The organism is Cellulosimicrobium sp. 4261 (assembly GCF_040546915.1).
Taxonomy (GTDB): domain Bacteria; phylum Actinomycetota; class Actinomycetes; order Actinomycetales; family Cellulomonadaceae; genus Cellulosimicrobium; species Cellulosimicrobium cinnabarinum.
The window spans coordinates 456,506-499,353 of record NZ_JBEPOQ010000002.1 but is presented as its reverse complement, the minus strand read 5'-3'; the positions used below and the strand labels follow the sequence as shown (position 1 = coordinate 499,353).

The window sequence follows — 42,848 nt, the reverse complement described above, 5'->3', positions numbered from 1 at the left end:
ACTGCCCTGGAGACGGGGTGGGAGAGTAGGACGCCGCCGGACAACCCTTCACCGAAGGCCCACCCCACACGGGGTGGGCCTTCGGCATTTCCGCACCCAGCACGCCGGATCGCCGGCGGCGCAGCAGGCCGCACGTCGCCCGGAGCGCGAGCGAGGGTCGCCGACGTCTGGCGGACGCCGCCGCTCGTCGGCCGCCGGGTGCGACGCCGCGCCGCCGCATCATGTGCGGACCGCCTGTGACAGGGCAGGATCCTCGTCCTCCCGTCGTGGGAGGATGGCCTGCGCAAACTTCAGAACGAGAGGGAACCCCGGTGAACGACACCCCCCGTGAGCCCGAGCCGGATCGTCCGTCCTCGGGCGACGACCGCGGTGGTCGACGCGACCGTGACGGTCGGCAGGAACCTCCCCGTGCGGGACGTGGTCGGGAGGGCGGCGCGCCGTCGGGCGACCGCCGTGGCGGGCCCGCCCGTGGAGCCGGCCGTGGTGCCGGGGACCAGCGAGACCGCGGCCAGGGTGGCTACCGCGGTCGGCGCGACGACGACCGTGGCCGCCCGGGCAGCGATCGTCCGGCACGCGACGGGGCGAGCCGCGGCTCGGGCGGGCGCCCGGACCGCGACCGACGAGACGGCTCCCGCGGGACCGCCGACGCACGGGGTGGGGACCGCTCCGACCGTCGCGGTACGTGGGGCGAGCGCGGTGACTCGTCGCGCGGCCCGCGCCGTGAGTACGGCGCAGCGCGCGACGACCGGTCGCGTCCCCGCGACGGTGACGCCGGGTCGCGTCCGTGGCGCGACGGTGCGGACCGTCCCGCACGGGGCGGAGACGCTGGTCGCGGGCGCTTCGAGCGCGACTCCGCGGGCGGGCGTCGCGGACCGGGCGGACCGCGCGACGACCGCCGCGGCGGTGACCGTCCCGGGGGAGAGCGCCGGGGCCACGCCCCGCGCGCCGGGGCCGGCCGCGACCGCGAGGGCTTCGACCGACGTCCTGAGCCTCGGCACCCTGCCGGCCCGGACCTGCCCGAGGACGTGCAGATCTCCCAGCTCGACCGCGCAGCGCGCGGCAGGCTCCGGACGCTGAGCAAGGACACCGCCGAGGTCGTCGGGCGCCACCTCGTCATGGCGGGCCGCCTCATCGACACCGACCCGGAGCTCGCGTACGAGCACGCCCAGGCCGCGGTGCGTCGTGCCGGGCGGGTCGACGTCGCGCGCGAGGCCGCGGGGCTGACCGCCTACCGGACCGGACGGTACGCCGAGGCGCTGCGTGAGCTGCGCACGGTGCGCCGCCTCAACGGGTCCTCCGAGCACCTGCCGATCATGGCCGACTGCGAGCGCGGTCTGGGGCGTCCCGAGCGTGCGCTCGCCCTCGCGTCGTCGGACGAGGCCGCGACCCTGGACGACGTCGGCCGGACCGAGCTGGCGATCGTCGTGAGCGGCGCGCGCGTCGACCTCGGTGAGCTCGACGCGGCCCTCGCCGTGCTCGACAACGTGCCGCCGGTCGGTCGCGGCGGCGAGCTCGGCGCGCGCGTGCTCCAGGCGCGCGCGTCCGTCCTGGAGCTCGCCGGCCGCACGGAGGAGGCCGCCGAGATTCTCGCCGGCATCGACGCGCGCCTGCTGGCCGCCGCGCTGGGCGAGGAGGACGAGGACGTCGTCGTCTACGACCTGAGCGAGGAGCTCGAGGAGGAGGACGAGGACTCGGACGTCACGGGCGACGAGCCGGACGCCTCGACCGGCGAGCCCGAGGCCGCTCCTGACGAGGCCGAGACCGGGTCGGCGTCGTCCGACCCGGATGAGCGGCCGACGGACGGGGGCGACCGGTGACCGCCGGCCTGCTCGCGAGCGACGTCGCGCTCGCCGACCGCTACGACCTCGCGCTCGTCGACCTCGACGGTGTCGCGTACCGCGGGCACGAGCCGATCGAGCACGCGTCCGAGGGCCTCACGGCCGCGCGGGGGCGCGGGATGCGGCTGGTGTTCGTGACGAACAACGCGTCCCGCGAGCCGGAGTCGGTCGCCGAGCAGCTCACCGGTCTCGACATCCCGACGACGCCGGACGAGGTGATGACCGCGGCGCAGGCCGCCGCGGCGCTCCTGCGCACCCGGCTCGAGCCGGGGGCGCGCGTGCTCGTCGTCGGCGGTGCGGGCCTGCTGACGGCGGTGCGCGAGGCGGGCTTCGTCGTCGTGGAGAGCGCGGACGACGAGCCCGACGCCGTCGCGCAGGGGTTCGCGCCCGAGCTCGGCTGGACCCAGCTCGCCGAGGCCGCCTACGCCGTCCAGCGCGGCGCGTGGCACGTGGCGAGCAATCTCGACCTGTCGCTCCCGACCGCGCGCGGCTTCGCCCCGGGCAACGGTTCGCTCGTCGGGGCGGTGCGCGCCGCGACGGGCGTGACGCCCGACAGCGCGGGCAAGCCGTCGCCCACGATGTACGGCCTCGCGATCGACCGGGCGGGTGCGCAGGCGCCGCTCGTCGTCGGCGACCGGCTGGACACCGACCTCGCGGGAGCGCGGGCCGGGGGCTATCCCGGTCTGCACGTCCTCACGGGCGTGAGCACCGCGCGTGACGCGATCCTCGCGGAGCCCGGGCTGCGTCCGCACTACGTGGGCGCGGACCTGCGCAGCCTCCTCGAACCGCACCCCGCGCCCGAGCGCGACGCCGAGGGCTGGTGGGCGTGCGGGGACAGCGCGGCCCGCGTCGAGGACGGCGCGCTCCGCCTGGACGTGCGCGGCGCGGCGACGGTCGACACGGTGCGAGCCGCGGCGTCGGCCGCCTGGGCGGCGGTCGACGACGGGCTGCCCGTCGACCCGGCGAGCGTCCCCGACCTCCCGGTGGGGACGCACTGACGGCACGCGGGGCGGATCACCGCGGCGGCGCACGGCGCGCGGCGTGCTTCCGGCACCGTGCGCCCTCGTCCGTGGGACGCTACCGGTAGCGTGGTCCGCGGTCCCCGGGGCGACGCTCCGGGTGACGCGCGACCAGACAGGAGGCAGGACATGACGGACGGTCCGCAGCGACCCGTGCCCGGTCCGCCCCCTGGCCGTGCGGCCGACGCGCGCGTCGGCGACGCCGAGGTGTCGCTCGAACCGGTCCTCGCTCGGCTCGCCGAGCTGGACGGCCTCGCGACGGCTGACCACGTGGGGGTGCTGGAGGCCGTGCACGACGCGCTGGTCGCCGAGCTGGCCCGCGCGGAGGACTGAGCGTGGGGGAGCGGGACGGCGCCCGGCTGGACGGCGAGCTCGTCCGGCGCGGGCTCGCACGGTCACGGCGGCACGCGGCCGAGCTCGTCGCGGCGGGCCGGGTGACGCGCGCCGGGACGGTGCTGACCAAGCCGTCGACCGCCGTCGGCCCCGAGGACCTCGTGGAGGTGACGCCCGACCCGCACGACCCGGGCTATGCGTCCCGGGCCGCGTTCAAGCTCGCGGGCGTGCTCGACGCGCTGGACGCGGCCGGTCGTGCAGGCTCGGCGGAGGCCGGGGGGCTGCCCCGTGCCCCGGTCGTCGACGGTGCGCGATGCCTCGACCTCGGCGCGTCCACGGGTGGGTTCACCGACGTGCTGCTGCGGCGCGGCGCGCGCGAGGTCGTCGCGGTCGACGTGGGCCACGACCAGCTGGTGCCCGCGCTGCGGGCCGACCCGCGCGTCGTCGTGCACGAGGGGCTCAACGTGCGCGACCTGTCGCCCGAGCACGTGGGCGTCGTGCCCGACGTCGTGGTCGGCGACCTCTCGTTCATCTCGCTGGCGATGGTCCTGCCCGCCGTGGCCGGCGTCGTCGGGCCCGGGACGGACCTCCTGCTGCTGGTGAAGCCCCAGTTCGAGGTCGGCCGCGAGCGGCTCGGCAGCGGCGGGGTCGTCCGCGACCCCGCGCTGCACGTCGAGGTCGTCGCCGCGGTCGCGCGGCACGCCGCGCTGGTCGGGCTGCGGCCGATCGCCGTCGTGCCGAGCCCGCTCCCCGGTCCGAGCGGCAACCGCGAGTACTTCTGGTGGCTGCGCGCGGGGGACCCGGGCCGGGCCGACGGCGCGGCGTTCGAGGACGAGGCGCTCGAGGGCGCCGCGGCGCAGGCCGTCGCGTGGCAGCCCGGGCCCGACGGCGGCCCGCCCCCGGTCGTCGCGGTCGCCCGCACCGTGGGCCCGTCCGCCGAGCTGTCCACCGAACCGCCCGATCGACCCTCCGCCGCGGCCGTCCCGCCGCCGGCAGCGCACGCCGCACCGGGCGCGGCCCCGACCACCGACCGACCCCTGACCGGAGGAGCAGCGTGACGCGACGCGTCCTGATCGTCACCCACGGCGGCCGCCCCGAGGCGGTCGTCGCGCTGCACGAGGCGGTGAGCGAGCTCGAGCGCGCCGGTTTCGAGGTGACGCTGCACGACGACGACCTCGCGGAGACGTTCGGCGACCACATGGCGCGCACGCGGGCGCGCGAGGGCGTCGCGGAGTCCGAGGTCGTCATCGTGCTCGGCGGCGACGGCACGATCCTGCGCGCGGCGGAGCTCACCCACGGCACGGGCGTGCCGCTGCTGGGGGTGAACCTCGGCCATGTCGGGTTCCTCGCGGAGAGCGAGCGCGAGGACCTGCGCGCGGCGGTGGGCCGCCTCGCGGCGTTCGACTACACGGTCGAGGAGCGCACGATCGTCGAGGTCCGCGCCTACCTGCCGGGCGAGCCGGAGCCGCTCGTCGGCTGGGCGCTCAACGAGGCGACGGTGGAGAAGGCGCAGCGCGAGCGGATGATCGAGGTCGTGCTCGGCGTCGACGGCCGTCCGCTCTCGTCGTTCGGGTGCGACGGCGTCATCACGGCCACGGCGACGGGCTCGACGGCGCACGCGTTCTCGGCCGGCGGCCCCGTGATGTGGCCCGAGGTCGACGCCGTGCTCGTCGTGCCGCTCGCGGCGCACGCGCTGTTCGCGCGCCCGCTCGTCGTCGGTCCCCGGTCGACGATCACGGTGGACGTGCTGCCGGACTCGGCGTCGTCGGGCGTCCTCACGTGCGACGGCCGGCGCCGCATCGACCTGCCGAACGGCTCGCGCGTCGAGGTGCGGCGCTCCGACACGCCGCTGCGTCTCGCGCGCCTGAGCACGGCGCCGTTCACGGACCGGCTGGTGTCGAAGTTCTCGCTGCCGGTGGTCGGGTGGCGCGAGCGTGCGGCGAGCGTCGCCGCGACGGCGGGCACCGCCGCGGAGCGCGCCGCGGCCGCTCCGGGCGGCGCGGGCGAGACGGGCAGGCGCCCCGGCGACGGGGGCACCACGGACGAGGAGGAGTGAGCGTGCTCGAGGAGATCGCGATCGAGAACCTCGGGGTCATCCGGTCGGCGCGCGTCCCGGTCGGCGCCGGGCTGACGGTGATCACGGGCGAGACGGGTGCCGGCAAGACGATGGTCCTCACCGGCCTCGGCCTGCTCATGGGCGGCAAGGCGGACCCGGCGACGGTGCGCCCGGGCGCGGCGAGCGCCGTCGTGGAGGGCCGGGTGCGCGTCGCGGACCGACCGGCGGTCGCGCAGCGCGTCGACGACGCGGGCGGGCAGGTGGACGACGACGGCTCGGTCGTCATCCTGCGCACGGTGGCCGCGGAGGGCCGCTCGCGCGCGCACCTCGGCGGGCGCAGCGTCCCCCAGGGCGTCCTGGCGGAGATCGCCGACGACCTCGTCACGGTGCACGGGCAGTCGGACCAGCTCCGGCTGCGCACCGCGAGCCGTCAGCGCGTGGCGCTCGACGCGTTCGCCGGGCCGCAGCACACCGATCTCCTCGGGCAGTATCGCGAGGCGTGGGCCGAGCGGTCGGCGCTGCAGGCGCAGATCGACGACATCGAGACGCGCGCGGGCGAGCGTGCCCGGGAGGCGGAGCTGCTGCGCCTCGGGCTCGCCGAGGTCGAGCGGGTCGCGCCCCAGCCGGGCGAGGACGTCGAGCTCACCGCGCTCGTCGCGCGGCTCGGGAACGTCGAGGAGCTCCGGGTCGCCGCGCAGCTCGCGCACGACGCCGTCGCGGGCGACGAGGCCGCCGAGCCGCAGGAGAACGCCGTCGTGTCGGTCGACCGCGCGCGCCGCGCGCTCGAGTCGGTGGCCGGGACGGACCCGGCGCTCGCGCGCCTCGCCGAGCGGCTCGCCGAGGTGGGCTACGTGCTCGCGGACGTCGCGACGGAGATCTCCGGCTACGTCGAGGACCTGGCGGCGGACCCGGCCGGCCTCGAGTCCGCGCACGCGCGCCTCGCCGAGCTGGGGACGCTCACGCGCAGCTACGGGGAGACGGTCGACGACGTCCTCGCCTGGGCGAGCGACGCGGGGCTGCGGCTCCTGGACCTGGACGACGGCGGGGAGCGGCTCCAGGCCGCGACGGCACGCCGCGACGAGCTCGACGCGGAGCTGGACCGGCTCGGCACGGCGATCACGGCCTCGCGCGAGCGGGCCGCCGCCGAGCTCGCGACGGCCGTGACCGAGGAGCTGCGCGGGCTCGCCATGGGAGGCGCGAGCCTCGTCGTCGACGTCGAGCGCGCCGAGGAGCCCGGCCCGTGGGGCGTCGACGCCGTGACGTTCTCGCTCGTCGCGCACGCCGGCGCGCCCGCGCGCCCGCTCGGCAAGGGCGCGTCGGGTGGCGAGCTCTCGCGCGTCATGCTCGCGATCGAGGTCGCGCTCGCGACGGCCGCCGTCGACGGCACCGGGCAGGTGCTGCCCACGTTCGTGTTCGACGAGGTCGACGCGGGGGTCGGGGGCAAGGCGGCCGTGGAGGTGGGGCGCCGGCTCGCGTCGCTCGCGCGGCGCACCCAGGTCGTCGTCGTCACCCACCTCGCGCAGGTCGCCGCGTTCGCGGACGTGCAGCTCGTCGTCACGAAGGCGTCGGGCGAGGGCGACCCGTCGACCGCGGTCACGGTCACCGGTGTGCGCGAGGTCACGGGGGAGGAGCGCGTCCGCGAGCTTGCGCGGATGCTCTCGGGCCAGGAGGACTCGGACGCGGCCCGCCGCCACGCGGTGGAGCTTCTGGAGTCGTCGGTCGTGGGACGATAGGGCACGATGAGACTCACTCTGCGCAAAGCCTCCCTGCCGGAGGCCGGGTCCGGCACGCTCGGCCCGGCCAAGGTCGACGCGCGCACCAAGGCGCTCACCAAGCGGCTCAACCCGGGGGACGTCGCGGTGATCGACCACGTCGACATCGACCGGGTCGCCGCCGACGCGCTCGTCGCCGCGAAGCCGTCCGCCGTGCTCAACGCGGCCAAGTCGGTCTCGGGCCGCTACCCGAACCTCGGCCCCGACGTCCTCGTCGAGGCCGGCATCGTGCTCGTCGACGACCTCGGCCCCGCGATCATGGCGATCCCCGAGGGCCGCGTGGTGCGGCTCGACGGTGGCAAGGTGTACCTGGGAGACGACCTCGTCGCCGAGGGCGTGCTGCAGAGCGAGGAGACGGTCGCGCGCAGCCTCGAGGAGGCGCGCGCGAACCTCTCGGTCGAGATCGAGTCGTTCGCCGAGAACACGATGAACTACCTGCGCCGCGAGCGGGACCTGCTGCTCGACGGCGTCGGCGTCCCGGACATCCGCACGTCCATCGAGGGGCGTCAGGTCCTCATCGTCGTGCGGGGCTACCACTACCGCGAGGACCTCGCGACGCTGCGTCCCTACATCACGGAGTACCGGCCGGTGCTCATCGGCGTGGACGGCGGCGCGGACGCGATCCTCGACGCAGGGTGGAAGCCCGACATGATCGTCGGGGACATGGACTCGGTCTCCGACCGCGCGCTGAGCAGCGGCGCGGAGATCGTCGTGCACGCCTACCGCGACGGCAAGGCGCCCGGCCTCGAGCGCGTGCAGGAGCTCGGCGTCGAGCCCGTCGTCTTCCCGGCGACCGGCACGAGCGAGGACATCGCGATGCTCCTCGCCGACGACAAGGGCGCCGAGGTCATCGTCGCCGTCGGCACGCACGCGACGCTCGTCGAGTTCCTCGACAAGGGCCGCGCGGGCATGGCGAGCACGTTCCTCACCCGGCTCCGGGTCGGCGGCAAGCTCGTCGACGCCAAGGGCGTGTCGCGCCTGTACCGGCACCGGATCTCCAACCTCCAGCTCTGGCTCCTCTCGATCGCCGGGCTCCTCGCCGTCGTCGCGGCGCTGTGGTCGACGGCCGCGGGCCAGACGTTCTTCGGGATCGTGGGCGCCCGGTTCGACGACCTGTGGTCGTGGATCGGGACGCTCTTCTCGGGCGGCGGCTGAGCCCGCCGGGCCGTCGTCGTCGACGGCCCGCGCACGTGCCTCCGGCGCGTGCCCTCCGGCGGACGGCGCCGACCCTGACCCTTGCCAGCACGCAGCAGCTCGAACCGAAGGACACCACCGCACAGTGATCGACTTCAGGTACCACATCGTCTCGTTGATCTCGGTCTTCCTGGCGCTCGCCGTGGGGATCATCCTCGGCGCGGGCCCGCTCCAGGGCGCGATCGGCGACCAGCTCACCGGGCAGGTCGAGCAGCTGCGCACCGAGCGCAACGAGCTGCGCGACCAGCTCGACCAGGCCAACGTCACGCTCGGCGACGACGCGCGGTACATCGAGGCCGCGGGGCCGCAGCTCGTGGCGGGGTCCCTCCAGGACCGTCGCGTGGCGGTCGTCGACCTGGACGGCGCGGACGACGAGCGCGACGACGCCGTCACCGCGCAGCTCGAGACGGCGGGCGCGTCCGTCGTCGGGCACGTGCGCCTCACGGACTCGTGGACGAGCCAGGACGAGGAGAGCGCGCGGCAGACGGTGGCCGAGGGCCTCGGCGACAAGCTCGGCGACGTCCCGCAGGACGCGACCCCCGAGCAGCGCCTGTCGCGCGCGCTCGCGCTCTCGCTCACCGGGGCGGCGCCGTCGAGCACGGAGGAGCGCAGCCCCGAGGCGGTCGAGCTCGAGGCGCTGCTCGAGCGCTTCGCGCTCGTCGACGTGGTCTCCGAGCAGACCCTCCCGGCGGACGTGGTCCTGCTGCTCGCGGGCTCCGCTCCCTCGCCGGCGACCCCCGCCGCGGAGGGCGAGGAGCCGCCCGCACCCGACACGTACGCGGTCGACATCGAGGTCCAGGTGGCCGTCGCCGCGCAGGACGTCGCAGGCGCCGCGCTGGTCGCCGGCCCCACGGCGGTCTCGGGCGACGTCGTCTCGACGATCCGCGCGAACGAGGACCTCGCCTCGACGGTCTCGACCGTCAGCGGCATCGAGGCCGAGCCGGGCCGGATCAACGTCCCGCTCGCGCTCGCGGCACGGCTCGCGGACCAGGTGGGTCAGTTCGGGTTCGAGGAGAGCGCGACGGCCGTCCTCCCGCCCGCGGTCGAGCTCCCGCCGGTGACGCGCACGACGGCGTCCCCCGCGGGCGCGCAGGACGCCGCGGCGGGCGACGCCGCGGGCGCCCCGGCCGGTGCCGGGGCCGACGTCGAGCAGGCCGACGCCGGCGCGGGGGAGGGCTGACGTGGGGCGCGCGCTGCGCACGCTCGCGGCCGCCGGCGTCGCCGCGACGGTGACCACCGTGGCACGCCGCGCGGCCGGGTCGCGCGCGCCCGGGGGCGCGGAGCGCTGGACCCGGACCAACCACCGGGGCGAGCCGATCAGCCTGCTCGAGGGCCCGGCCGTGGCGGCCGGCCTCGTCGCCGGCACGCTCGCGGCGGGCGGCGACGCCCGCACGCGCGCGGCGGTCGCCCTCGCGACGGCCAGCGCGGGCACGTTCGGCCTCGTCGACGACCTCGCGGAGGACACGACGAGCCGCACGAAGGGGCTGCGCGGCCACCTCGGAGCGCTGGCGCAGGGTCGGGTCACGACGGGTGCGCTGAAGATCCTCGGGATCAGCGGCGTCTCGCTCGTCGCCGCGGCGATCGGCACGCGCCGCACGGGCGGGGCGTTCGGGCACCTCGTGGACGTGGGCGTGAACGGCGCGCTCATGGCCGGCACCGCGAACCTGCTCAACCTCCTCGACCTTCGCCCGGGGCGCGCCCTCAAGGCCGCCGGGATGGCGTCGCTCCCGTACCTCGGCACCGCCGCGGCGCCGACGACGGGTGCCGTCCTCGGCGCGGCGGTCGCCGCGGCGCCGGGGGACCTCGGCGAGCGCGACATGCTCGGCGACTGCGGCGCGAACGCGCTCGGTGCCGCGCTCGGCTCCCAGGTCGCGCTCACCGCGCCCCGCCCGGTGCGCTGGCTCGCGCTCGCGGGCGTCGTGGGGCTCACCCTCGCGAGCGAGAAGGTGAGCTTCTCGAAGGTCATCGAGGGCAACGGCGTGCTGCGGCGCGTGGACACGTGGGGCCGGCGCCCGGCGTGAGCGCGCGGGCGGGGCGGCTGCGCGCCGCCACGGGCACCCTGGCGGGCGCCGCCGCGATGATCACGCTCGTGACGGTCGCGAGCCGGCTCGTCGGGTTCGCGCGGTCGCTCGTGCAGTCCGCCGCCGTCGGCACCGAGGGCGTCGGGTCGGCGTTCACGGCCGCGAACCTGCTGCCGAACGTGCTGTTCGAGGTCGCCGCGGGCGGTGCGCTCGCCGGCTCGGTGGTCCCCCTCCTCGCCGGGCCGATCGTCCGGCGCGCGGGCACCGAGGTGTCGCGCATCGCGTCGGCCCTGCTCGGGTGGACGCTCGTCGTGCTCGTCCCGCTCGGGGGGCTGCTCGCGCTCCTCGCGCAGCCGATCGCCGGCCTCCTCATGCGCGAGCACCCCGAGCTCGTCGACGTCACGGCGACCTTCGTGCGCGTGTTCGCCCTGCAGGTGCCGCTCTACGGGCTCGCGGTCGTGCTCGGGAGCATCCTCCAGGCCCACAAGCGGTTCTTCTGGCAGGCGTTCTCGCCGCTCCTGTCGAGCGTCGCGGTCATCGTCGTCCTCCTCGTGTTCGCGGGTCTCGCGGGCGGCAACCAGAAGGACGTCGCCGAGCTGTCGGGCCAGGCCATCGCGTGGCTCGGCTGGGGCACGACGGCGGGAGTGGCCGTCCTCGCGCTGCCCCTCGTGCTCCCCGTGCACCGGCTGGGCGTCCGCCTGCGGCCCACGCTGCGCTTCCCGGGCGGCGAGGCGGTCCGGGCGCGCAACCTGGCGTTCGCGGGCGTCGGGGCGCTCGTCGCGCAGCAGCTCTCGGTGCTCGCGATCATGGGCGCCGCCTACCGGTTCGGGCCGGAGCAGACCTTCCCGACCTACTGGTACGCCCAGCAGGTCTACCTGCTCCCGTACGCGGTGCTGGCCTTCCCGCTCGCGACGAGCACGTTCCCGCGCCTCGCGGAGCACGTCGCGCACGCCCGGCACGACGCCTACCGGCGCCTGCTCGCGACCACGACGCGCACGCTGCTCGTCGTGGCGGGGCTCGGCGTCGCCGCGCTGATCGCCGCGTCGGCGGCCGTCGAGGCGGTCTTCGCCCGCATCGCGACGGGCTCGGTCGACGGGCTCGGGGGAGCGGTCGCCGCGATGGCGGTGGGCATCGTCGGGTTCTCGCTGGTCCTGCACCTGTCGCGCGCGCTGTACACGATCGACCGCCAGCGGGTCGCCGTCGTCGTGACCGCCGCGGGCTGGCTCGTCGTCGCGGCGACCGCGTACGTGCTCCCCGCCCTCACGGGTGCCCGCGACCAGGCCGGGGTGCTCCTGCAGCTCGGCCTCGCGACCGCGGTGGGGATGTCGGTCGCGGGCGCGGGGCTGCTCCTCGCGACGCGCCGCCACGCCGGCCCGGAGGCGACGCGCGGCGTCCCGCGGACGCTCGTCGTCGTCGCGGTCGGCGTGGCGCTGGGCGCGCTCGCGGGCTCGGCGCTGTCGAGCGCCCTGCTGCCCGACGACGCAGGCTGGCTGCCCGCCGTCGGCGTCGGAGTGCTGGCTGCCCTCGTCGCGGGCGTGGTCGTCGTCGGCGTCTCCCTGGCCGGCGACCGTGCGGCCCTCCTGGGCGTCCTGCGCCGCGGTGCGCCGGGCTCGCCGCGCCACCCGGTGTGAGCGGACCGACCCTCGGGTCCGCGTGCCGTCGTCGGGCACGCTGTTAGGATGGAGTTCCGTGGCAGATCACCTGAACCGGCCCTCCTCCCGCCTCAACGCCTCGGGCGCTCGTACCGAGCACCGCACCGCGCACGTCTTCGTCACCGGCGGCGTCGCCTCCTCGCTCGGCAAGGGCCTCACGGCGTCCAGCCTCGGTCGTCTGCTCCGCTCGCGCGGCCTGCGCGTCACCATGCAGAAGCTCGACCCGTACCTCAACGTCGACCCCGGGACGATGAACCCGTTCCAGCACGGCGAGGTGTTCGTCACCGAGGACGGCGCCGAGACGGACCTCGACATCGGCCACTACGAGCGCTTCCTCGACGTCGACCTCGAGGCCTCCGCGAACGTCACGACCGGCCAGGTCTACTCCCAGGTGATCGCGCGCGAGCGGCGCGGCGAGTACCTCGGCGACACGGTGCAGGTCATCCCGCACATCACCGACGAGATCAAGACGCGCATGCGCGCCCAGGCCGGTGAGGACGTCGACGTCATCATCACCGAGATCGGCGGCACCGTCGGCGACATCGAGTCGCAGCCCTTCCTCGAGGCGGCCCGCCAGGTGCGCCACGAGCTCGGCCGGGACGACGTCTTCTTCCTCCACGTGTCGCTCGTGCCGTACATCGGCCCGTCGGGCGAGCTCAAGACGAAGCCCACGCAGCACTCCGTGGCGGCGCTGCGGTCCATCGGCATCCAGCCCGACGCGATCGTGCTGCGCGCGGACCGCGTGGTGCCCGAGCCGGTGAAGCGCAAGATCGCCCTCATGTGCGACGTCGACAACGAGGCGGTCGTCAACGCGATCGACGCGCCGAGCATCTACGACATCCCGCGCGTGCTGCACTCGGAGGGCCTCGACGCCTACGTCGTGCGCCGCCTCGGCCTGCCGTTCCACGACGTCGACTGGGACGGCTGGAGCCAGCTCCTCGAGCGCGTGCACCAGCCCGCCCACCGCGTCGAGGTCGCGCTCGTCGGCAAGTACATCGACCTCCCGGACGCGTACCTCTCCGTCACGGAGGCGCTGCGCGCCGGCGGGTTCGCGAACGACGCGAAGGTCACGATCCGCTGGGTCGCGTCCGACGAGTGCCAGACGCCCGAGGGCGCGGACGACGCGCTGCACGGCGTGGACGCGGTGCTCGTGCCCGGCGGGTTCGGCGTGCGGGGCATCGAGGGCAAGCTCGGCGCGCTGCGCTGGGCGCGCGAGAACAGGGTCCCGACGCTCGGCATCTGCCTGGGCCTGCAGTCGATGGTCATCGAGTACGCGCGCAACGTGCTCGGCATCGACGACGCGTCCTCGACCGAGTTCGACCCGGGCACGTCGCACCCCGTCATCGCGACCATGGAGGAGCAGCTCGCGATCGTCGGCGGCGACGGCGACCTCGGCGGCACGATGCGCCTGGGCTCCTACGAGGCCGCGCTCACCCCGGGGTCGGTCGTCGCGAAGACCTACGGCGCGGAGCGCGTCACGGAGCGCCACCGCCACCGCTACGAGGTGAACAACACCTACCGCAAGCAGCTCGAGGAGGCGGGGCTCGTCATCAGCGGCACGTCGCCCGACTCGTCGCTCGTCGAGTTCGTCGAGCTCCCCGCGGACGTCCACCCGTACTACGTGAGCACGCAGGCGCACCCGGAGTTCAAGTCGCGCCCCACGCGCTCGCACCCGCTGTTCAGCGGGCTCGTCCGCGCCGCGCTCGAGAACCAGGCGGACTGAGTGGCCGGCGAGCACCCGGTCGTGGACGCGCTCGCGCCCCGGCCGGTCGTCGAGACGACGGTCGTGCACGAGGGCCGCGTGTTCGACCTGCGGGCCGACGTCGTCGACCTCGGGGACGGGGGCCGCGTCACGCGCGAGTACCTCGACCACCCCGGCGCGGTCGCGATCGTCGCCCTCGACGCCGACGAGCGCGTCCTGCTGCTGCGCCAGTACCGCCACCCGGTGCGGCGCGAGCTGTGGGAGGTGCCCGCCGGCCTGCTCGACGTCGTGGGCGAGGACGGCCGCGTCGCCGCGGCCCGCGAGCTCGCCGAGGAGGCGGACCTGCGGGCGTCGCGGTGGGACGTGCTCGTGGACTACTTCACGACGCCCGGCGGGTCGAACGAGGCGCTCCGGGTCTTCCTGGCACGCGACCTGTCGCCCGTGCCGGACGACGAGCGGTTCGAGCGCGAGGCCGAGGAGCTCGACATGGAGGTGCGGTGGGTCCCGCTCGACGACGCGGTGGCCGCCGTCCTCGGTGGCGCGCTGCACAACCCGTCGGCGGTCGTCGGGATCCTCGCGGCCGCGACGTCGCGCGCGGGCGGCTGGACCTCCCTGCGCCCCGCCGACGCACCGTGGCCGGAGCGCCGCGGGGGCTGACGCCGACCGGACCGGTCCGGTCCGACCAGGAACCGGTCCGGTCCTCGACGGCCCGGCCGCGAGCGACGTCGGGCCATGCCGCGGCCTCTCGTCCCCGGCGTGGCTGGCCACCGGCCCCGGTCTCGTGCCGTTCTGCCCCGGACCCGCCGAGGCGGGCGCGCTGGCGTCGATGTCGGTCGTGCACCGAGCCGAGGAGGTGAGCCCCGTGAACGCTGTGTCCGTACCGGGCGCTCCCTCGCAGCCCACGATCGCGCGACGGCCGTAGCCGTCCCGGGAGCGCTCGCCGCACCGTCGCGAGAGGCGACTCCCCTGAGCACCACCACACCCTCTTCTGCTCCGGGCTCCTCGACGGGGGCCACGACCCCTGGTCCGGCAGCGGCAGTCCCCGGATCGACGCGGGCGAGCGCGCCCTCGTGCTCGGGGGCGGCGGCTCCACCGGCAACGCGTGGCTGATCGGTGTCGTCGCCGGTCTGGCGCACGCCGAGGTTGACGTCACGACGGCGGGCCTCACCGTGGGGACGTCCGCCGGCGCCACCACCGCGGCACAGCTCGCGGGCGCGGCGCCGGCCGAGCTCTACGCCGCCGTGGCCGCCGGAGCCCCGCCGCGGCGCACGGCCGTTCCCGGGGCGGGCGAGCGCCGGGAGCGGACCCGCCAGGCGGCGGAGCAGGTGGCGCGCACGGCCGCGCTCAGCGCCGCGTCGCACGACGCGGCGGACATGCCATGCAGCTCGACGCGCAGGTCGCGGAGCTGCGCTCGCCGGGCCCCGGTGTCAGGCGCGCGTGCGGGTCGTGAGGACGACGCGCGTGGACCCGGCGACGAGGAGCGCGGAGCCGAGCATGTGCAGGCCCACGAGCAGCGCGGGCAGGCCCGTGAAGTACTGGACGTAGCCGATCGCGCCCTGGGCGAGCGTGATGGCGAGCAGGATCCACGCGGCGCGGCGCACCTCCTGCGGCCCGCGGCGGACGCTCACGAGGTACACGACGAGGACGGCGACGAAGACCCAGACGGCCCATGCGTGCACCTTGCTCATGAGCGCCGGGTCGACGGCGAACCGGTACCCGACCTCCTCGTCGCCGCTGTGCGGGCCTGCGCCCGTGACGATCACGCCGAGGACCACGACGACGGCGGTGAGCCCGTACAGCGCCCACGCGAGCAGGCGCGGGCGCGGCGCGACCGTCGGGACGGGCGGGCCGTCGCCCTCGCCGGAGCGGTGCAGCAGCAGCAACGAGACGGACACGAGCGCCGCCGAGACCACGAAGTGGAGCGACACCCAGCCCGGGTGCAGGTGCAGCAGCACGATGACACCGCCGATGATCGCCTGCGCGGCGACGCCGAGGAGCGGCACGGCGCCCAGGAGCCGGTAGGACAGGACGCGGGAACGGTCGGTCCACACGAGCACGAGGGCCGCGATCGCGATGACGCTCAGCACCCCGGTGAGCGTGCGGTTCCCGTACTCGACGAACTGGTGGTACGTCGTCTCGGGGTGGAAGCGTGCCGCGAACTGCCCGGGCTCGCACTGCGGCCACGTGGAGCAGCCGAGGCCCGAGCCGGTGAGCCGGACCGCGCCACCGGTGACGATGATGCCGATCTGCGCGACGAGGTTGGCGACGAGCACCGGTCGGGTCCAGCGGCGCAGCGGCGCGAGCCGGTCCGGTCGGGTGCCGCCGTCGCCGGCGGGGCGGTCGGTCGTGCCGGGGTCGAGCGCGGGGGGCGGGGTGCTCACGGTCCCACGGTATCGGGACGTGCCCGCAGGCCCGGAATCCTGCGGGTGTGAGATGTGCCCGGGCCGGTCAGGTCCAGCGGAAGAGCTTGCCGGCACCCCAGCCGAGCGCGGCGGTCCAGCCCAGCAGCACGACGACGGAGAACGGCGGCACGGACCCGTCGAGCAGGGCGCCGCGCATCGCCTCGCCGAGCGCGCCCGACGGGAGCAGCAGGGCGACGTGCGCGAGCGGCCCGGGCAGCTGGTCCGCCGGGACGAGCACGCCCCCGCCGACCGTGAGGAGCACGAGCACGAGGTTGGCGACCGCGAGCACGCCTTCGGCGCGCAGCGTCCCCGCGAGCAGCATCGCGAGCGACGTGAACGCGGCCGTGCCGAGCAGGACGGCGAGGAGCGCGGCCGGGATCCCCGCGAGGTCGGGCCGCCAGCCGAGCGCGAGCGCGACGGCGGTGATGACGACGACCTGCACGACCTCGACCGCGAGCACGCCCAGCACCTTGCCCGCGAGCAGGCCCCCGCGGCCGAGGGGGGTGGTCGACATGAGGCGCAGCACGCCGTTGCGGCGGTCGAACGCGGTCGCGATGGCCTGGGACGTGAACGCCGTCGACATCACGGCGAGCGCGAGCACGCCGGGCGTCACGAAGTCGACGCGCGTCGCACCGCCCGTGTCGAGGTCGACGAACGACGTGAGCACGAGGCCGAGCAGCAGCATGACGGGCAGGATGACCGTCACGAGCAGCTGTTCCCCGTTGCGCAGGATCATCCGGGTCTCGAACGCCGTCTGGGCGGCGACGCGGCGCCACGCTGGCGCGGCGAGCTCGGTCCCGGCCGGTCGCTGGGCCGCGGTCGTGGCCGACGGCTTCTCGTTCGCGGTCATCGCAGGTGCCGTCCCGTGAGGTCGAGGAACACGTCCTCGAGCGTGCGGCGGCCCACGGTGACGCGCGACGCGAGGACGCCGCGCGCGGCGAGCCACGTCGTCAGCGCGACGAGCGTCGCCGGGTCGGCGGGGCCGGTGAGGGTGTACGAGCCGGGCTGCGGCTCGGCGACGGACCACGCCTCCGGGCCGGGGGCGCCGTCGCGCGCGGCGAGCGCGTCGCGCAGGCCGGCGAGGTCCAGGCCCGCCGTCGCCTCGACGCGCACGGTGCGGTCGGTCTCGCCGTCGGCGCCGGACTCGAGGAGCTCGCGCGTCGCGCCCGCCGCGATGACCTTGCCGTGGTCGACGACGTACACCCGGTCCGCGAGGTCCTCCGCCTCGTCCATGAGGTGCGTCGTGAGGACGATCCCCACGCCCTCGGCGCGCAGCTCGCGCACGAGCTCCCACACCGCGTGGCGGCTCTGCGGGTCCATGCCCGCGCTCGGCTCGTCGAGGAAGACGACCTCGGGTCGCCCGACGATCGCCGCGGCGAGCGCGAGGCGCTGCCGCTGGCCGCCGGACAGGCGCCGGACGGTGGTGCGGGCGAAGCTCTCCAGCCCGAGGCGCTCGGTGAGCTCGCCGACGTCGCGCGGGCGGGCGTACATCGACGCGACGTGCCGCAGCATCTCCAGCGCGCGCACGCCCGTCGGCAGCCCGCCGTCCTGGAGCATCACGCCGACCCGGGGGCGCAGCTCGCGCGCGTCGGTCAGGGGGTGGAGCCCGAGCACCTCGACGCGCCCGGCGTCGGGGGAGCGCAGGCCCTCGCAGCACTCGACCGTGGTGGTCTTGCCGGCGCCGTTGGGGCCGAGCACCGCGGTGATCGCGCCACGCTCGGCGGTGAGGGACACGCCGTCGACGACGGCACGACCGTCGTAGCGCTTGACGAGGTCGTGCACGAGCACGGCGGGGGCGGGCACCCGGCCGATTCTAGGGGGAGCGCGCGCGCCCGCCGACCCGCGGCCGCCCTGGTCGCGCGGGGTGTCGCGTACGCCACACCGGCCGCCTCGAGGACCCGTCTGAGGGTCGCCTTGCTTGCGCCGGAACAATTAGGGAACAACCATGTTGTCTATATCGAGGGCGCTGCGCGCGCAGGCGTGCCCCGACCGACCACGGAGGTGAGCATGGGAGCAGGAGCGGTCCGACCGGACGCGCTGCGTACCGTCGCCCCCTCCGGCGCGCCCGCGACCGACGTCGACCGGCGCACGCGCGAGCGCGTGCTCGAGCTCGTCGCGAGCGCGGGCCCCGTCAGCGCCGGCGACCTCGCCGCGACGCTGGGCCTCACGCCCGCCGCGGTGCGCCGCCACCTCGCGCTCCTCGAGGAGGACGACCTCGTGGCCGTCCACGACGCCGGGCACCCCACGGGGATGCGCGGCCGCCCCGCGCGCCGGTACGTGACGACGTCGGCCGGGCAGAGCGAGCTCAGCGGGACGTACGCCGACCTCGCCGCCCAGGCGCTGCGGTACCTGCGCGACGTCGCGGGCCCCGACGCCGTCGAGCGGTTCGCCCAGGACCGGCTGTCCGAGCTCGCCGACCGCTACGCGGGCCGGCTCGACGCGCCGGACGTCGAGGGCCGCGCGGCCCAGCTCGCCGCCGCCCTCGCTGACGACGGCTACGCCGCGAGCGTGCGCCCCGTGCCCGGCACCTCCGCCGTCCAGCTGTGCCAGGGGCACTGCCCGGTGCAGCACGTCGCCGAGGAGTTCCCGCAGCTGTGCGAGGCGGAGGCGCAGGTCTTCGCCAAGCTGCTCGGCTCGCACGTGCAGCGCCTCGCGACCCTCGCGACCGGCGCGCACGCGTGCACCACGAACGTGCCGGTCGGGATCTCCGTCCCGGCCCCCGCACCGCGGGTGGCGCGAGCCGCCCTGGCCCACGACGTCCGGGCGCGGGGGCGCCCGTCGTCGGGCGAGACCTGACCCCGAGGGGCACCCCGCCCCGCCCGCACGACCTCCCCCGAAGAACCTGTACCGACTGCCCCCGCCCGCAACGACGGACAGTGGAAGGACGACCATGAGCGCTCCCACCCAGGACGCCGCCGGCACGGCCCTGCCGACCGGTGAGAAGCAGACCGACGACGAGATCATCGCCTCGATCGGCGCCTACGAGTACGGCTGGCACGACTCCGACGAGGCCGGCCAGATCGCGCAGCGCGGCCTCAACGAGGACGTCGTGCGCAACATCTCCCGGCTCAAGAACGAGCCCGAGTGGATGCTGAACCAGCGCCTCAAGGCGCTGCGCCTGTTCGGCAAGAAGCCCATGCCGAGCTGGGGCTCCGACCTCACCGGCATCGACTTCGACAACATCAAGTACTTCGTGCGCTCCACGGAGAAGCAGGCCGCCACGTGGGACGACCTGCCCGAGGACATCAAGGAGACGTACGACAAGCTCGGCATCCCCGAGGCGGAGAAGCAGCGCCTCGTCGCGGGCGTCGCCGCGCAGTACGAGTCCGAGGTGGTCTACCACCAGATCAACGAGGAGCTCGAGCGCCAGGGCGTCATCTTCCTCGACACGGACACCGCGCTGCGCGAGCACCCGGAGATCTTCCAGGAGTACTTCGGCACCGTCATCCCGTCGGGCGACAACAAGTTCGCCGCGCTCAACTCGGCCGTGTGGTCGGGCGGGTCGTTCGTCTACGTGCCGCCGGGCGTGCACGTCGAGATCCCGCTGCAGGCCTACTTCCGCATCAACACCGAGAACATGGGCCAGTTCGAGCGGACGCTGATCATCGCGGACGAGGGCTCCTACGTGCACTACGTCGAGGGCTGCACCGCGCCGATCTACTCCTCGGACTCGCTGCACTCCGCGGTCGTCGAGATCGTCGTGAAGAAGAACGCCCGCGTGCGCTACACGACGATCCAGAACTGGTCGAACAACGTCTACAACCTCGTGACCAAGCGGGCGACCGCGGCCGAGGGCGCGACCATGGAGTGGGTCGACGGCAACATCGGCTCCAAGGTGACCATGAAGTACCCGGCGATCTACCTGCTCGGCGAGCACGCGCGCGGCGAGACGCTGTCGATCGCGTTCGCGGGCGAGGGCCAGCACCAGGACGCCGGCGCCAAGATGGTCCACGCGGCGCCCCACACGTCCTCGTCGATCGTCTCGAAGTCGGTCGCGCGCGGCGGCGGACGCACGTCCTACCGCGGCCTGGTCCAGGTGCTCGAGGGTGCCTCGCACTCGGCCTCGACCGTGCTGTGCGACGCGCTGCTCGTCGACCAGATCTCCCGGTCCGACACCTACCCGTACGTCGACGTCCGCGAGGACGACGTGTCCATGGGGCACGAGGCGACGGTCTCGCGGGTGAGCGAGGACCAGCTGTTCTACCTCATGTCCCGAGGCATGGAGGAGACCGAGGCGATGGCCATGATCGTGCGCGGGTTCGTCGAGCCCATCGCGCGCGAGCTGCCCATGGAGTACGCGCTCGAGCTCAACCGCCTCATCGAGCTGCAGATGGAAGGGTCCGTCGGCTGATATGACCACCACCACCGTTCCCGAAGAGGCCGGTCTGACCACCGACCACTCGCGCGCGCAGGCCGACGGGGCGCACTCCCACGGCGTCGTCGTGCCCCAGGGCTCGCGCGCCGAGCGGCTCACGTCGTTCGACCTCGCCGACATCCCCGTGCCCTCCGGGCGCGAGGAGGAGTGGCGCTTCTCGCCCGTGGCGCGGCTCGCGCCCCTGTTCGACGACAAGATCGTCGGGCAGAGCGGCGGCGGCGACGTGCGCGTCACGGTCGTCGAGGCGCCCGAGGTCGAGGTCACGATCGTCGGCCGCGACGACGAGCGCCTCGGCACCGCCGGCAAGCCCGGCGACCGCACGGCCGTGACGGCGTGGAACGCCTTCGAGCAGGCCACCGTCGTCACGGTGCCGAAGGAGGCCGTCGCCTCCGACGTCACCTCGGTCCGCATCGAGGGCCACGGCTCCACGCCGACGGCGAGCCACGTCCTCGTGCGCGCCGAGCGGCACTCCGAGGCCGTCGTCGTGCTCGACCACGTGGGCGCCGCGACGCTCAACGAGACGGTCGAGATCGTCGTCGAGGACGGCGCGCACCTCACCGTCGTGTCCGTCCAGGACTGGGCCGACGGCGCCGTGCACGCGTCGTCGCACCGCGCGCGGATCGGGCGCGACGCGCGCCTCAAGCACGTGGTCGTCACGCTCGGCGGCGACGTCGTGCGCGTCACCCCGGACGCCGAGTTCACCGCCGAGGGCGGCGAGGTCGAGATGGTGGGCCTCTACTTCGCCGACGCGGACCAGCACCAGGAGCACCGTCTGTTCGTCGACCACGCCGTCCCGCGCTGCAAGTCCCGCGTGACGTACAAGGGCGCGCTGCAGGGCGAGGGCGCGCACGCCGTGTGGGTCGGGGACGTGCTCATCCGGGCCGAGGCCGAGGGCACCGACACGTACGAGCTCAACCGCAACCTCGTCCTCACGGACGGCGCGCGCGCGGACTCCGTGCCGAACCTCGAGATCGAGACGGGCGAGATCGAGGGTGCGGGCCACGCGTCCGCGACCGGCCGCTTCGACGACGAGCAGCTCTTCTACCTGCAGGCGCGCGGCATCCCGGAGGTCGAGGCGCGTCGCCTCGTCGTCCGCGGCTTCTTCGCCGAGCTCATCCAGGAGATCGGCGTCACGTCGGTCGAGGAGCGCCTGCTCGAGGCGATCGAGCGCGAGCTGAGCAAGTCCATGTCGATCATCGACGGGAGCGCCGAGCCCGCCGAGGCGACGGCGTGACCGCACAGCCCGCCTGCACGACGTCCGACCTCGGCCCGGAGGAGGCGCTGCGCGTCGAGCTCCCGGCCGAGGACGGGCGCGTCGTCGAGGTCGCGGTCGTGCGCGACGGCGACGGCGGGTGGCACGCGATCTCCGACATCTGCTCGCACGGGGCCGTGTCCCTGTCCGACGGGGAGGTCGAGGGCTGCTTCGTCGAGTGCTGGCTGCACGGCTCGCAGTTCGACCTGCGGACCGGCATGCCGACCGCGCTGCCCGCGATGCGGCCTGTGCCGGTCTACCCGGTGACGGTCGACGGCGAGCAGGTGCTCGTCGACGTCGACCGCGTCGTCGCTCCCACCTGACCCGACCTTCTCTGACCCGGCGCGCCGCGCGCGCCCCCCAGCTCAAGAACCTCTTGGAGAACCACTGATGTCCACTCTCGAGATCCGCGACCTGCACGTCAGCGTCGAGACCAAGGAAGGGCCGAAGCCGATCCTGCGCGGCGTCGACCTGACGATCGCCAGCGGCGAGGTCCACGCCATCATGGGCCCGAACGGCTCGGGCAAGTCCACGCTCGCCTACTCGATCGCCGGCCACCCCAAGTACCAGGTCACCGGCGGCACCGTGACGCTCGACGGCGAGGACGTCCTCGCCATGAGCGTCGACGAGCGCGCCCGTGCCGGCCTGTTCCTCGCCATGCAGTACCCGGTCGAGGTCCCCGGCGTGTCCGTGTCCAACTTCCTGCGCACCGCGAAGACCGCGATCGACGGCGAGGCCCCCGCGCTGCGCCACTGGGTCAAGGATGTCAAGGGCGCCATGGAGCGCCTGCGCATGGACGACTCCTTCGCCGAGCGCTCGGTCAACGAGGGCTTCTCCGGCGGCGAGAAGAAGCGCCACGAGATCCTCCAGATGGAGCTCCTCCAGCCGAAGTTCGCCGTCCTCGACGAGACCGACTCGGGCCTCGACGTCGACGCGCTGCGCATCGTCTCCGAGGGCGTGAACCGCGTCCACGGCGAGACCGACGCGGGCATCCTCCTCATCACGCACTACACGCGCATCCTGCGCTACATCAAGCCGGACTTCGTCCACGTCTTCGTCGACGGCAAGGTCGCGGAGGAGGGCGGCCCCGAGCTCGCCGAGCGCCTGGAGGAGGAGGGCTACGACCGCTACCTCGGTGGCGCCGTCGAGTCCGCCTCGGCCGCCTCGGCCTGAGCGCTCGCACCACCTGAGGAGACGACCATGACGACCACCGCGCACCCCGCAGGGCAGCAGGCCGGTCCGGCGCGCCTGACCGACGTCGAGCTCGCCGCCGTGCGGGCGGACTTCCCGCTGCTCGAGCGCACCGTGCGTGGTGGTCGTCCGCTCGTCTACCTCGACTCCGCGGCGACGTCGCAGAAGCCGCAGGTCGTCCTCGACACCGAGGTCGACTTCTACGAGGAGCGCAACGCGGCCGTGCACCGCGGCGCGCACCAGCTCGCCGAGGAGGCGACCGAGGCGTTCGAGGACGCCCGGGACGACGTCGCGGCGTTCGTCGGCGCGCGTCCGGGCGAGATCGTCTGGACGTCCGGCGCGACGGCCGCGATCAACCTCGTCGCGTACGGGATCTCGAACGCGACGCTCGGCCGCGGGGGAGAGGCGGCCCGCCGCTTCGCGCTCGCGCCGGGCGACGAGATCGTCATCACCGAGGCGGAGCACCACGCGAACATCGTCCCGTGGCAGGAGCTCGCGGCCCGCACCGGGGCCGTCCTGCGCTGGTTCGAGGTGGACGACGACGGCCGCGTGCGCGTCGAGGACGCGGCGACCGTCATCACCGAGCGCACCCGCGTCGTGGCCTTCACGCACGTGTCGAACGTGACGGGCGCGGTCACGCCGGTCGAGCCGATCGTGGCCCGGGCGCGCGAGGTCGGGGCGCTCACGGTGCTCGACGCGTGCCAGTCCGTGCCGCACCTGCCGGTCGACCTGCCTGCGCTCGGCGTCGACTTCGCCGCGTTCTCGGCGCACAAGATGCTCGGGCCCACGGGCGTGGGCGTGCTGTACGGGCGGCGCGAGCTGCTCGAGGCGCTGCCGCCCGTGACCACCGGCGGGTCGATGATCGAGGTCGTCACGATGACCGAGTCGTCGTACATGGCGCCGCCGCAGCGGTTCGAGGCCGGCACGCAGCCCGTCGCGCAGGTCGTCGGGTTCGGCGCCGCCGCGAAGTACCTGCACGAGCTCGGGATGGACGGCGTCGCCGCGCACGAGCTCGAGCTCGCCGCGGAGCTGCTGCGCATCGGGGAGATCCCCGGCGTGCGCATTATCGGCCCGCGCGAGCCCGAGGACCGGCTCGCCGTCGTGTCGTTCGTCGTGGACGGCGTGCACGCGCACGACGTCGGCCAGGTGCTCGACGACGCGGGCATCGCCGTGCGCGTCGGTCACCACTGCGCCCAGCCCCTGCACCGCCGCTTCGGGGTCGCCGCGACCGCGCGCGCGTCCGCGTCGGTGTACACCACGCGCGAGGACGTCGACGCGTTCCGGGAAGCATTGGCCGGGGTGCGCGCGTTCTTCTCGGTGGACTGAGAGAGGACCCGATGAGCTCGATCGAGCAGATGTACCAGCAGGTCATCCTGGACCACGCGAAGACCCCGCACGGCCGGGGCCTGGTCGAGGTGGCCGACGGCGCGGCTAGCGGCCAGTCGCACCAGGTGAACCCCACGTGCGGCGACGAGGTGACGCTGCGCGTCGAGCTCGCCGGCGACACGATCGACCGCGTGAGCTGGGAGGGGCAGGGCTGCAGCATCTCGCAGGCGTCCCTGTCCGTCCTCACCGACCTCGTGACGGGGCGGCCGGCCGCCGAGGCCGAGCACCTCGGCGACGTGTTCCGCGAGCTCATGGGCTCGCGCGGCAAGGGCCTCGACGAGGCCGCAGAGGACGAGCTCGGTGACGCCACGGTGTTCACGGGCGTCTCGCGCTACCCGGCACGGATCAAGTGCGCCCTGCTCGGCTGGGCCGCGCTGCGCGACTCGCTCGTCACCTCGGGCGCCCTGAGCGCGCTGGGCGACGCATCAACCGCAATGGCTTCCGACGCGGCGCTCGCCGCGCGGGGAACGACGGAGGAGAACCGATGACCACCGAGACCGGCGCGCCCGCCGCGGGCGCCACGCCGAGCCCGCCGAACGTCGCCGACGTCGAGGAGGCGATGCGCGACGTCATCGACCCGGAGCTCGGCATCAACGTCGTCGACCTCGGCCTCGTCTACGGCATCCAGATCGACCAGAACAACCACGCCGTCATCGACATGACGCTCACGTCCGCGGCCTGCCCGCTGACCGACGTCATCGAGGACCAGTCCGCGCAGGCCCTGGAGGGTCTCGTCGACGGCTTCCGCGTGAACTGGGTCTGGATGCCGCCGTGGGGTCCGGAGAAGATCACCGACGACGGCAAGGAGCAGCTCCGCGCGCTCGGCTTCAACGTCTGAGATCACCGCTCCGACCGACGCCGCGTCCCCGTCAGGGGGCGCGGCGTCGTGCTGTTCCCGGCAGGGCGAGACGTGCCGTCCGCCTCCGTCCGCGGTTCGCCCCTTCCGGTACGTTGACGCGGATCGTCCTGAGTGTTGGGATATGTGCGCCCACACCACTTTTCGGAGGACGACGTGACACAGCAGGACCAGACCGACGCGGGCGGTTCCCCGCGGCAGGTGCGCTATCGCGGCCGGCACCTCCCGATGGTGGCGGTGGTCATCGCGGCGACGATCGCCACCGCCCTGGCGTACAGCGGCATGGTCCTGTTCGGTCTCGAGGTGGCCCACATGTCGCCGCTCGAGGCGTACGGGCTCGCGGGCTTCCTCGAGATCAGCCTCGTCGCCGTGGCGCTCATGGCGCGCAACGCGGCGCTGGAGGGGCGGCCCTACGGCGTGCTCCTCGCGCTCACGTGGGTGCTCTCGGGGACGTCGGGCCTGTTCGCGGCGCTGCACGAGATCGCCGTCCCGACGGCGAGCACCCCGTACATGGTGGTGTTCCGGTTCGTGCCGCCGCTGGTCGCCGCGCTCATGTGGCACCTCGCCCTCGTGGGGGAGCGGCACATGGTCACGGGGCACACGCTCGAGGAGCGTCGTCGTGAGCTGCGCGTCCACGGGTACGTCTCCGCGCTGGAGCAGTGGCGCGACGCGCGCGCCGACAGCGCTGGCTCGCCTGCGGACCTGCGCAAGGTCCGTGCCGCGCACGAGCGGCAGCGCGCCGCCCGGGACGCCGCGCTCAAGCTGCTGACGGTCGAGGACTTCGAGCGTCGCATGCAGGTCTGGGTCGACCGCCTGGAGGCCGCCGAGCGGCACGGCAACCGGCTCGACCTCATCGGGGCGAGCTCCGCGAAGCGCGGCACCGCGCGTGGCAAGGCGGGGGCCGCGGTGTCCGAGGCTCCCGCGCCCGCCGAGGCGCCCATGGCCGTGGCCGCCGTGGCCGCCGGGGCGAGCGGCCCGGCGCTGCTCGCGCCGGGGCCCGCGCGCCACGACGACACCGGCGCGGTCGAGACTTCCCCGACTCCCGAACCGGTCGACGTCGTGACGACCGACGCCGTGACGACCGACGCCGCGCTGCGCGACGAGGTCCCGACGGACGGTGCGCCGTCGGCCGACCTCCCGGTGCGCGAGGTGACCCGCGACCTGCCCGCCGCCGAGGCGACGGCCGAGGCGACCGACGCGGAGACTGCGGAGGACACGCCCGCCGCCGAGCCCGCGTTCGAGGCCCTGCCGGACCTCGAGGCACGAGTCAAGGAGATCTTCGGTCGCACGCGGCCGCTGCCGTGGGAGCAGCCCGTCCCCGAGGAGGCGGAGACGCCGTCGGCCCCCGAGCCGCCGGCCGTGACGGGGCACACGCGCCGCGTCGAGGTCTTCGACCTCCCGCGGCCCCAGGACGTGGAGCCGACGCCGGCGGACGACGCCGGGACGACGCTCGGTGAGGACCCGATGGCCGAGCGCGACCGCCGCATCGTCGAGCTCGCGCGCGAGGGCCTCAACCAGCGCGAGATCGCCCAGCGGGTCTCGGCGTCGCGGTCGACCGTGAGCCGCGTCGTGCGTCGCTACGAGGACCAGCTGGCCGACGAGGCCCGCGAGCTCGCGAACGCCTGAGCCCCCGCCGAACGATCGGCGCCACGACGCCGCGTCCCGTCCGGGGCGTGGCGTCGTGCCGTTCCCACCGCACGCATGGCCGGCGGGTGGCTTTCGCCGTGGGTACCGAGGACCTTGGTCCCCGGGGGCGGCTGTGGTCGGACCGCGTCGCCTAGGGTCGGGGCAGGCACCGGTCGCACCCGGGTCGGGGCCTCGACGCAGCCCCCGCCTCTCGAAAGTGCTCCCCGTGCCCTCCCTCTCTCAGCCCCCGTCCCCCGACGGCCCCCTGGACGGCGACCGGATCGTCGTCGTCGGCGCCGGCATGACGGCCCACCGCCTCGTCGCGGGCCTGCGCACGCGCGACCCCGAGGGCGCCTGGTCCGTCACCGTGATCGGTGACGAGCCGCACGAGCCGTACGACCGCGTGCACCTGTCCGAGTGGTTCGACGCCCGCGACGTCGACGCCCTCACCCTGGACCGCGCGGTGTGGGACGACCCGCGCGTCATGCTCGTCACCGGGGACGCGGTCGCGTCGCTCGACCGCACGGCGAGCGTCGTGACGACACGGTCGGGGCGCCAGGTCCACTACGACCGCGCGGTGCTCGCGACCGGCTCGTGGGCGTGGACGCCGCGCGCGGAGGGCACGGACCTGCCGGGACTGTTCACCTACCGCACGCTGGACGACGTCGAGCGGCTCGCCGAGTGGGTGCGCCTGCGCGAGCGGGCGCTGGGGCGGGCGGTGCGCGGCGTCGTCGTCGGCGGTGGCGTGCTGGGCCTCGAGGCGGCGGCGGCGCTCCAGCGGCTCGGCGCGGAGGCCACGGTCGTGGAGTTCGCCGACCGGCTCATGAGCGTCCAGCTCGACCAGGGCGGCGGCGAGATGCTGCGCCTGCTCATCGAGGACCTCGGCGTCACGGTCCGCACAGGTGCGGGCGCGCACCGGTTCCTGCCTGCGGGCGACGGGTCCGTGGGCTCGGTCGAGCTCACCGACGGCTCCGAGCTGGCGACGGACGTCGTCGTCTTCTCCGTGGGCATCCGTCCGCGCGACAGGGTGGCGCGCGAGGCGGGCCTGGCGATCGGCGAACGCGGCGGCGTCGTCGTCGGCGAGGCGTGCCAGACCTCCGACCCGGGCGTGTGGGCGATCGGCGAGTGCGCGTCGGTCGACGGCGCGTGCGCGGGCCTGGTCGCGCCCGGGAACGACATGGCCGACGTCGTCGTCGACCGCTTCCTCGGCGGCGAGCGCGTGCACCGGCGCACCGACGACGGCACCAAGCTCAAGGGCGTGGGCGTCGAGGCGGCGTCGTTCGGCGACGTCAACGCGGTGAGCGCGGGCGCGCTCGAGGTCTCGTTCGTCGACCCGATCCACCGCCGGTACCGCAAGCTCGTGCTCTCGGACGACGCGACGACGCTGCTGGGCGGCGTGTTCGTCGGCGACATCGAGCTCTACTCGGCGCTGCGTCCGCTCCTGGGCCGCCCGCTCGGCGCCGACCCCGCGGCCGTGATCGCGCCCGACGGCGAGGGCCTGGCCGAGACCGAGCTGCCCGACGAGGCCGTCGTGTGCTCGTGCAACAACGTCGACGCGGGGACGGTCCGGGCCGCGGTGACCGAGCACGGCTGCCGGACGATCGGGCAGGTCAAGGACTGCACGACGGCGGGCACGGTGTGCGGGTCGTGCGTCCCGGCGCTCACGAAGCTGCTGAACGGCGAGCTGTCCCGGGCAGGGGTCACCGTCTCGGACGCGCTGTGCGAGCACTTCGCGATGTCCCGGGCGGCCCTGTACCGGATCGTGCGGGAGGAAGGGCTGCGCACGTTCTCCGAGATCGTCGCGGCGCACGGGACGGGCCGCGGCTGCGCGGTCTGCCGCCCGACCGTCGCGTCGATCCTCTCGACGCTGCGCCGCGGGCACGTCCTCGAGGGCGAGCAGGCCGCGCTCCAGGACACCAACGACCACGTCATGGCGAACCTGCAGAAGAACGGCACCTACTCGGTGATCCCGCGGATGCCCGGGGGCGAGGTGCGTGCGGACCAGCTCCTCGAGTTCGCGAAGGTCGCCGACGACTTCGGGCTCTACGTGCGTGTCACCGGCGGCCAGCGGCTCGCGATGTTCGGCGCGCGCCTCGACCAGCTCCCGGAGATCTGGCGGCGCCTGACGGCCGTGGGTTTCGAGTCCGGGCACGCGTACGGGAAGTCGCTGCGCACCGTGAAGACGTGCGTCGGGCGCACGTGGTGCCGGTTCGGCGTGCAGGACTCGTCGGCCATGGCGGTGCGGCTCGAGCTGCGCTACCGCGGCCTGCGCTCGCCGCACAAGATCAAGTTCGGCGTCTCCGGGTGCGCGCGCGAGTGCGCCGAGGCTCGTGGCAAGGACGTCGGCATCATCGCGACCCACAAGGGGTGGAACCTCTACGTCGGCGGGAACGGCGGAGCCCAGCCGGCCCACGCCCAGCTCCTCGCCGAGGACCTCGACGACGAGACCCTGGTCCGCTACGTCGACCGGTTCCTCATGCTCTACGTCCAGGAGGCCGACCGTCTCCAGCGCACGGCACCTTGGGCCGCGGAGCGCGCGGGCGGGCTCGAGGAGCTGCGCCGCGTCGTCGTCGAGGACTCGCTGGGGATCGCCGACGAGCTCGAGGCCGCGATGGCCGAGCACGTGCGCGACTACGAGGACGAGTGGAGCGCGACGCTCGCGGACCCGGCCAAGCTGCGCAAGTTCACGCCGTTCGTCAACGCGCCGGAGGCCGTCGACGGCGACCTCGCGTTCGTCCCCGAGCGCGGGCAGGTCCGTCCCGCCGACGAGACCGACGCCGTCGCCTACCCGGACCCCCGCGCGGCGCGCGACGTCGCGCTCGTCGCCGCCCGCGCCAAGCTGGAGGACGTCCGATGAGCACGTTCGTCGACATCTGCGCGCTCGACGACCTCGAGCCCGAGCGCGGGGTCGGGGCCCTCCTCGGCGGGACCCAGATCGCCGTCTTCCGGCTCGCCGACGGCACCGTGCGAGCCGTCCAGCAGCGGGACCCCTACTCCGGCGCCAACGTCATGTCGCGTGGCCTCGTCGGCACGCACCGCGTCACGCTCGACGACGGCACGGAGCGCGACGTCGACACCGTGACCACCCCGATGCTCAAGCAGGTCTGGGACGTCGACACCGGCGAGGTGCTCGACGCCGGGGGCAAGGACCGCAGACCCCTGGCGGTCTTCGCGGCCGAGGTGCGCGACGGGCGCGTCCTCGTCGCGGACGTCGCGACCTCGATGCGCGAGGACGGCGGGACGCGCGACGACGTGAGCGGCAGGGCCGTCGTCGGCTGAGGACCTACTGGCCGGTCCTGCCGTCGATCCGCTCGCGCAGGAGGTCGGCGTGCCCGCAGTGCCGGGCATACTCCTCGATCCGGTGGACCAGGACCTCGCGGACCGCGACCCGGTCCGCGCCGAGCCGCTCCCCGAGGTCCGGGTGCCGCGCCAGCACCGCGTCGGTCGCGGCCTGCTCGCGCGCCAGGTTCGCGTACGCCTCGTCGACCACGCCCTGGTCGGCGACCGCGCCGTCGAAGTCCGCGTCGTGCCCCCCGTACAGCGCCGGCTCGCCGTCGTCGTCGGAGACCCACCCGCGCCACTCCCGCTCCACCTCCGCGAGATGGCGGACGAGGCCGAGCAACGACATCGTCGACGGCGGCACGGAGCGCCGTGCGAGTTGCTCGGGGTCGAGGCCCTCGCACTTCATGAGCAGCGTCGTCCGGTAGCTCGCCGTGTAGTCGAGCAGCGTCGCGAGCTCGCCGTCCGGGATCACGCCGTCGGTGTTGCGCGGGTCCTCGTCGGGATCCACCCACATGTCCGGGTAGACGGTCGCGCGGGTCCAGCGCACAGGCTCCTCGGTCATCGCCCCATGCTCGCGCGCGCCGGTGCTCCCCACAAGGTCATTCGTCGGCGGCCCCGGGCGCTAGGATCGGCCACCGCCGGCAAGGACGCCGGTGCACGACCGAAGGAGTCTCCTCGCCCATGATCGTCGCGTGGGGCGCGCTCGCCCTGCTCACCCTCGTCCACCTCGTCGCCCACCTCGTCGGTGCCGAGACCCTCGCCGACTCGTCGCAGTGGTTCCTCATGCCGGTCCTGGCCGGGTGCCTCTGGCTCGCCGCGCGGCGTCGCGCCGCCGACGACCCGGGCCGGCGCTCGCGGCTCATCCGGCTCACGCTCGTCGCGCTGGGCTTCTCGTGGCTCGGCGACACCGCACCCGACCTCGCCGACGGTGACACCGCCTTCCTGGTCATGGTCGGGTTCTTCCTCTGCGCCCAGGTCGTGTACACGATCGCGTTCTGGCCCTACCGCGCGGGCTCCGTCCTGCGCCGCCCGCTCGCGCTCGTGCCGTACGGCCTCGCGCTGCTCGCCCTCGTCGTCGCGTGCGCGCCCAGCGCCGGGTCGCTGCTCGTCCCCGTCGTCGTGTACGGCGTGTGCCTCGTGACGATGGCCGTGGTCGCGACGGGCGTCGATCGGCTCGCCGCGGTCGGGGGTGCGGTCTTCCTCCTGTCCGACGCGCTCATCGCGCTGAACGCCTTCGCCCCGTGGTACGACCTGCCCGGGCACGGCTTCTGGGTCATGCTCACCTACGTCGTCGGCCAGGTGCTCCTCGTGCTCGGCGTGCTCCGGCGGGACCGCGGAGCGTCGGTCACCACCAGGGAAGGAGACCGCACGTGGGTGTCGACGTGACGGTCGCTCGCGTTCGCCCCTCGGTACCTGGCTAGGCGCCCGCGGCCGTGCCCTCGCCGTCGACGTGCACCATGACGAGCGCGACGTCGTCCTGGGAGCCGAGCGGCACGAGCTCCGCGAGGAGCGCGTCGAGCAGCTGGTCCGGCGCGACGTCGCCGAGCGCCTCGACGCGGCCCGGCAGCTCGTCGAGCACGTCCCGCAGGGACCGGTCCCGGCGCTCGACGAGCCCGTCGGTGTAGAGCAGGAGCGTGTCGCCCGGGTCGAGCGACGTCTCGTGCTCGGCGCGCGGGCCGCCGAGCCCGACGCCGAGCATCGGTGACGGGCGTGCCGTGAGCAGGTGGGCGGTCCCGTCCGCGCGACGCACGACGGGCGGCACGTGCCCGGCGCTCGCCCAGCGCACCGTGCGCCTCCCCGTCGAGCCGGGGGTGCCGACGCGCGCGACGGCGACGGTCGACAGCGCCTGCAGCCCGAGACCCTCCGCGGTGCGCTCGGCGGCGTCGAGCGCCTCGGCAGGACCGGCGTCCGTCGCGAACGCGACCGAGCGCAGCACCCCGCGCAGGTGGCCCATGTGAGCCGCGGCGGCGACGTCGTGCCCGGTGACGTCGCCGACCACGACCGTCGTCTCGCCGTCGGGGTGCACGAACGCGTCGTACCAGTCCCCGCCGACGTGGACCTCCGGCACCGCCGGGCGGTACCGCACGTCGATCGTCAGACCGGGGATGCGCGGGGGAGGCGTGAGCACGGAGTCCTGGAGGGCGAGCGACGCGCTGCGCTCGCGCGTGATGACGTCCGCGTACCGGTCGACGGACGACCCGAGCAGCAGAGCCTGGTCGACGACCGAGAGCGCGGTGGCGTCGGCGGGGCCGGTGGTGCGCCCCACGTCCGGGATCGCGACCCCGCCGGCCAGCACGACCGATGTCACGTCCTCCGCGCGGTGCACGACGGCCGTGACCCGGCCCGCGGCGTCGAGCACCGGGAGGTTCGTCGTGAGCCACCAGCGTTCGACCCACCCGCCGGCAGTCCCGCGCAGGTCGTACCGGTGCGGGCCGATCATCTCGATCTGCCCCGTGCGCGCGACCCGCTCGAGCGACAGCACGACCCGGTCGACGGCGCCCTGGTCCGGTCCCTGGGCCGGGAAGACGTCGAGGTAGTGGCGCCCGACGACGGCGCTCGCGGGCGCGTCGATCGTCCGCAGGAGCGACTCGTTCGCGTCGAGGATCGTGAGGTCCGGCGCGAGGACCGCCTTGGGGGCCGTGAGGACCGAGAAGACGGCGTGATAGTCGACGGGGCCGGCGGTCCCGTCCGGCTCCGGCGGCGTGCGGACGGCACCCCCCTGGCTTCCTGCCACACTCCGAGCCTGCCTCAATCCTGGGGGTTCGCAGGTCGAGCGAAGGTCCCGAAGGTTCCCGACGGACGGCCGGAGGTGCCGGTGCGGCCGCGCTAGCCGACGGCGGTGACCGGGGACGCGAGCGGCGTGCCCGACCCGTCGCGGCGCTGGTCGACCGGCGGCAGGTCGACCGACTGCCCGCCGGACCCCGTGGCCCGTGCCGGCCCCTGGCCGACCCACGCGAGGATGAGCGCGTCCTCGCCCTTGAGGAACCGGTGCGCGCGGACGCCGCCGGTCCCGCGGCCCTTGCCGGGGTAGAGCTCGTAGGGCGTCACCTTGCCGGCGCCGGTCTGGGTCCCGGGGAGCGCGTCGGACGACCCCGCGACGGTGACGACGACGCCGAGGTCGCGCACGTCGGCCGGGACGACGCCGAAGAACGCGACCCGCTGGCCGTCGGCGAGCCGGATGCCGGCCATGCCACCGGCCGGACGGCCCTGCGGCCGGACCGCGGACGCGTCGAAGTGCAGCAGGGACGCGTCGCTGGAGACGAACACGAGCTCGTCGGCGTCCGTCGCGGGCGCCGCGCCCACGACGGTGTCGCCGTCCTTGAGCCCCATGACCTCCCACTCGTCGCGGTTGCCCGGGACGTCGCCCGGGGTGACGCGCTTGACGACGCCCTGCGCGGTGCCGAGCGCGAGCGGGGGAGCGTCGGGGTCGAGCGACGCGATGGTCACCGCGTCCTCGCCCGGCTCGAGCGCGACGACCTCGCTGAGCGGGACGCCGCCGGACAGGCTCGGCGCGTTGTCCGTCGGCGGGAGCGCGGGCAGGTCGAGCACGGAGACGCGCAGCATGCGGCCCCGGCTCGTGACGAGGCCGACCTCGCCGCGCGCGGTCGTGCGGACCGCGGCGCGCAGCACGTCGTGCGCGGCGCGCGGTCCCGAGCGCGCGGGCTCCGTCTCGTCGCTCGTGCGGGCGAGCAGCCCGGTCGCGGAGAACAGCGCCCAGCACGTGGTGTCGGCGACCTCGAGCGGGACGGCCGAGGTCGTCGTCGGTGCCGCGCCCGCGGACTCCAGCAGGATCGTGCGGCGCGGGGTGCCGTACGTCTTGGCGACGTCCGCCATCTCGCCCGACACCACGGCGCGCAGCCGCGCGTCGCTGCCGAGGATCTCCTGGAGCTCCTCGATCTCGCGGCGCAGCGTCTCCTGCTCCTTCTCGAGCTCGATGCGCGAGAACTTGGTGAGGCGGCGCAGCTGGAGCTCGAGGATGTACTCCGCCTGCGGCTCCGACAGGTCGAACACCGTCTGCAGGCGGCCGCGGGCGGTCGCCGTGTCGTCGGACGACCGGATCACCTGGATGACCTCGTCGATGTCGACGATCGCGACGAGCAGGCCGTCCACGAGGTGCAGCCGCTCGGAGCGCTTGCGCAGCCGGTACGCGGAACGACGGCGCACCACGTCGATGCGGTGGTCGACCCACACCGACAGCATCTCCCGCAGGCCGAGCGTGCGCGGCTGGCCGTCGACGAGCGCGACGTTGTTCATGCCGAACGAGTCCTCGAGCGGCGTGAACTTGTAGAGCTGTTCGAGCACCGCCTCGGGGTTGAAGCCCGTCTTCACCTCGACGACGATGCGCAGCCCGTGCTCGCGGTCCGTGAGGTCGGTCGCGGCCGTGATCCCCTGGATCTTCTTCGTCTTGACGCCCTCGGCGATCTTCTCGATCACCTTCTCCGGGCCGACGAGGTAGGGCAGCTCGGTGATGACGATGCCCTTGCGGCGCGGCGTGAGGCTCTCGACGCGCGCGGTGGCGCGCGTGCGGAACGTCCCGCGGCCCGTGCGGTAGGCGTCCCGGACGCCGTCGAGGCCGACGATCTTGCCGCCCGTGGGCAGGTCCGGGCCGGGCACGAACCGCATGAGCGACTCGAGGTCGGCGTCCGGGTGCGCGACGAGGTGGCGCGCCGCCGCGACGACCTCGACGAGGTTGTGGGGCGCCATGTTGGTGGCCATGCCGACCGCGATGCCCGACGCGCCGTTGACGAGCAGGTTGGGGATCGCCGCGGGCAGGACCTCGGGCTGCTGGAGCTTGTTGTCGTAGTTCGGCACGAAGTCGACGACGTCCTCGTCGAGCCCGGCCGTCATCGCGAGCGACGGCGGCGCGAGGCGCGCCTCGGTGTACCGGGACGCGGCGGGGCCGTCGTCGAGCGTGCCGAAGTTGCCGTGCCCGTCGACCAGCGGCAGCCGCAGCGAGAAGTCCTGGGAGAGGCGCACGAGCGCGTCGTAGATCGCGGCGTCGCCGTGCGGGTGCAGCTTGCCCATGACCTCGCCGACGACGCGCGCCGACTTCACGTGGGCGCGGTCGGGGCGCAGCCCCATGTCGGCCATCATGTAGAGGATGCGGCGCTGGACGGGCTTGAGGCCGTCCCGCGCGTCGGGCAGGGCGCGCGAGTAGATGACGGAGTAGGCGTACTCGAGGAACGACGTCTCCATCTCCGCCTGGACGTCGACGTCGACGATCTTCTCGTTCACCTCGGCCGGGTCGATCGAGGGGGTCGAGGACTTGCGCGCCATGGGCCTGCGGGCTCCTGCCGTTCGGTGCGCCGCGGTGGCGCGGGGTCTGTGCCGTCGTGGCCGGCGCTGTGCCGGCCGGGGTGCTGCGGTTGCGTGCCGCACGCGAGGGTACGCCACGGGTCCGACACGCGGTGCCACGGCGCCTGCCGCGGCGCGGTGCGGGGTTCCGTCCCGCGACGCCTGCCGGGACCATTGTCCTCCCGCCTCGGGCCGGGGTGGCGCAGGCGCACCGCGCGCGCGACCGCATAGCCTGGGGGCGTGAACGACGGCGCGCCGGGGCGGGGCCCGGACCGGTACCCGGTGGAGTGGGAGGCCGACGTCGTGCTGCGCGACGGGACCACCACCCACGTGCGGCCCATCCGCCCCGAGGACGCCGACGCGCTCCAGCGCTTCCACGTCGGCCAGTCCGAGCGCTCCACGTACCTGCGGTTCTTCGCGCCCATGGAGCGGCTGTCCGAGCGCGACCTCGAGCGCTTCACGCGCGTCGACCACGTGGACCGCGTCGCGCTCGTCGCCGTGCGACCGCGCGACAGCGCCCCCGGGGACGGCGGCGAGGACATCATCGGCGTCGCGCGGTTCGACCGCACCGGACCGGCCGAGGCGGAGGTCGCCTTCAACATCGCCGACTCCGCGCAGGGGCGGGGCCTGGGCTCCGTGCTGCTGGAGCACGTCGCCGCGGCGGCGCGCGAGCGTGGCGTGCGCCGCTTCACCGCCGAGGTGCTGCCGCAGAACGGCAAGATGCTCGCCGTGTTCCGCGAGGCCGGGTACGACGTGCGCCAGCAGATGGACGACGGCTTCGTCCAGGTCAGCGTCGACCTCGACCCCACGGAACGGTCCCGGGCCGTCATGGCGGACCGCGAGCACCGCGCGGAGGCCCGGAGCATGCAGGGGCTGCTGGGCGCCACGAGCGTCGTGCTCGTCGGTCCCGACGCCCCGCTCGACGCGGGCGCGGAGCACGACGGCGAGGCCCTCGACCGCCTGCTGGCGCAGCGCGCGCTCGCCGCGCTCGACCGCAGCGCCGTGACGGTCCACGTCGTGGGTGCCGCGCGCGCGCCGGGGGAGGGGCGGTCGCACGCATCCCTCGCCGACGTGCCCGGCCCCGTCGACCTCGCCGTCGTCGCGCTGCCGCCGCCCGCGGCGATCGACGCGGTCCGCCGGCTCGCGCGCCTCGAGGTGCGAGGCGTCGTCGTGCTGTCGGCCGGCTTCGCCGAGACCGGGCCGGACGGGCTCGCGCTGCAGCGCGAGCTCCTGCGCGTCGCGCACACGGCGGGCCTGCGCGTCGTCGGGCCCGCGAGCTACGGGCTGCTGCGCACGGGCGACGCACCCGACCGTCCGGCGCTCGCCGCGACCCTCGCCCACGACCTGCCGGCCCCCGGCGTGGTGGGCCTGTTCAGCCAGTCCGCGCCCATGGCCGTGACCCTCCTCGCGACGACGGCGCGGCGTGGCCTGGGCGTGTCGTCGTTCCTGTCCGCCGGGCACCGCGCGGACGTCTCCGGCAACGACCTCATGCAGTACTGGCAGGACGACGCCGCGACCCAGGTCGTGTGCCTCTACCTCGAGTCCATCGGCAACCCGCGCAAGTTCTCGCGGATCGCGCGCCGCCTCGCGTCGGTCAAGCCCGTCGTCGTGGTCACGGCCGGGCGCTCGGGGCACGTCGTGCCGCCGGGGCACGCGGTCCGCTCGACGCGCGCGCCGCGGCGGACGCTCGAGGAGATGCTCCGGCAGTCCGGCGTCATCCGTGCCGAGAACACGCACCACATGATCGACATCGCCCAGCTCCTCGCGCACCAGCCGCTCCCCGCCGGGCGTCGCGTCGGCATCCTCGCGAGCTCCGCGTCGCTCGCCGCGCTCGTCGCCGAGGCGTCCGCGTCGGCGGGCCTCGTCGTCGCGCGCTCGGACTTCCTGCCCGAGGACGCGTCCGCGGACGAGCTCGCCGCCACGGTCGACGCGCTCTACGCGCCCGACGCGTGCGACGTCGTCGTGGTGGTGCAGGTCCCCGTCGTCGGGCCCCGGCGCACCGACGTCTCGCGCGCCGTCGCGGACGCGGCCGCGCGCACGGGCCGCACGACCGTGGCGAGCATGCTCGGCCTGCACGGCCTCACCGACGAGCTCTCGGCGCCCGCCCCCGCGGCGGAGGACGGGACCGGGACCGCCCTCGTGCGTGTCCCCGCCTACTCGACGCCGGAGGACGCCGTCGCCGCGCTCGGCGCCGTCGTGCGCTACGCGCGCTGGCGCGAGGCCGACCACGGCACGCCCGTGCGCCCGGCCGGCGTCGACCCGGTGCGGGCGCGCGCGCTCGTCGAGGGCGCGCTCGCCGGCCAGGACGCCGTCGACCTCGACCCGACGACGACGGCGGAGCTGCTCGCGTGCTACGGCGTGCGGGTCTGGCCCGCGCGCCGGGTGCGCAGCGCCGACGAGGCGGTCGAGGCCGCGCGCGAGGTCGGCTGGCCCGTGGCGCTGAAGAGCACCGCGGCAGGCCTGCGGCACCGCGCCGACCTCGGGGGCGTGCGGCTGGACATCGCGGACGAGACCGAGCTGCGCACGGACTTCGCGCAGATGCGCGAGGCGCTCGCGGCGGTGCTGCCGGGCGCCGCGGACGAGCCGTTCGAGGTCCAGGCGATGGCCGACGCGGGCGTCGCGTGCGTGGTCCGCTCGACCGAGGACCAGCTCTTCGGGCCCGTCGTCTCGTTCGGGCTCGCGGGCGACGCCGTCGACCTCCTCGGCGACGTCGCCTACGGCGTGCCGCCCCTGACCGACGTCGACGTCGCGGCCATGGTCCGCTCGGTGCGCGCCGCGCCGCGCCTCTTCGGCTACATGGGCACGCACGTGGTCGCGACGGCCGCGCTCGAGGACGTCCTGGCGCGCGTGTCCGTGCTCGCGGACGACCTGCCCGAGGTCCGCAGCCTCGAGCTGTACCCCGTCGTCGTCTCGGAGCACGGGGCCGCGGTCCTCAGCGCGCGCGTCACGCTCGCCGACGCGCAGCGCGCCGACGCGCTCCGGCGGGCCCTGCCGGGCTGACGGGCCGATCCCTGCCCGCCCAGGACCCGACGGCGGGTGGCCCCGGCCCGGCGCCGGATGGGACAATGCGCGGGTGCCCTCTGCTACCTCCAACGCCTGGACCGACCTGACGACCCAGCTCCACCGCGCCGGCTACTACCCGGAGCTCGTCGCGGACGTCCTCGACCTCGCGGTCGCGGGGGAGGAGATCGTCTCGCACCTCGTGCTCCCCGAGACGACGTTCGACGCGACCGAGGTGCGCCGCCACCTCACGGTGCTCGTCCTCACGCCCACGCGGCTCGTCACGGCGCACGTCGACGACCACCCGGCGGACAGCGAGAACCCGTCGGCCTCCGCCGCCGCCACGACCGAGGCGGTGCCCCTGTCCGAGGTGCGGTCGGTCTCGCTCACGCACGTCGTGGCGGAGCCGCACGAGCACCGTGCGGGCACCGCGCCCCTCGAGGTCACGCTCGCGCTCGGCTGGGGCGCGGTCTCGCGCGTCGACCTCGAGCCCGCCGGCTGCCCCGACCCCGCGTGCGACGCCGACCACGGGCTCACCGGCCAGATCACGCCTGACGACGTCGTCGTCCGGGTGAGCGCCGAGGCGGAGGGCCGGGACGCCGTGCGGGCCGCGGTGGACTTCGCGCGGGCCCTGTCGCGCTCGACGACGCGGCACAGCGCCCGGTGAGCGAGGCACCCGCGGACGCGCCGGCCCCGGTCGCCGCCCCGGCGCTCCCTCCTGGTCTGCTCGCGCCCGAGTACGGGACGGGCGGCCTCGCGGCGGTCCTGCCCGCCGCCGCGGGCGCGCTGGGCGTGAGCCTGACGACGGCCACGGGGCTCGCGAGCGGGGCCGCGCGCAGCGCCCTCGACCTCCCGCGCGCCGAGCGCGTGTGCGTCGTGCTCGTCGACGGTCTCGGCCACCTCAACCTCGCCGAGCGCGCGGGTCACGCGCCGTTCCTGCGCTCGCTCCTGCCCGACGCGCGGCCCCTCACCTCGACGTTCCCCAGCACGACCGCCGCCGCGATCGGCGCGTTCGGCACGGGCACCGCGCCGGGCCGCACGGGCATGCTCGGGTACACGCAGCGCAACCCGGTGACGCGCGGCCTCGCCAACATGGTGTCGTGGGAGGGCGCTCCCGCGCCCGCCGAGCTCCAGCGCGAGGAGCCGGTGCTCGCGCGCCTGGCCGGGGCGGGTGTGGCGGTGACGTCGACCGGCCCGGCCCGGTTCGCCGGGTCGGGCATGACGGTCGCCGCGCTGCGCGGTGGCACGTACGCGTCTGCCGAGCCGCTGTCGGGGCGTGTCGACGCGGCCGTCCGCGCGCTGTCCCGGCCCGGGCTCGTCTACCTCTACTGGGGCGAGGTGGACAAGGCGGGCCACCACCACGGCAGCACGTCGTGGCAGTGGGGCGACGAGCTCGAGGCGCTCGACCGCGAGCTCGCGCGCCTCGTGCGGTCCGTGCCGCGGGGCACCCTCGTCCTCGTCACCGCGGACCACGGCATGGTCGACGTCGACCCGGCGCTGCGCCGCGACGTCGCGACCGACCCCGCGCTCTCACGCGGCGTCGAGCTCGTCGGCGGCGAGCCGCGCGCCGTCCACGTGTACACCGAGCCCGGCCAGTCGGCGGCCGTCGCCGCGCGCTGGCGCGACGTCCTGGGCGACGACGCGCTCGTGCTGGAGCGGGAGGAGGTGCTGGCGCGGGGCTTCCTCGGGCCCGCCCCCCGCCCCGAGGCCGTCGCCGCCGCCGGCGACGTCATGGTCGCGCTGCGAGGGCGGGCGACCGTCGTCGACTCGCGCACCCAGACGCCCGCGTCGCTCACGCTCCTGGGCGTGCACGGCTCGCTCACCGAGCGCGAGATGCGCGTGCCGCTGCTCGTCGCGGCCACCTGACCCGACCGCGCCCCGTCGTCCCGGAGCCACCGGCGCGACCGCACCGACCGACCTCGCGGAGGACCGCCGATGGCAGAGCTCGTCTTCTTCTCCGGGACCATGGACTGCGGCAAGTCCACCCTGGCGCTCCAGCTCGACCACAACCATGCCGCGCGGGGCCGGCGCGGGCTGATCTTCTCGCGCGACGACCGCGCCGGGACCGACCGGCTCTCCTCGCGCCTCGGTCTCGAGGTCGTCGCGCGCGAGGTCCACGACCACACCGACTTCTGGTCGCTCGTCACAGCCGAGCCGGAGCCCGTGGACTACCTCGTGTGCGACGAGGCGCAGTTCTACTCCCCGGCGCAGGTCGAGCAGCTCGCGCGTCTCGTCGACGAGACGGAGATCGACGTCTTCGCGTTCGGCATCACGGCCGACTTCCGCACGCGCCTGTTCCCGGGGTCCGCGCGCCTCATCGAGCTCGCGGACCGTGTCGAGGTCCTGCAGGTCGAGTCGCTGTGCTGGTGCGGTCGGCGCGCCACGCACAACGCGCGCACGGTGGACGGACGCATGGTGGTGGAGGGCGACCAGGTCGTCGTCGGGGACGTCCGGGCCGGCTCGGGGGAGATCGGCTACGAGGTGCTGTGCCGCCGCCACCACATGCGGCGCATGACGACGGCGGTCGCGCGCCGGCACGCGACGGAGGACGGGCTGCCGCTCGACCTGCCGCGCTGACGCGACGCGGTCGTCACTCGGGGCGGGCCCCGAAGACGATCTCGTCCCAGCTCGGGACCTTCGCGCGCGACCGGTTCTTCCCCTTGCGGGCCTCGCGCGCGGCCTGGGGCCGCGCGACGCTCGCGGAGCCGTCGGCGTCGGCGTCGGCCGGCGACGGCCCGTCGTCGGCCGTGCCCGCCTGCCCGGGCGCGTCGGTCTCCGGGCGCGCGGGCTCGTCGTGACCGTCCGCGGACGCGTCGGCGACGACGGGGCTCTGCTGGGGTCGGATCGTCGGCAGGTGCACCACGGTCGCACCCGCGGGCAGACCGCCGGAGAAGCCGCCCTCGGGCTCGTCCTGCGCACGGCTCCCCGGGGCGAGCGGCCCGAATCCCTCGAACGGCTCCTGCCCCACGGTGTCGCCCGCGGGCGTCGGGTCCTTGCGCGGGCGCACGCCGCGCCGCTGGCTCAGGTCGTCGAGCAGCTCGGCCGTCCCGTCGTCGGCGGGCGGCGCGGACCGCAGTCCGCGGGCGCTGCGCGCGGTCGCGTCCACGTCGAACACCGCGACGGCCCCGGGGGCCGGGTCGCGCGGGGCGTCCGTCCCGGAGAGCCAGCGCGCCTCGTCGTCGAGCGCCTGCAGCGCGCGCGTCGCCGGGTCATAGGTCCAGCGGGCGGTGCGCTCCCCGGTCCCGGCCTCGAACGTCGCCGTCACGACCCACGGCGAGCCGTGCTCGCGCGCGGCGCTCCACGCGACCGCGGCGGGGTCGACGTCGCGCGCGGCGAGCCGCTGCGCGACGAGCTCGCCCACCGTCGGGGAGTCCTCGTCGTGCCCCGGGCGCAGCCCGCGCACGCGCTCGACGACGTACTCCTGCTCGGCGACGACCGGACCGGCGAACCGGCGCACGTGCTCGACGCCGAGCCCCGCGGCCTCGGCGACCGCCTCCACGGAGTCCCCGGCGCGCAGGCGGGCCTGGATCTCCCGCGGGGCGAGGTTGCGCTCGCCCTCCGCGCGCAGGTGCTCCAGGTGCGGGCGGTCGCGCCGTACGGCCGCGCGCAGCGCCTCGGTGATGGGCAGCACGAACTGCGCGCCACCCGTCGCGCGCAGGACGAGGTGCTCCCCGTCCTCGTGCAGTCTCACCAGCTCCAGCTCGTCCATGGACCCTCCCGTGTCGCCGCGCCCGGTGGCGCTCGCGGTGCTGCTCGTGTGCTGCTCGTGTGCCGCCCGTGTGCCGCTCGTGGTGCCGTCCCGGTCGCCCGGGGCCCGGCCGCGTGCCGGACCGCCGTGCGCCGTGGACCGCGACACCCGCGCCACCGCTCCCTCGAGGGTGCCATCGTCCCATCCCCGAGCCGCGCAGCACGCGCGGTGCGCCGCCCATTCGCACCGGTCCCACCCGGCCCCGGCCCGGCCCCAGCGGGCCGCGGCTGGGATGATGCGGAGGTGATCCTCGACCTCGTCCCCGGCGACGCCCTCGAGCTCGCCGGCGTGTTCTTCGCGGCGCTCTCCGGCGGGCTCGCCGCGGTGCGCAAGCGGTTCGACCTCGTCGGCGTCCTCGTGCTCGCCTGGGCCGCCGGCCTGGGCGGCGGGCTCCTGCGCGACGTCCTCATCGGGGCGATCCCGCCCGTCGGGATCTCCGACTGGCGGCTCGTGGCGGTCGCAGCCCTCGCCGGCGTCGTCACGTTCTTCTGGCACCCGCGGCTCGAGCAGCTGCGGCGCAGCATCATCGTGCTCGACGCCGGCGCCCTCGCCCTCTTCGTGCTGTCCGGCACCATGAAGGCGCTCGAGTACGGCGTCGGCCCGCTCGCGGCGGTCTTCGCCGGGGTGCTGACCGGGGTGGGGGGCGGCATCCTGCGGGACCTGCTGACCAACGAGGTGCCGCTGCTGTTCCAGGACAAGCAGCTGTACGCCATCCCGGCGCTCGCGGGCGCCGCGCTCACGGCGGCGCTCGCCGAGGCGGGCATGCTCGGCCCGTTCTCGCAGGCGGCGGTGCTCGCGCTCGTGTTCGGCTTCCGCCTCGTCTCGCTCCGCCTCGGCTGGTCCGCGCC

The 42,848-nt window shown here is 75.2% G+C and carries 36 protein-coding genes (1 of these 36 cut by a window edge); 29 read left to right on the top strand and 7 right to left on the bottom strand.

Translation table 11 applies throughout. The features are described from left to right. Positions 1-1,025: 1,025 nt before the first annotated feature. The 12 genes from ABIE39_RS04575 to ABIE39_RS04520 all read left to right on the top strand — a co-directional run bounded on the left by ABIE39_RS04575 (position 1,026) and on the right by ABIE39_RS04520 (position 14,244). Positions 1,026-1,817, top strand: a complete 792-nt coding sequence (locus ABIE39_RS04575) for a tetratricopeptide repeat protein (protein WP_255437144.1) — start codon at positions 1,026-1,028, stop codon at positions 1,815-1,817. Further along, positions 1,814-2,836: an HAD-IIA family hydrolase gene (locus tag ABIE39_RS04570; RefSeq protein WP_257417110.1), complete on the top strand. Its 1,023-nt coding sequence runs from the start codon at positions 1,814-1,816 to the stop codon at positions 2,834-2,836. Before ABIE39_RS04575 ends, ABIE39_RS04570 begins: the two co-directional genes overlap by 4 nt. A gap of 150 nt (positions 2,837-2,986) precedes the next feature. Then, complete coding sequence (locus ABIE39_RS04565) at positions 2,987-3,190, top strand: hypothetical protein (RefSeq protein WP_085388060.1); 204 nt, start codon at positions 2,987-2,989, stop codon at positions 3,188-3,190. Positions 3,191-3,192: 2 nt separating this feature from the next. Continuing rightward, positions 3,193-4,248 (top strand): TlyA family RNA methyltransferase, encoded by a 1,056-nt coding sequence (locus tag ABIE39_RS04560; RefSeq protein ID WP_354050609.1) that lies wholly within the window; start codon positions 3,193-3,195, stop codon positions 4,246-4,248. Continuing rightward, entirely contained in the window at positions 4,245-5,246 is a 1,002-nt protein-coding gene (locus tag ABIE39_RS04555) for an NAD kinase (RefSeq protein WP_175008671.1), read from the top strand. Before ABIE39_RS04560 ends, ABIE39_RS04555 begins: the two co-directional genes overlap by 4 nt. Before the next feature lie 2 nt (positions 5,247-5,248). Next, positions 5,249-6,979, top strand: a complete 1,731-nt coding sequence (recN, locus tag ABIE39_RS04550) for a DNA repair protein RecN (RefSeq protein ID WP_354050607.1) — start codon at positions 5,249-5,251, stop codon at positions 6,977-6,979. A 6-nt stretch (positions 6,980-6,985) separates the two neighbouring features. Continuing rightward, entirely contained in the window at positions 6,986-8,173 is a 1,188-nt protein-coding gene (steA, locus tag ABIE39_RS04545; protein WP_021482582.1) for a putative cytokinetic ring protein SteA, read from the top strand. 124 nt (positions 8,174-8,297) lie between these two features. After that, positions 8,298-9,392 (top strand): copper transporter, encoded by a 1,095-nt coding sequence (locus ABIE39_RS04540; RefSeq protein ID WP_175008669.1) that lies wholly within the window; start codon positions 8,298-8,300, stop codon positions 9,390-9,392. A gap of 1 nt (position 9,393) precedes the next feature. Then, positions 9,394-10,233, top strand: coding sequence for a hypothetical protein (locus ABIE39_RS04535; RefSeq protein ID WP_186810410.1), 840 nt, complete (start codon positions 9,394-9,396; stop codon positions 10,231-10,233). Continuing rightward, positions 10,212-11,864, top strand: a complete 1,653-nt coding sequence (gene murJ / locus ABIE39_RS04530) for a murein biosynthesis integral membrane protein MurJ (RefSeq protein WP_354050604.1) — start codon at positions 10,212-10,214, stop codon at positions 11,862-11,864. The genes ABIE39_RS04535 and murJ overlap by 22 nt, the downstream gene beginning before the upstream one ends. 58 nt (positions 11,865-11,922) lie before the next feature. Continuing rightward, a complete protein-coding gene (pyrG, locus tag ABIE39_RS04525) occupies positions 11,923-13,608 on the top strand; it encodes a CTP synthase (RefSeq protein WP_074805951.1) in 1,686 nt (561 codons plus the stop codon). Beyond that, positions 13,609-14,244: an NUDIX domain-containing protein gene (locus ABIE39_RS04520; protein ID WP_175008668.1), complete on the top strand. Its 636-nt coding sequence runs from the start codon at positions 13,609-13,611 to the stop codon at positions 14,242-14,244. A gap of 770 nt (positions 14,245-15,014) precedes the next feature. Here the strand turns inward: ABIE39_RS04520 and ABIE39_RS04515 are convergent. The 3 genes from ABIE39_RS04515 to ABIE39_RS04505 form a co-directional block, all read right to left on the bottom strand. Next, positions 15,015-15,968: a COX15/CtaA family protein gene (locus ABIE39_RS04515; RefSeq protein WP_175008667.1), complete on the bottom strand. Its 954-nt coding sequence runs from the start codon at positions 15,966-15,968 to the stop codon at positions 15,015-15,017. Positions 15,969-16,035: 67 nt separating this feature from the next. Next, positions 16,036-16,839 (bottom strand): ABC transporter permease, encoded by an 804-nt coding sequence (locus ABIE39_RS04510; RefSeq protein WP_175008666.1) that lies wholly within the window; start codon positions 16,837-16,839, stop codon positions 16,036-16,038. Further along, positions 16,836-17,792 (bottom strand): ATP-binding cassette domain-containing protein, encoded by a 957-nt coding sequence (locus ABIE39_RS04505; protein ID WP_175008665.1) that lies wholly within the window; start codon positions 17,790-17,792, stop codon positions 16,836-16,838. Before ABIE39_RS04505 ends, ABIE39_RS04510 begins: the two co-directional genes overlap by 4 nt. Positions 17,793-17,996: 204 nt before the next feature. On the opposite strand from ABIE39_RS04505, the gene ABIE39_RS04500 reads away from it, so the two are divergent. The 11 genes from ABIE39_RS04500 to ABIE39_RS04450 all read left to right on the top strand — a co-directional run bounded on the left by ABIE39_RS04500 (position 17,997) and on the right by ABIE39_RS04450 (position 29,954). After that, complete coding sequence (locus tag ABIE39_RS04500) at positions 17,997-18,785, top strand: DNA glycosylase AlkZ-like family protein (protein ID WP_175008664.1); 789 nt, start codon at positions 17,997-17,999, stop codon at positions 18,783-18,785. A 94-nt stretch (positions 18,786-18,879) separates the two neighbouring features. Continuing rightward, positions 18,880-20,340 (top strand): Fe-S cluster assembly protein SufB, encoded by a 1,461-nt coding sequence (gene sufB, locus ABIE39_RS04495; RefSeq protein WP_074805987.1) that lies wholly within the window; start codon positions 18,880-18,882, stop codon positions 20,338-20,340. A gap of 1 nt (position 20,341) precedes the next feature. After that, positions 20,342-21,598 carry a Fe-S cluster assembly protein SufD gene (gene sufD / locus ABIE39_RS04490; protein ID WP_175008663.1) on the top strand — a complete coding sequence of 419 codons (1,257 nt, stop codon included), beginning with the start codon at positions 20,342-20,344 and terminating at the stop codon, positions 21,596-21,598. Then, positions 21,595-21,939, top strand: coding sequence for a non-heme iron oxygenase ferredoxin subunit (locus ABIE39_RS04485; protein ID WP_021480875.1), 345 nt, complete (start codon positions 21,595-21,597; stop codon positions 21,937-21,939). The genes sufD and ABIE39_RS04485 overlap by 4 nt, the downstream gene beginning before the upstream one ends. A 67-nt stretch (positions 21,940-22,006) precedes the next feature. Next, complete coding sequence (gene sufC, locus ABIE39_RS04480; RefSeq protein WP_137280410.1) at positions 22,007-22,789, top strand: Fe-S cluster assembly ATPase SufC; 783 nt, start codon at positions 22,007-22,009, stop codon at positions 22,787-22,789. A 27-nt stretch (positions 22,790-22,816) separates the two neighbouring features. Further along, complete coding sequence (locus ABIE39_RS04475; RefSeq protein WP_209829110.1) at positions 22,817-24,133, top strand: cysteine desulfurase; 1,317 nt, start codon at positions 22,817-22,819, stop codon at positions 24,131-24,133. Between the two features lie 11 nt (positions 24,134-24,144). Continuing rightward, positions 24,145-24,681 carry a Fe-S cluster assembly sulfur transfer protein SufU gene (gene sufU, locus ABIE39_RS04470; RefSeq protein WP_175008661.1) on the top strand — a complete coding sequence of 179 codons (537 nt, stop codon included), beginning with the start codon at positions 24,145-24,147 and terminating at the stop codon, positions 24,679-24,681. Then, complete coding sequence (locus ABIE39_RS04465) at positions 24,678-25,031, top strand: metal-sulfur cluster assembly factor (RefSeq protein WP_074805999.1); 354 nt, start codon at positions 24,678-24,680, stop codon at positions 25,029-25,031. The genes sufU and ABIE39_RS04465 overlap by 4 nt, the downstream gene beginning before the upstream one ends. A 174-nt stretch (positions 25,032-25,205) precedes the next feature. Continuing rightward, a complete protein-coding gene (locus ABIE39_RS04460) occupies positions 25,206-26,675 on the top strand; it encodes a helix-turn-helix domain-containing protein (protein WP_354050599.1) in 1,470 nt (489 codons plus the stop codon). Between the two features lie 301 nt (positions 26,676-26,976). Continuing rightward, the gene (nirB, locus tag ABIE39_RS04455) at positions 26,977-29,532 is read left to right on the top strand and encodes a nitrite reductase large subunit NirB (RefSeq protein ID WP_354050622.1); all 2,556 of its coding nucleotides are present in this window, start codon (positions 26,977-26,979) and stop codon (positions 29,530-29,532) included. Beyond that, entirely contained in the window at positions 29,529-29,954 is a 426-nt protein-coding gene (locus ABIE39_RS04450) for a nitrite reductase small subunit NirD (protein WP_354050597.1), read from the top strand. The genes nirB and ABIE39_RS04450 overlap by 4 nt, the downstream gene beginning before the upstream one ends. Positions 29,955-29,958: 4 nt before the next feature. Here ABIE39_RS04450 and ABIE39_RS04445 read toward each other — a convergent pair whose 3' ends face one another. Further along, positions 29,959-30,519, bottom strand: coding sequence for a DinB family protein (locus ABIE39_RS04445; protein WP_354050595.1), 561 nt, complete (start codon positions 30,517-30,519; stop codon positions 29,959-29,961). Positions 30,520-30,638: 119 nt separating this feature from the next. On the opposite strand from ABIE39_RS04445, the gene ABIE39_RS04440 reads away from it, so the two are divergent. Continuing rightward, positions 30,639-31,343, top strand: coding sequence for a lysoplasmalogenase (locus ABIE39_RS04440; protein WP_354050593.1), 705 nt, complete (start codon positions 30,639-30,641; stop codon positions 31,341-31,343). Positions 31,344-31,374: 31 nt separating this feature from the next. Here the strand turns inward: ABIE39_RS04440 and ABIE39_RS04435 are convergent, their stop codons facing one another. Both ABIE39_RS04435 and ABIE39_RS04430 read right to left on the bottom strand, forming a co-directional pair. After that, the gene (locus tag ABIE39_RS04435) at positions 31,375-32,691 is read right to left on the bottom strand and encodes a PP2C family protein-serine/threonine phosphatase (RefSeq protein WP_354050591.1); all 1,317 of its coding nucleotides are present in this window, start codon (positions 32,689-32,691) and stop codon (positions 31,375-31,377) included. A gap of 92 nt (positions 32,692-32,783) precedes the next feature. Further along, the gene (locus tag ABIE39_RS04430; RefSeq protein ID WP_175008652.1) at positions 32,784-35,234 is read right to left on the bottom strand and encodes a DNA topoisomerase (ATP-hydrolyzing); all 2,451 of its coding nucleotides are present in this window, start codon (positions 35,232-35,234) and stop codon (positions 32,784-32,786) included. 258 nt (positions 35,235-35,492) lie between these two features. On the opposite strand from ABIE39_RS04430, the gene ABIE39_RS04425 reads away from it, so the two are divergent. The 4 genes from ABIE39_RS04425 to ABIE39_RS04410 all read left to right on the top strand — a co-directional run bounded on the left by ABIE39_RS04425 (position 35,493) and on the right by ABIE39_RS04410 (position 40,829). Beyond that, the gene (locus tag ABIE39_RS04425; RefSeq protein ID WP_209829114.1) at positions 35,493-38,252 is read left to right on the top strand and encodes a bifunctional acetate--CoA ligase family protein/GNAT family N-acetyltransferase; all 2,760 of its coding nucleotides are present in this window, start codon (positions 35,493-35,495) and stop codon (positions 38,250-38,252) included. A gap of 73 nt (positions 38,253-38,325) precedes the next feature. Further along, positions 38,326-38,919, top strand: coding sequence for a DUF5998 family protein (locus ABIE39_RS04420; protein ID WP_074806042.1), 594 nt, complete (start codon positions 38,326-38,328; stop codon positions 38,917-38,919). Beyond that, complete coding sequence (locus tag ABIE39_RS04415; RefSeq protein ID WP_354050589.1) at positions 38,916-40,118, top strand: alkaline phosphatase family protein; 1,203 nt, start codon at positions 38,916-38,918, stop codon at positions 40,116-40,118. Before ABIE39_RS04420 ends, ABIE39_RS04415 begins: the two co-directional genes overlap by 4 nt. A 69-nt stretch (positions 40,119-40,187) precedes the next feature. Continuing rightward, positions 40,188-40,829: a thymidine kinase gene (locus ABIE39_RS04410; RefSeq protein ID WP_175008649.1), complete on the top strand. Its 642-nt coding sequence runs from the start codon at positions 40,188-40,190 to the stop codon at positions 40,827-40,829. Between the two features lie 13 nt (positions 40,830-40,842). Here ABIE39_RS04410 and sepH read toward each other — a convergent pair whose 3' ends face one another. Continuing rightward, on the bottom strand, positions 40,843-41,961 hold the full coding sequence (gene sepH / locus ABIE39_RS04405) for a septation protein SepH (RefSeq protein ID WP_354050587.1): 1,119 nt from the start codon (positions 41,959-41,961) through the stop codon (positions 40,843-40,845). A gap of 282 nt (positions 41,962-42,243) precedes the next feature. On the opposite strand from sepH, the gene ABIE39_RS04400 reads away from it, so the two are divergent. Beyond that, positions 42,244-42,848 carry the 5' portion of a trimeric intracellular cation channel family protein gene (locus ABIE39_RS04400; protein ID WP_074806054.1) on the top strand. It continues 49 nt past the right edge of the window, so only the first 605 of its 654 coding nucleotides appear in the window; it begins with the start codon at positions 42,244-42,246; the stop codon falls past the right edge of the window.

Coding starts and splice junctions, on each gene's coding strand:
- ABIE39_RS04565 (WP_085388060.1), top strand. CDS start 2,987: ATGACGGACGGTCCGCAGCGACCCGTGCCCGGTCCGCCCCCTGGCCGT.
- steA (WP_021482582.1), top strand. CDS start 6,986: ATGAGACTCACTCTGCGCAAAGCCTCCCTGCCGGAGGCCGGGTCCGGC.
- ABIE39_RS04510 (WP_175008666.1), bottom strand. CDS start 16,839: ATGACCGCGAACGAGAAGCCGTCGGCCACGACCGCGGCCCAGCGACCG.
- ABIE39_RS04500 (WP_175008664.1), top strand. CDS start 17,997: ATGGGAGCAGGAGCGGTCCGACCGGACGCGCTGCGTACCGTCGCCCCC.
- sufB (WP_074805987.1), top strand. CDS start 18,880: ATGAGCGCTCCCACCCAGGACGCCGCCGGCACGGCCCTGCCGACCGGT.
- sufD (WP_175008663.1), top strand. CDS start 20,342: ATGACCACCACCACCGTTCCCGAAGAGGCCGGTCTGACCACCGACCAC.
- sufC (WP_137280410.1), top strand. CDS start 22,007: ATGTCCACTCTCGAGATCCGCGACCTGCACGTCAGCGTCGAGACCAAG.
- ABIE39_RS04475 (WP_209829110.1), top strand. CDS start 22,817: ATGACGACCACCGCGCACCCCGCAGGGCAGCAGGCCGGTCCGGCGCGC.
- sufU (WP_175008661.1), top strand. CDS start 24,145: ATGAGCTCGATCGAGCAGATGTACCAGCAGGTCATCCTGGACCACGCG.
- ABIE39_RS04465 (WP_074805999.1), top strand. CDS start 24,678: ATGACCACCGAGACCGGCGCGCCCGCCGCGGGCGCCACGCCGAGCCCG.
- nirB (WP_354050622.1), top strand. CDS start 26,977: ATGACGGCCCACCGCCTCGTCGCGGGCCTGCGCACGCGCGACCCCGAG.
- ABIE39_RS04450 (WP_354050597.1), top strand. CDS start 29,529: ATGAGCACGTTCGTCGACATCTGCGCGCTCGACGACCTCGAGCCCGAG.
- ABIE39_RS04445 (WP_354050595.1), bottom strand. CDS start 30,519: ATGACCGAGGAGCCTGTGCGCTGGACCCGCGCGACCGTCTACCCGGAC.
- ABIE39_RS04440 (WP_354050593.1), top strand. CDS start 30,639: ATGATCGTCGCGTGGGGCGCGCTCGCCCTGCTCACCCTCGTCCACCTC.
- ABIE39_RS04430 (WP_175008652.1), bottom strand. CDS start 35,234: ATGGCGCGCAAGTCCTCGACCCCCTCGATCGACCCGGCCGAGGTGAAC.
- ABIE39_RS04410 (WP_175008649.1), top strand. CDS start 40,188: ATGGCAGAGCTCGTCTTCTTCTCCGGGACCATGGACTGCGGCAAGTCC.
- sepH (WP_354050587.1), bottom strand. CDS start 41,961: ATGGACGAGCTGGAGCTGGTGAGACTGCACGAGGACGGGGAGCACCTC.